47 protein-coding genes, 2 pseudogenes and 1 riboswitch are annotated in these 48,127 nt (G+C 72.9%); of the genes and pseudogenes, 17 read left to right on the top strand and 32 right to left on the bottom strand.

From position 1 onward, the window contains the following. Nucleotides 1-89: 89 nt before the first annotated feature. The 7 genes from AB0C84_RS38145 to AB0C84_RS38175 form a co-directional block, all read right to left on the bottom strand. Entirely contained in the window at nt 90-896 is an 807-nt protein-coding gene (locus AB0C84_RS38145; protein ID WP_361075714.1) for a methyltransferase domain-containing protein, read from the bottom strand. 15 nt (nt 897-911) lie between these two features. Next, complete coding sequence (locus AB0C84_RS38150; protein ID WP_361075717.1) at nt 912-1,979, bottom strand: hypothetical protein; 1,068 nt, start codon at nt 1,977-1,979, stop codon at nt 912-914. A gap of 108 nt (nt 1,980-2,087) precedes the next feature. Continuing rightward, entirely contained in the window at nt 2,088-3,191 is a 1,104-nt protein-coding gene (locus AB0C84_RS38155) for a hypothetical protein (protein ID WP_361075719.1), read from the bottom strand. A 119-nt stretch (nt 3,192-3,310) separates the two neighbouring features. Further along, complete coding sequence (locus AB0C84_RS38160; RefSeq protein WP_361075722.1) at nt 3,311-3,952, bottom strand: DsbA family oxidoreductase; 642 nt, start codon at nt 3,950-3,952, stop codon at nt 3,311-3,313. A 63-nt stretch (nt 3,953-4,015) separates the two neighbouring features. Then, entirely contained in the window at nt 4,016-4,954 is a 939-nt protein-coding gene (gene pheA / locus AB0C84_RS38165) for a prephenate dehydratase (RefSeq protein ID WP_361075725.1), read from the bottom strand. Nucleotides 4,955-5,080: 126 nt separating this feature from the next. Beyond that, nucleotides 5,081-5,539 carry a DUF4446 family protein gene (locus AB0C84_RS38170; protein ID WP_179849513.1) on the bottom strand — a complete coding sequence of 153 codons (459 nt, stop codon included), beginning with the start codon at nt 5,537-5,539 and terminating at the stop codon, nt 5,081-5,083. Continuing rightward, nucleotides 5,539-6,870 carry a glycosyltransferase 87 family protein gene (locus AB0C84_RS38175; protein ID WP_361075728.1) on the bottom strand — a complete coding sequence of 444 codons (1,332 nt, stop codon included), beginning with the start codon at nt 6,868-6,870 and terminating at the stop codon, nt 5,539-5,541. Before AB0C84_RS38175 ends, AB0C84_RS38170 begins: the two co-directional genes overlap by 1 nt. 53 nt (nt 6,871-6,923) lie before the next feature. On the opposite strand from AB0C84_RS38175, the gene AB0C84_RS38180 reads away from it, so the two are divergent. Further along, the gene (locus AB0C84_RS38180; protein WP_361075731.1) at nt 6,924-9,164 is read left to right on the top strand and encodes a hypothetical protein; all 2,241 of its coding nucleotides are present in this window, start codon (nt 6,924-6,926) and stop codon (nt 9,162-9,164) included. A gap of 550 nt (nt 9,165-9,714) precedes the next feature. Here AB0C84_RS38180 and mptB read toward each other — a convergent pair. The 3 genes and pseudogenes from mptB to AB0C84_RS38195 all read right to left on the bottom strand — a co-directional run. Beyond that, a pseudogene (gene mptB / locus AB0C84_RS38185) lies at nt 9,715-10,236 on the bottom strand (polyprenol phosphomannose-dependent alpha 1,6 mannosyltransferase MptB); the annotation flags it as partial. Nucleotides 10,237-10,526: 290 nt separating this feature from the next. Beyond that, entirely contained in the window at nt 10,527-11,258 is a 732-nt protein-coding gene (locus tag AB0C84_RS38190) for a glycosyltransferase family 2 protein (protein ID WP_179845094.1), read from the bottom strand. A gap of 138 nt (nt 11,259-11,396) precedes the next feature. Beyond that, nucleotides 11,397-11,732, bottom strand: a complete 336-nt coding sequence (locus AB0C84_RS38195) for an STAS domain-containing protein (protein ID WP_179845095.1) — start codon at nt 11,730-11,732, stop codon at nt 11,397-11,399. A gap of 220 nt (nt 11,733-11,952) precedes the next feature. On the opposite strand from AB0C84_RS38195, the gene AB0C84_RS38200 reads away from it, so the two are divergent. Continuing rightward, nucleotides 11,953-12,306, top strand: a complete 354-nt coding sequence (locus tag AB0C84_RS38200; protein WP_361075735.1) for a hypothetical protein — start codon at nt 11,953-11,955, stop codon at nt 12,304-12,306. Nucleotides 12,307-12,697: 391 nt separating this feature from the next. Here the strand turns inward: AB0C84_RS38200 and AB0C84_RS38205 are convergent, their stop codons facing one another. Together AB0C84_RS38205 and AB0C84_RS38210 are read right to left on the bottom strand one after the other, a co-directional pair. Then, complete coding sequence (locus AB0C84_RS38205) at nt 12,698-13,807, bottom strand: HAMP domain-containing sensor histidine kinase (protein WP_361075738.1); 1,110 nt, start codon at nt 13,805-13,807, stop codon at nt 12,698-12,700. Continuing rightward, a complete protein-coding gene (locus AB0C84_RS38210; protein ID WP_179845098.1) occupies nt 13,804-14,514 on the bottom strand; it encodes a response regulator transcription factor in 711 nt (236 codons plus the stop codon). The genes AB0C84_RS38205 and AB0C84_RS38210 overlap by 4 nt, the downstream gene beginning before the upstream one ends. 119 nt (nt 14,515-14,633) lie before the next feature. Here AB0C84_RS38210 and AB0C84_RS38215 point away from each other — a divergent pair, with 119 nt between their 5' ends. The 3 genes from AB0C84_RS38215 (at nt 14,634) to AB0C84_RS38225 (ending at nt 17,102) form a co-directional block, all read left to right on the top strand. Further along, nucleotides 14,634-15,236 carry a hypothetical protein gene (locus AB0C84_RS38215; RefSeq protein WP_361075741.1) on the top strand — a complete coding sequence of 201 codons (603 nt, stop codon included), beginning with the start codon at nt 14,634-14,636 and terminating at the stop codon, nt 15,234-15,236. Nucleotides 15,237-15,287: 51 nt separating this feature from the next. Beyond that, nucleotides 15,288-15,458, top strand: a complete 171-nt coding sequence (locus AB0C84_RS38220) for a hypothetical protein (RefSeq protein WP_179845100.1) — start codon at nt 15,288-15,290, stop codon at nt 15,456-15,458. An 87-nt stretch (nt 15,459-15,545) separates the two neighbouring features. Then, nucleotides 15,546-17,102, top strand: coding sequence for a long-chain-fatty-acid--CoA ligase (locus tag AB0C84_RS38225; RefSeq protein ID WP_361075745.1), 1,557 nt, complete (start codon nt 15,546-15,548; stop codon nt 17,100-17,102). Between the two features lie 210 nt (nt 17,103-17,312). Here the strand turns inward: AB0C84_RS38225 and AB0C84_RS38230 are convergent, their stop codons facing one another. The 5 genes from AB0C84_RS38230 to AB0C84_RS38250 all read right to left on the bottom strand — a co-directional run bounded on the left by AB0C84_RS38230 (nt 17,313) and on the right by AB0C84_RS38250 (nt 22,759). Further along, nucleotides 17,313-18,188, bottom strand: coding sequence for an endonuclease/exonuclease/phosphatase family protein (locus AB0C84_RS38230; protein ID WP_258940196.1), 876 nt, complete (start codon nt 18,186-18,188; stop codon nt 17,313-17,315). A 157-nt stretch (nt 18,189-18,345) separates the two neighbouring features. Beyond that, entirely contained in the window at nt 18,346-19,527 is a 1,182-nt protein-coding gene (tuf, locus tag AB0C84_RS38235; RefSeq protein ID WP_361075748.1) for an elongation factor Tu, read from the bottom strand. Nucleotides 19,528-19,851: 324 nt separating this feature from the next. Continuing rightward, entirely contained in the window at nt 19,852-20,769 is a 918-nt protein-coding gene (locus tag AB0C84_RS38240; RefSeq protein WP_361075751.1) for a CU044_5270 family protein, read from the bottom strand. Next, on the bottom strand, nt 20,762-21,370 hold the full coding sequence (locus tag AB0C84_RS38245; RefSeq protein WP_361075754.1) for an RNA polymerase sigma factor: 609 nt from the start codon (nt 21,368-21,370) through the stop codon (nt 20,762-20,764). The genes AB0C84_RS38240 and AB0C84_RS38245 overlap by 8 nt, the downstream gene beginning before the upstream one ends. A 69-nt stretch (nt 21,371-21,439) precedes the next feature. Continuing rightward, complete coding sequence (locus tag AB0C84_RS38250; RefSeq protein WP_361075757.1) at nt 21,440-22,759, bottom strand: MFS transporter; 1,320 nt, start codon at nt 22,757-22,759, stop codon at nt 21,440-21,442. A gap of 42 nt (nt 22,760-22,801) precedes the next feature. Here AB0C84_RS38250 and AB0C84_RS38255 point away from each other — a divergent pair, with 42 nt between their 5' ends. Beyond that, complete coding sequence (locus AB0C84_RS38255) at nt 22,802-24,010, top strand: arginine deiminase (protein WP_361075760.1); 1,209 nt, start codon at nt 22,802-22,804, stop codon at nt 24,008-24,010. Between the two features lie 171 nt (nt 24,011-24,181). Here AB0C84_RS38255 and AB0C84_RS38260 read toward each other — a convergent pair whose 3' ends face one another. The 4 genes from AB0C84_RS38260 to AB0C84_RS38275 form a co-directional block, all read right to left on the bottom strand. Then, a complete protein-coding gene (locus AB0C84_RS38260; RefSeq protein ID WP_339155993.1) occupies nt 24,182-24,727 on the bottom strand; it encodes an ATP-binding protein in 546 nt (181 codons plus the stop codon). A gap of 371 nt (nt 24,728-25,098) precedes the next feature. Further along, a complete protein-coding gene (locus AB0C84_RS38265; RefSeq protein WP_361075763.1) occupies nt 25,099-27,111 on the bottom strand; it encodes a PAS domain-containing protein in 2,013 nt (670 codons plus the stop codon). 64 nt (nt 27,112-27,175) lie between these two features. Continuing rightward, nucleotides 27,176-28,522: a cytosine permease gene (locus AB0C84_RS38270; protein ID WP_179845107.1), complete on the bottom strand. Its 1,347-nt coding sequence runs from the start codon at nt 28,520-28,522 to the stop codon at nt 27,176-27,178. Then, a riboswitch (TPP riboswitch) is annotated at nt 28,516-28,633 on the bottom strand. (Overlaps the previous gene by 7 nt.) Nucleotides 28,634-28,707: 74 nt before the next feature. Beyond that, nucleotides 28,708-29,043: a rhodanese-like domain-containing protein gene (locus AB0C84_RS38275; RefSeq protein ID WP_179845108.1), complete on the bottom strand. Its 336-nt coding sequence runs from the start codon at nt 29,041-29,043 to the stop codon at nt 28,708-28,710. A gap of 203 nt (nt 29,044-29,246) precedes the next feature. Between AB0C84_RS38275 and AB0C84_RS38280 the strand changes: the two genes are divergently transcribed. Next, nucleotides 29,247-29,552, top strand: a complete 306-nt coding sequence (locus AB0C84_RS38280; protein ID WP_258940205.1) for a subtilase-type protease inhibitor — start codon at nt 29,247-29,249, stop codon at nt 29,550-29,552. Between the two features lie 111 nt (nt 29,553-29,663). On the opposite strand, the gene AB0C84_RS38285 is transcribed toward AB0C84_RS38280, so the two are convergent. After that, a complete protein-coding gene (locus tag AB0C84_RS38285; RefSeq protein ID WP_361075767.1) occupies nt 29,664-30,350 on the bottom strand; it encodes a hypothetical protein in 687 nt (228 codons plus the stop codon). A gap of 247 nt (nt 30,351-30,597) precedes the next feature. Then, nucleotides 30,598-31,461: a DNA-formamidopyrimidine glycosylase family protein gene (locus AB0C84_RS38290; protein ID WP_361075770.1), complete on the bottom strand. Its 864-nt coding sequence runs from the start codon at nt 31,459-31,461 to the stop codon at nt 30,598-30,600. 198 nt (nt 31,462-31,659) lie between these two features. Here AB0C84_RS38290 and AB0C84_RS38295 point away from each other — a divergent pair, with 198 nt between their 5' ends. The 3 genes from AB0C84_RS38295 to AB0C84_RS38305 all read left to right on the top strand — a co-directional run bounded on the left by AB0C84_RS38295 (nt 31,660) and on the right by AB0C84_RS38305 (nt 35,155). After that, complete coding sequence (locus AB0C84_RS38295) at nt 31,660-31,863, top strand: heavy-metal-associated domain-containing protein (protein ID WP_258940208.1); 204 nt, start codon at nt 31,660-31,662, stop codon at nt 31,861-31,863. Between the two features lie 63 nt (nt 31,864-31,926). Next, a complete protein-coding gene (locus AB0C84_RS38300) occupies nt 31,927-32,892 on the top strand; it encodes a hypothetical protein (RefSeq protein ID WP_361075773.1) in 966 nt (321 codons plus the stop codon). Nucleotides 32,893-32,920: 28 nt separating this feature from the next. Continuing rightward, nucleotides 32,921-35,155 (top strand): heavy metal translocating P-type ATPase, encoded by a 2,235-nt coding sequence (locus AB0C84_RS38305; RefSeq protein WP_361075776.1) that lies wholly within the window; start codon nt 32,921-32,923, stop codon nt 35,153-35,155. A gap of 87 nt (nt 35,156-35,242) precedes the next feature. Here the strand turns inward: AB0C84_RS38305 and AB0C84_RS38310 are convergent, their stop codons facing one another. Then, nucleotides 35,243-35,674 carry a MarR family transcriptional regulator gene (locus AB0C84_RS38310; RefSeq protein WP_361075779.1) on the bottom strand — a complete coding sequence of 144 codons (432 nt, stop codon included), beginning with the start codon at nt 35,672-35,674 and terminating at the stop codon, nt 35,243-35,245. Nucleotides 35,675-35,785: 111 nt separating this feature from the next. On the opposite strand from AB0C84_RS38310, the gene AB0C84_RS38315 reads away from it, so the two are divergent. Further along, nucleotides 35,786-36,865 (top strand): alkene reductase, encoded by a 1,080-nt coding sequence (locus AB0C84_RS38315; RefSeq protein ID WP_361075781.1) that lies wholly within the window; start codon nt 35,786-35,788, stop codon nt 36,863-36,865. A 4-nt stretch (nt 36,866-36,869) separates the two neighbouring features. Here AB0C84_RS38315 and AB0C84_RS38320 read toward each other — a convergent pair whose 3' ends face one another. The 3 genes from AB0C84_RS38320 to AB0C84_RS38330 all read right to left on the bottom strand — a co-directional run bounded on the left by AB0C84_RS38320 (nt 36,870) and on the right by AB0C84_RS38330 (nt 40,376). Next, nucleotides 36,870-37,478 carry a transcriptional regulator gene (locus AB0C84_RS38320; protein ID WP_179845117.1) on the bottom strand — a complete coding sequence of 203 codons (609 nt, stop codon included), beginning with the start codon at nt 37,476-37,478 and terminating at the stop codon, nt 36,870-36,872. 181 nt (nt 37,479-37,659) lie between these two features. Beyond that, nucleotides 37,660-39,831, bottom strand: a complete 2,172-nt coding sequence (locus tag AB0C84_RS38325) for a bifunctional polysaccharide deacetylase/glycosyltransferase family 2 protein (RefSeq protein ID WP_361075784.1) — start codon at nt 39,829-39,831, stop codon at nt 37,660-37,662. A gap of 2 nt (nt 39,832-39,833) precedes the next feature. Further along, nucleotides 39,834-40,376, bottom strand: coding sequence for a hypothetical protein (locus AB0C84_RS38330; RefSeq protein WP_361075787.1), 543 nt, complete (start codon nt 40,374-40,376; stop codon nt 39,834-39,836). 112 nt (nt 40,377-40,488) lie between these two features. Between AB0C84_RS38330 and AB0C84_RS38335 the strand changes: the two genes are divergently transcribed. Together AB0C84_RS38335 and AB0C84_RS38340 are read left to right on the top strand one after the other, a co-directional pair. Then, on the top strand, nt 40,489-41,118 hold the full coding sequence (locus AB0C84_RS38335) for an RNA polymerase sigma factor (protein ID WP_312879328.1): 630 nt from the start codon (nt 40,489-40,491) through the stop codon (nt 41,116-41,118). After that, complete coding sequence (locus AB0C84_RS38340; RefSeq protein WP_361075791.1) at nt 41,115-41,816, top strand: hypothetical protein; 702 nt, start codon at nt 41,115-41,117, stop codon at nt 41,814-41,816. Before AB0C84_RS38335 ends, AB0C84_RS38340 begins: the two co-directional genes overlap by 4 nt. A gap of 6 nt (nt 41,817-41,822) precedes the next feature. Here AB0C84_RS38340 and AB0C84_RS38345 read toward each other — a convergent pair whose 3' ends face one another. After that, nucleotides 41,823-42,626, bottom strand: a complete 804-nt coding sequence (locus AB0C84_RS38345) for a transporter substrate-binding domain-containing protein (RefSeq protein ID WP_361075794.1) — start codon at nt 42,624-42,626, stop codon at nt 41,823-41,825. Between the two features lie 223 nt (nt 42,627-42,849). Here AB0C84_RS38345 and AB0C84_RS38350 point away from each other — a divergent pair, with 223 nt between their 5' ends. Then, entirely contained in the window at nt 42,850-43,410 is a 561-nt protein-coding gene (locus AB0C84_RS38350; RefSeq protein WP_339155985.1) for a dihydrofolate reductase family protein, read from the top strand. Between the two features lie 63 nt (nt 43,411-43,473). Here AB0C84_RS38350 and AB0C84_RS38355 read toward each other — a convergent pair whose 3' ends face one another. Both AB0C84_RS38355 and AB0C84_RS38360 read right to left on the bottom strand, forming a co-directional pair. Next, nucleotides 43,474-43,884 (bottom strand): phosphoribosyl-AMP cyclohydrolase, encoded by a 411-nt coding sequence (locus AB0C84_RS38355; protein WP_179845123.1) that lies wholly within the window; start codon nt 43,882-43,884, stop codon nt 43,474-43,476. Nucleotides 43,885-43,929: 45 nt separating this feature from the next. Beyond that, nucleotides 43,930-44,712 (bottom strand): helix-turn-helix transcriptional regulator, encoded by a 783-nt coding sequence (locus tag AB0C84_RS38360; RefSeq protein ID WP_361075798.1) that lies wholly within the window; start codon nt 44,710-44,712, stop codon nt 43,930-43,932. Nucleotides 44,713-44,799: 87 nt separating this feature from the next. Here AB0C84_RS38360 and AB0C84_RS38365 point away from each other — a divergent pair, with 87 nt between their 5' ends. Continuing rightward, complete coding sequence (locus AB0C84_RS38365) at nt 44,800-45,222, top strand: hypothetical protein (protein WP_361075801.1); 423 nt, start codon at nt 44,800-44,802, stop codon at nt 45,220-45,222. Between the two features lie 19 nt (nt 45,223-45,241). Here the strand turns inward: AB0C84_RS38365 and AB0C84_RS38370 are convergent, their stop codons facing one another. Continuing rightward, the gene (locus tag AB0C84_RS38370) at nt 45,242-45,613 is read right to left on the bottom strand and encodes a hypothetical protein (RefSeq protein WP_258940221.1); all 372 of its coding nucleotides are present in this window, start codon (nt 45,611-45,613) and stop codon (nt 45,242-45,244) included. A gap of 63 nt (nt 45,614-45,676) precedes the next feature. Beyond that, a complete protein-coding gene (locus AB0C84_RS38375) occupies nt 45,677-46,273 on the bottom strand; it encodes a TetR/AcrR family transcriptional regulator (RefSeq protein WP_361075804.1) in 597 nt (198 codons plus the stop codon). A gap of 79 nt (nt 46,274-46,352) precedes the next feature. Between AB0C84_RS38375 and AB0C84_RS38380 the strand changes: the two genes are divergently transcribed. Next, nucleotides 46,353-47,762: an MFS transporter gene (locus AB0C84_RS38380; RefSeq protein WP_361075807.1), complete on the top strand. Its 1,410-nt coding sequence runs from the start codon at nt 46,353-46,355 to the stop codon at nt 47,760-47,762. Nucleotides 47,763-47,843: 81 nt separating this feature from the next. Next, a pseudogene (locus AB0C84_RS38385) lies at nt 47,844-48,127 on the top strand (NADP-dependent oxidoreductase); the annotation flags it as partial.

Here is a 48,127-nt window from a genome sequence, read left to right on the forward strand (position 1 = left end):
TGTGGTGACACACACCTCGCCAGGAGGTCCTCGTCTATATCAAGCTCATCGAGCCGTGTCGCCGTCACCAACGTCCATGGTCACTACAGCTAGCGGACGCCGCTCGCCAGCAGCGCGTGCGCCGGCAGCGCCACCTTCCCGTCGCCGGCCGCGTAGTCCGCGACGATCTCGTCGTAGGCGGCCTTGACGCGGGCGACGGTCGGCGCGTCCTGGCGTCCGACGATCACGCCGTTCGTGCCGACCCGGGACAGCGCGCCCGTCTCCCACCACTCCTCGGGGTCGACGACGTGCTCCCAGGTCACCTCCTCGACCGCGACCTCGGTGAACCCGGCCTCGACGACCAGCCGCCGGAACGCCGCCGGCTCCCCGTACTCCAGGAACGGCGGCTCGGGGATGTCGTCCGGCCACGGCACGCCCGCCGCCACGATCGCCTCCCGGACGATCGCGAGGGCCCCGCTGCCCGGCATCACCCAGCAGGTCACCGCCAGCCGCCCGCCCTCGCGCAGGACGCCCCGCAGCCGGGCCAGCGCAACGTCGGGGGCGCCCACGTGGTTGATGACGAAGTTGCCGGCGACCGCGTCGAACGTCCCGTCCTCGAACGGGACGTCCGGCAGGACGGCGACCTTCACGTCCAGCCCGGGAACGTTGCGGAGCGCCGTCTCCGCCATGCCCGGCTCGGCGTCCATGGCCGACACGAGCGCGCCGCGCCGCGCCGCCTCCCGCGAGACGAACCCGGGCCCGGTGCCGACGTCGAGCAGCCGCGTCCCGTCCGCCACCCCGGCCGCGTCCAGCAGCGGCTCGATCATGTACCGCGTGACGTGGGCGAACCCCCGCTCGTACGCGAGGGCCCGCCCGGCCCACAGCTCCCGCTCGTAAAGATCGAAGTCCTTCGCCACGCCCCGCAGCCTACGTCAGCGCACGTCCACGGCGTCGGCCGGCGAGGTCGAGCCGATGTATCCGGAGGACTCCTTGTAGACCGCCTTCCAGGTGCCGTCCGCGGACGCCTTGAACTTCTTGGAGAACCAGCCGTAGACGTTGGTCTTCGTCGCCGCCATCTGGACCCACTTCGAGGTGCCGGCACGCCGGAAGTAGACGTACACGGGCGCGTTCGGGGCCGGGCTCGCCAAGTCCCGGAACCGGAAGAGCTGCCCCTTGACCGTGATGGTCCCGCCCTTCTTCACGGGCTCGGGCGAGGCGTTGAAGACGTACCACTCCGTCCGGTACTTGACGTCGACGAAGTCGACGGTGCTCACGGACGGCATGGTCAGGAGGCTGCCCGGGTAGCGGACGCGCCAGTACGCGTCCTTCGTCACCAGCTTGGCGTCGTTGAACGTGAAGTACATGGGCCGCGTCAGGGTCTGGGTGGCCCAGACCTTCCACGTCTTGCCGTCCAGGGAGTACTCCAGGTACAGCGGCAGGTCCGTGGCGCCGGTGTCGCCGGGCCGGACGTACATTCGCCCGTCCGCGACGATCGGGTCGCGGTAGGCGTGCGGCTCGGGGATGGCGTTGAAGTCGGTGATCTCGGCGTAGTTCCGGACGTTCAGCGTCCCCAGGCCGACCTGGCTGCCGGTGAGCACCTCGTTTCCCTCGAAGCGCACCGTCACCGCGCCCGACTTCCCGACCTGCCGCCCAACGGTGAAGGCGGCACGGAAGCTGCCGTCCGCGAAGGTCCGGGTCGTCTTGATGCTTCCGGCCTCAAGGAGGTCGGGCGGCACATCGAGCTGGATCTCCAGCCCCTCCACGGGCTCGGGACCCGTGGAGGCCTGCCGGAGGACGCTGCCGTACACGGTCATCACCGTGCCCGGAGACACGGTCGAATTCGGCCCCATCCGGGCGGTGATGACCGTGGCCTGCTTGTCGGCGGTGACGGAAGCGGCCCGGGCCGTGACATCGGTCGCGTCGGCGTGGGCGGCGCCCGGAGCGAGGAAGGCGGACGAGGTGAGGGCGGCGGTGGCGAGCAGAGCGGATGAGCGGCGCAAGGCAGGACCTCTCCACTGAATACTGGTATGGAGTTGACGCCCGGCGCTGACCGGCGGTTGACCGCCGGTGATCACGCTTGGATCACGACGCCGGCACCGCCGCCCGCGTCAGCGCACGTCCACGTAGTCGGCGGGCTGGTTGGAGCGCAGGTAGCCGGAGCCGCCCTTGTAGACCGCGGTCCAGTAGCCGTCCTTGGACGCCTTGAACTTCTTGCTGAACCAGCCGTTGCTCGCCGTCCTCACCACCGCGACGCCGGTCCAGGTCGAGGAGCCCTTGGCCTTGAAGTAGAGGGAGACCGGCGCTCCCGGACCCGGCCGTCCAGCGGGCATGTAGCGGTAGAGCAGGCCCTTGACGGTGATCGCCGCGCCCTTCCGCACCGGCTCCGGGGAGGCGTTGAACTGGTGGATGTACGTCCGGTACCTCACGTCGACGTGGTCGGCGTTGCTGACGGAGGGCACCACGAGGTAGCCGTCGTCGTCAGGGACCCTCGCCCGCCAGTAGCCGTCGCGCTCGGCCTTCACGTCGATGGCGAACTTGCCGTTCATGGGCGACTGCGCGGCCTTGTCCTTCCAGCTCTTCCCGTCGGTCGAGAACTGGAGCCGCACGGTGGCGCCGCCCGCGGGCACCTTCGTCCCGTCGGCCCTCGTGAACATCACGGTGCCGGACGCCCGCAGGGTGCCGCCCAGGCCGACCGGCTCGGGGGCCGCGTTGAAGCCGCTGATGGAGGTCCGGTGCGTGACCTGGCGGACGTTGGTGTTGGCGTAGGACATCTCGTAGGTGCGGTAGTCGTCCGGGAAGTTGACCGGATCGTCCGCGAAATCGATCGTCCAGGCGCCGTTCTCGACCACCAGGACCTGGACGCTGTAGTAACCGTTGGCGTCGGTGACCGGAGCGGCGATCGTATTCCAGTCCGGGCTCGACGGCCGGTTGAACTGGAGATCGAGATGCTTGCCCGCGAGCGGGCCCCAGGTGCCGTCGAGGTCCTGGCGTTCGAGCCGGCCCGTCACGGGGACCCGCTCGCCGACGAGCAGCCGGTCCGGGACGTTCATCGTCAGCCGGGTCTTGAGCCGCTGCTCGGCGAAGTCCAGAGGCGAACCCGCCGGCGACAGGACGCGGGCACTCGGGCCCCGCAGGGGTGCCGCGTGCGCGGGGGCTGCGGTGAGGGGGGAAGCCACGGCTAGTGCCGCGGCGACGGCGAGCGTTCGGCGCACGGGACGACCTCTCCACTGTTCACTGGTGTGAAGAGGACGTCCAAGATCCACAACCGGTTGTCGCCGGGGTGCGCCCCGAGGGTCTCGGTTGCGTCACGCCGGGGAGGCGGCGCCGGCGGCTACTGGTGGGCGTCCGCCCAGGCCTGGTCGAGGACCTGTGCGAACGTCTCGGTGGGCTGGGCGCCCGAGACGCCGTAGCGGCGGTCGATGACGAAGAAGGGAACGCCGGTGGCGCCGATGTCGCGCGCGGCGCTCTGCTCGGTCTCCACCTCTGAGGCGAACTTCCCGGACGCGAGCACGTCGCGTGCCTCCGCGGCGTCCAGGCCCGCCTCGGCGACGACGTCCACGAGGGTGTCCCGGTCGAACACCGGGCGCTCGTCGGTGAAGTAGGCCTTGAACAGGGCTTCGACGACCGCGCCCTGCACGCCGCGCTGGCCCGCGAGGTAGACGAGCCGGTGCGCGTCGGCGGTGTTGCCCGCCTGGCGGCCTTCGAGGTGGTACTCCAGGCCGGCCGCGGCGGCGCGCTCCTCCATCTCCCGGTTCTTCTCGACGGCCTCTTCGCGAGTCATGCCGTACTTCTCGGCCAGCATCTCGGCGACGTCGATCGTCACGCCCTGCGGGAATGAGGGGTCGAGCTGGAACGCGCGGTAGACCACCTCGACCTGGTCCCGGTGGGCGAACCCTTCGAGAGCGCGCTCGAAATGCCGCTTGCCCAGGTAGCACCAGGGGCACACGACGTCGGCCCAGATCTCAACACGCACGGGGTACCCCTCTCAGAACGGTCTACCGTGCCAACACGCCCCCGGCCGTTTTGATTTCCGGGCTCAGGCGTAGCCGGTGCGGATGCCGCTGATCCAGGCGGCGGCCTCGGTGAAGTCGGCGTCGTGGGTGCCGCGCCGGATCTCGGGGCGGACCTGGTCGGCCCGGGGGTACGACCCGACGAAGCGGACGTCGGCGCAGACGCGGCGCAGCCCCATCATGGCCTCGCCGACGCGGGCGTCGATGACGTGGCCCTCGAAGTCCATCCAGAACAGGTAGGAGCCGAGGCCGGCGCCGGTCGGGCGCGACTGGATCAGCGTGAGGTTGATGCCGCGGACCGAGAACTCGGTGAGGATCTCCAGCAGGGCGCCCGGGTGGTCCTCGCCGATGAACGCGACGACGGTCGTCTTGTCCATGCCGGTGGGCGGCGGCGGTGGGCAGGGGCGGCTCAGGACGACGAAGCGGGTGACGGCGTCGGCGACGTCGTGGATGTCCTCCGCGAGGACCGACAGGCCGTAGCGGGCGGCCGCGAACGAGCCGGCGAGGGCGGCGTCGTAGTGGCCGTCGGCGACGTGCTGGGCGGCCTCGGCGTTGGACGTCGCGGCGCGCCACTCGGCGTCCGGGACGTTCTCCATGAGCCAGCGGCGGCACTGCGGCTGCGCGATCGGGTGGGACGCGACGGTCTTGATGTCGTCCAGCGCCGTGCCGGGACGGACGAGGAGGGCGAACGAGACCGGCAGGTGGATCTCGCCGACGATCTGGAGGGGCTCGCCGGTCGCCAGCTCGTCCAGCGTGGTGGGGACCGAGCCCTCGACGGAGTTCTCCAGGGCGACGACGGCGGTGTCGGCCTCTCCGCGGCGCAGGGCGTCGAGGACGGCCGGGACGGTCGCGTACGGGACGTGCTCGGCCCCGTCGGCGCCGGGGAGGGTGAGCAGCGCGGCCTCGGTGAACGTGCCCTGCGGACCCAGGTAGGCGTAGCGCGCTGGCCTGTCGTCTGCGGTCACTTGGGGTCCCCCGGGTGCGTGTTTCGGCTGTGCGGAAGCCGTCTTGCGGCAAGGCGAGAAAGCCGAGTCTACCGTCCGGCCCGCCGCTTCCTCAGGCGCCGGCCGGGCGCCCGTTCGGGCATCGCCTCAGGCGCGGGCCGTGGGGGTGCGGGCGCCGTTGCCGAAGTCGGGCAGCGGGTCGTCCATCGAGACGACGGGGCCCTTGCCGAGCCGGGCGGCCCGCAGGACCTGGTTCTCCTCCGGGGAGAGCGTCTCGACGGCGTGCCCGCTCTGGACGGCCTTGGCGTAGGTCCGCGTCTCGGTCCGCCCGTTGATGGAGCTGACCACCACCCCGTCCCCGACCGCGTTGATCAGGGCGAGGGAGAAGGACCGGTGCCCGGACATCTCCTTGAGCGCGTCATAGTGCACGATGGCGAGGTCGCGCAGGGCGCGCTCGTCGACCTCTCCGCTGGCGACCTGGAGCTGGCGCCTCAGCATTTCCCCGCACTCGTCGACGACCTGGTTGACCCGGTTGTGCGCGACCACCGCGATGGAGAGCCCCGCAACCCCGGCGACCAGGCCTGCGACGGCCACAGCGACGAGCATCACGCGCCGAGCGTACCCATGCCGACCTGCCGTTGCGAAGGATCTCGGGGGTGGTTGTCCGGATCGAGCCGTTTCACCAGCCATGTTCCGAGGACCACGATCGATGCCAGCGCGGCGATGCCGAACGAATCGCGCAGGACCTGCCCCGCGAAAACCGTTACGGGGGAATGATCCGAGCCGATCAGACCGCGTGCCCACCACGGGACCGGGAACAGGAAGAGCAGCCACAGGCCCAGCGCGACAAGACATCTTCGCGTGTCTCGCCCATCACCCACCAAAGCCCCTATTACCGCGATCATCCACACAAGGTGATGGATCCATCCCACAGGGGACAGGACGACGGACAGCAGCCCGACGATCGCGACCCCGGCGAGCAGGAGGCTGGAGGCGTCGGCGCCGGACGCCGCGCCGGCGGCGAGCGTCGCGCGGCGCGCCCACCCGAAGCCGAACCAGGCGACGACCAGCGCCAGGGCCAGCCACACCAGCGTCCGGGCCGGTCCCTCGTCCAGGACGCGGGCCACGATCCCCTGGATCGCCTGGTTGGTGGTGCCGTCGACCGCGCCCGTCCGGTCGCCGCCCTCCAGCAGCGCGCCGAACCAGTAGGCGGACGAGTCGGACGGCAGCAGCACGAACCCGCCGAGCGTGGCGACGACGGCGGTGAGCACGGCGTTGCCCAGTGCGTCCCGCCGCCCGGTGACCAGGAAGTAGATCAGGAAGACGCCCGGAACCAGCTTGATCGCCAGGGCGAGGCCGACGAGCATGCCGCGCGGCCAGCGGGCGGTGCGGGCGCAGCAGTCGGCCAGGCACATGGCCAGCAGGAACAGTCCGACCTGCCCGAACCTGACCTGGTCGCGGACCGGGTCCAGCCACGCCGTCGCCGCGACCAGGACGCCCACGGTGAGCGGGGCCCAGCGTCCCGTCCGGCGGATGAGGTCGCGGAAGGCGTAGCAGACGACGACCACGAGCGACACGTAGATCAGCCCCGTCCAGGCCCACTGGGCAGCGCGCCAGGGCAGGAGGGTGAACGGGACGGCCAGGGCGGCGGCGATCGGCGGGTAGGTGAAGGGGAGCAGCTGCGGCGGCTGCGTGAGGAAGTCGTAGAGGGGCGCGCCGCGCAGGACCGCCAGCCCACCCTCCCGGTAGACCTCCAGGTCGACGAGCCGCTGGTCGGGCTGGTTGCCGAGCCACTTATGGACGATCGGCGCGGCGGCGGCCACGGCGACGGCGATCCCGGCGAGCAGGATCAGCAGGTCGCGGGCGCCGCGCCGGGCGGGGGCGCCGGCCGACCCGCCGGGGGAGTCGCGGGCATCCCGCGCCATCAGACCGTCCACAGCCGCAGGATATGGCCCCTGCCCATCGGTAGGGCTCTTGTAACCTGAACGCCATGACGTCCCGGGGAACGAAGATCGCCATGTTCCTCGCGACCCTCGTAGCGGCGCTCGCGGCCGTGCTCGGGCCGGCGGCGGCGCACGCCTCCCCCGCGACACCCGCCGAGCGGGCCGTCACCGGCCGCGTGGTGGTCATCGGCGTGCCGGCGCTGATGTGGAGCGACGTCACCCGCGAGAACACGCCGGCGCTGTGGGGGCTGACCTCGCAGGGCTCCGCCGCGGGCCTCAGCGTCCGCACCACCCGCGTCATCACCTGCCCGACCGACGGCTGGCTGACGCTGTCGGCGGGCCAGCGGTCGCGGCTGGCGCACGGCGACTGCGCGCTGCCGTCCACGCCGGTCCTGCCCGGCCAGACCTCCCCCACCGGCCCGCCGCCCGAGGGGGGCGCCGTCGCCGCCGGCTGGCCCGCGATCAAGAGCGACAACGCGGGCACCAACTACCACGCGCGGATCGGGCTGCTCGGCGACGAGGTCCGCCGGGCGGGCGGCTGCACGACGGCCGTCGGGCCCGGCGCGGTGTTCGGCGTCGCCGACGGCGCCGGCCGGGTCGACCGGTACGTCGAGTCGCCCGACAAGGCCACCGCCGCCGACTGGGCGCGCTGCCCGCTCGCCGCCGTCGACGTGGACGACCTCTTCCGCGCCTACATCAACGCGGGCGTCGACCCGCACGGCGACCAGGTCCCGCTGTCGGACGAGGGCCGCGCCGCCGCCGCGAAGGCCGCCGACCGCCGGGTCGCGCAGGTCGTGGCCGGGCTCCCCGAGGGGACGACCGTGCTGGTCGCGGGCCTGTCCGACACCGGCGTCAACCCGCACCTGCGCGTCGCCGTCGCCAAGGGCGCCGCCTACGGGCCCGGCTACATGACCTCCAGCGCCACCCGCCAGGACGGGCTGGTCACGCTGACCGACCTCACCGCGACGACGCTGAAGCTCCTCGGGGTGAAGCAGCCCAAGCAGGCCGTCGGGTCGGCGTGGCGGTCGCAGCCGTCCACGTCGTCCGCGCACGACCGGGTCGACGCGCTGATGGACGAGGACGTCGCGGCGCAGGCGATCCGGGCCGTCCAGACGTCGTTCTACTGGGTGCTGTTCGCGGTGCAGCTCGTCCTGTACGGGATCGCCGTGGTCGCGCTGCGGCGCCTCGGCGGCGACCGGCGCTCGCGGGCGCGGATCCTCGGCGGAACCCGGGTGATAGCGCTGCTCGGCGGCGCGGCGCCCGGCGCGTCCTTCCTCGCCGGGCTGCTGCCGTGGTGGCGGGCCGAGCATCCGACGCCCGTCCTGATCTGCACCGTGCTGGGCTTCGCCGGGCTGCTGACGGGCGTGGCGCTGGCCGGGCCGTGGCGCCGCTCCACCGTCGTCCCCGGCCTGGTGATCACCGGGGTGACGGCGCTCGTCCTCGCGCTGGACGTGATGACGGGCTCCTCCCTCCAGCTCAACACGCTGATGGGCTACACCGCCCTCGTCGCCGGACGGTTCTACGGCTTCGGCAACCAGGCGTTCTCGCTGTTCGCCGTGGCCGCGATCCTGACGGCGGCGTGGCTGACGGAGTACCCGCTGCGCCGGGGCAACAAGGCCCTCGCCGTCGCGATCGTGGTGGTGATCGGCGCGTTCACGGTCGCGGTGGACGGCCTGCCCGCGTTCGGCAGCGACTTCGGCGGCGTGCTGGCGATCGTCCCGGCGTTCGCGATGCTCGGCCTGATGGTCGCGGGCAAGCGCATGTCGCCGCTCAAGCTCGGCCTGTTCTTCCTGGCCGGCCTGGTGCTCGTGCTGTTCATCTCGTACCTGAACGCCCGGTCGGCCAACCCCACGCACCTCGGCCGGTTCTGGCAGGACCTCGTGGCCGGGGACGCGTGGGACGTCGTCACCCGCAAGTTCAACGCGATGCTGAACAGCCTCGGCTACTGGCCCTACACGCTCGCGCTCGCCGCCGCCGTCGTGTTCCTGTTCTTCGTCCTGGCGCGGCCCACGCGGTGGCGGGTGTCGCTGCTGCAGGGCGCCTACGAGAAGAGCCTGACGATGCGCCCGGCGGTGATCTGCGCGCTGGCGGTCGGCGTCATCGGCACGCTGGTGAACGACTCGGGCGTGGTGATCCTGTCGGTGGCGTTCAGCCTGGCGACCCCGCTGATGCTCGCCGCGGGGCTCCGGTCGCTGGAGCTCGACCTGAGGAACGCAGACACGCCGCAACCAGAGCCGTCAGGATCGCCAGAAGCGTCCACGGGACCACGGTCGGCCGAACGACGGTGAACAGCCACTCCAGGTCGTCGGGCAGCCGGATCCGGGCGGGCGCGCGGGCCGGCAGGTAGGCGAGGCTGAGCGCGGTGGTGTGGGCGAGCAGGATCCAGTCGATCCGCGTCCAGGGCAGCAGCGCCAGCAGGGCCCACCCGAACCCGTCGTACCAGGGCAGCGCGTAGGGCGCGGCGAGGAGCCACGCGAGGGCGATCGCGGCGGCGACGCGGCGTTCCTCCGCGCCGGGCACGAGGTCGTCCTCCTTCGGCAGGGCCCGGACGAGCAGCAGGAGCAGCACCAGGCCGAGCAGCATCGCCCCGAGCTTGATGACGTCGCGCTGGGAGCCGCGGCCGAGCGACTCGTCCAGCAGATGCCAGGGGGTGGCGAAGGAGACCATGTTGCTGGCCTCGCGGACCTGGTCGAGCGCGTGCGGCCCGGCGAGCACGTAGGACAGCGCCGTCACGGCCGCGCCCCCGGCGATCAGGGCGGCCAGCTGGCCGATCGGCCGGCTCCGGCGTTCCGTCCAGGTCCTGCGCGCCAGCCCCCACGCGGGGCCCCCGGCGACGAGGGCGGCGGGCAGCTTGATCGCCGTGCCGATCCCGGCCAGCGCACCGGCCGCGAGGGAGCGCGCCCAGCCCGCCCGGCCCGCGGCCCCGCCGCCGAAGACGGCGAGCGCGGCCACCATCGGCGCGATCGCGAGGACGTCGTTGTGCGCCCCCGCCACCAGGTGGAACAGCACGAGCGGGTTGCACGTCCACAGCAGCGCCGTGCGGAGCCGCCGCTCCTCCGTGGCGGACATCCGGTAGAGGATCAGGGCCGTCACCGCGAACGCCAGCACGTTCAGCACCGACAGGACGAAGACGGTCAGCCGCACCGAGCCGCTGCCGATCCACGCGGCGAACGCCTGCCCGCCCGTGGCGACGGGCCCGTACACCGACGGCGTCGTCCGCCACTCCTCGGGCGCCCCGGCCACCGGGTCCTTCGGCAGGTCGACGGCGCTCGTGCGGTAGGGGTCGTGGCCGGTCGCCGCCATCCGCCCGTAGGAGGCGTAGTTCAGGTGGTCGGTGGACCCGACCGGCGGCATGAACATGAACGCGGCCGCCGCCAGCAGGCCCGCGGCCACCAGCGGCAGGGCCCGCACGCGCCAGCCCCTCCGGACGGCGGCGAAGCACAGGCCGAGCCCCAGCGCGCTCGCGGCGATCCCCGCGACGACGAGGCCGATCACCAGGTACGGCGACGGGTGGACGTCCAGCGCGTACGGCGGCTCGGCGCGCGGGCCCTCCAGTTCCGGCTCGAACACCGACGGCCCGAGGAGCGCGGTGGCGACGAAGCAGGCGACGCCGGCCCCGATCCCCCACAGCCCGCCCGTGCCGAGACGGGTCACTGGCGGCTGCCGCGCAGGCGGTCCAGCCCTCTGGCCACCGCCGGTTCGCGCACGGCGAGCGCTCTGGCCACGTCCCGGAACTGCCGGGCGCGGTGCAGCTGGGAGCGCCAGTCCGTGCCGGTGGCGCGGTGCGCGAGGGGCACCTCCACCTCCGTCACCCGGAATCCGGCGCGCAGCAGGTCGATGGTGAGCGCCGTCTCCACCCCGAACCCGGCGGCGAGCGGCAGCGCGGCGTCGAACGCGGCCCGGGTGAGGCAGCGCTGCCCGTTCAGCGGGGCGGTGGCCTCCCAGCCGGTGGCGCGGCGGATCCCGTCGCGCGACAGCCCGACGACGAACCCGTGCCCGCCGAGCTTCACGGTCGTGCTGAACACGGCGATCGTCATGTCGGCCTCACCGGCCCTGACCGGCTCGACCAGCGGCGCGGCATCGCGGGCGGTCTCGGCGAGGTCGGCGTCCAGGAACAGCAGGTGGCGGGGCCGGTCGCGGCCCTCGTCCAGCAGCCGGACCGCCTCGGCGCCGCTCTCCATCGCGGCGCCCTTGCCCCGGTTGCGGCTGTGCCGCACGACCCGCGCCCCGGCCTCGCGGGCCACCCGCGCGGTGCCGTCGGACGAGCCGTCGTCGATGACCACGACCAGGTCGGCGCCGGGAAGCTCCTGGGCGGCCTTGACCGTGGCCGCGATGCGGTCGGCTTCGTCTTTGGCCGGGATGCACACCGCTACGTCCTGCATATTTGCGATCGTAGTCGGGGACGGGCGCGCGATGCCGCAGGGCACGAGGGAACGGGCCAAGCCGTTACCCGCGCGACGAGATGACGACCCGCGGGGTTCACCCGCGGGTCCGACGATCGGGACGAGTGGTCGGTAGGGTCAGCCGGCGTCCAGGACCGGCGCCGCCTCCGTCACGGTGAAGACGGTGTCGAGCCCGGTCACCTGCAGGATCCGCTTCACCGCCGGGCGCGGCGCGGCCAGTTCCAGCGCGCCGCCCTGCTCCTTCAGCCGCTTCATGGCCGAGAGCAGCACGTTCATGCCCGTCGAGTCGCAGAAATCGATGCCGCTCATGTCGACCACGATGTGGTCGGCCCGGTCGCGCAGCAGGCCCGCGAGGGCCGCCTGCAACCTGGGCGCGGTGTACAGGTCGAGCTCACCGGTCGCCGTGACAACGGCGTGACCTCCCTGAGACGCGGTCGAGACGTTTAGCTCCACGTCCGGCACACTATCTCGCGAACGGCCCGGGAGCCAGGCGGTTCGCCAAGTCCCCTGCGCCGTGGGCGTTTCCGGGGCGTGTCGCCGCCTTGCCAGCCCCGCACGCTTTGAGAACTACGCACCGTAATGTACTGATTCCATCGATCGGAGGGGCCGATCCGGTCCGCCGATATCGCGGGTTCGCCCCGCACGGGCGCCGGGATTAGGGGAACCTGAACGGGTGCAACAGCGGCATGGTCGACTGCGCGAGCGCCTGGAGACGATCCGGGCGCGGGCGGCGAAGTCCAGCACGTGGCGGGCGTCCACCCAGGTCCTGTTCCGCCTGGTGAACAAGGACGGATTCGTCCCCGTACGTACGCGCCTGTCCCGCGAGGACCTCGCCTTCCTCGCCGGCGCCCGCGAAGAGGTCATCGCCTTCGCCGACCTCACCCTGCGCCTGGTCGACCTGCACCGCCCGCAGGAGTCCGGCGGCATCACCAGCGACCCCGACCGCCCCATCCGCCGCTGCCGCGCCTGCATGTCCCGCTGGCCCTGCCCCACCTACCGCACCATCACCGAGACCCTGGACCCCTAACCCGCCCAGACGCGCCGACCCCAACCACCCCAGCCCCCAAGCAACACCCCCAACCCTTGCGCTGGCACTGGACCCCTGATTAATCCCGCGCCCGAAAACGCAGACCCCAGCCCCACAGCAACCAACCAACAACCCCAACAGTGGCGATCGCGTCCGAAGGCAGATTCGAGCGAAGCAAGAATCTGATCGCGAAGCGAGCCGCAAGGCGAGCCGGAGCGATGCCAGCGATCGCCGCGGTGCTCGACGATGGAGGGCCCCCAGGCCCGAAGGAGGAGAGCACTGCAATAAACACAGCAGCGAGCCGCAAGGCGAGTCGAAGCGATGCCAGCGATCGCCCGCTTTTATCGACGATGGAGGGCCCTCAAGGCCCGAAGGAGGAGATAAAAGCAATTCAACACGGAAGCCGCACTTCGAAGCGGCAGCCGGGGCCGGTGTTGGCGACGCCGATCTTGCCGGCGTGGGCTTCGACGATGCCGCGGGCGATGGCGAGGCCGAGGCCGGCGCCGCCGCCTGGGGTGCGGGCGGCCTCGCCGCGGAACGCGACGTCGAACACGCGCGGCAGGTCTCCTTCGGGGATGCCGCCGCAGGCGTCGGCCACGGTCACCCGGGCCTCGCCTCCGCGGACCTCGCCGGTGATCTCGACTGCGCCGTCGCTGGGCGTGTGCCGGATCGCGTTCACGACGAGGTTGCGGAGCGCGCGGCCCAGCTCGCCGGCGTCCACCTGGACGGGCAGGCCCTCCCGGACGTCTCCGCGGAGCCGGACGCCCTTGGCGCGGGCGAGGGCTTCGGCGCCGGCGACCGCCTCGGCGACCAGGTCCGCGAGCCCGACGCGTTCGCGGGACAGGCGGAGGGCGCCCGCGTGGATGCGGGACAGCTCGAACAGGTCGTCCACCATCTCGGTCAGCCGTTCCACCTCGACGCGGATGCGGCCGTGGTAGCGGCGGGTCGTCTCCTCGTCGGCGACGACCTCGTCTTCCAGGGCCTCGGCCATCGCGCGGAGCCCGGCCAGGGGGGTGCGCAGGTCGTGGCTCACCCACGCGACCAGTTCGCGGCGGCTCGCTTCCAGGGCCTGTTCGCGCTCGTGCGCGGCGGCCAGCCGGTCGTAGGCGGCCTCCAGCTCGCGCGACAGCTCCGCCAGTTCGGCGGGCAGGTGCGCCGCGGGGGGACGGAACCGGTCGGCGCGGACGGCCTCGACCAGGGTCCGGTTCGCGGCCACCAGGCGGCGGCCGAGCAGGACCGACACCGCCATCGCGACCAGCCCGGCCGAGGTCACGACGGCGAGCACCACGGAGCGGTCGTGGTCGTTCAGCAGCATCATGAACGAGATCACGAGGATGCCGGAGATGGTCGCCAGGACCGTGGCGGCGCCGACGACGACCAGCTGCGTGGCGACCGAGCGGCCGCGCAGCGCGTGCAGGGCCGCGAGGGCGACGGCCGCGACGGCGAACGCGGCCAGCGCCGCGTAGAAGACCACCCAGAGCAGATCCTCGAACGGGATCATGAGCCGGCGCTCTCGTAGCGGTAGCCGACGCCCCACACGGTGACGATGCGGCGCGGGGCGGTCGGATCGTCCTCGATCTTCTCGCGCAGCCGCCGGACGTGGACGGTCACCGTGGAGGAGTCGCCGAACGTCCAGTCCCACACGCGTTCGAGCAGCTCGTCGCGGGTGAAGGCCTGCCGCGGGTGGCGCAGCAGGAACGCCAGGAGGTCGAACTCGCGGGAGGTGAGGGCGAGCCGCTCGCCGCGCAGTTCCGCCTCGTGCGCGCTGACGTCCACGACGAGGTCGCCGTCGCGCAGGGGGCCGGACGGGCCGGTCGGGACGAGCGCGCCCCGCGCCCGCCGCAGCACCGACCGGACGCGCAGCGCCAGCTCGCGCGGGCTGAACGGCTTCGTCACGTAGTCGTCGGCGCCGGTCTCCAGCCCGACGAGCCGGTCGGTCTCCGCGCCGAGCGCCGTCAGCATCACGATCGGGACGGTCGAGGTCTCGCGGAGCCGCCGGCACACCTCGAGTCCGTCCATCCCGGGCAGCATGAGGTCGAGGACGACGAGGTCGGGCGGCTGGTCGAGCGCGCTGCGCAGGGCGCTGCGCCCGTCGGCGACGCACACGACCTCGTGCCCGTCGCGGGCCAGGTAGCGGGTGACGACCTCGGCCACCGTCGGGTCGTCGTCGACCACCAGGACGCGGCCGGCGTGAGGGACGGTGTTCACCCCTTAAAGCTAGGCCCCGGCGGCGGGTCCCGCCCGGGACGTCACCACCCCGTAAGGAGTTGATCATGCTTTCACCTGGGCGACCTGCGGGACGGGACGAACGCCGCTTTAATGGCGCGATGCCGCAGAATCGCCCTGCGACCTCCAACGGCGGGGTCATCGCCCTGATCCTGGTCGGCGGCGCGTTCGCCACGGGGGTCGCCGCCCTGTTCATGACCGTGCGGTCGTACGCGTCCCCGGCGATGCTGGGCTTCCGCACGTCCCCGGCCTACTTCCTGATCGCCTGCCTGTTCGCCGGGCTCGTCGTCGGCACGGCCGTCCTGCCGACCCGGCCCCGCGGGCCGCTGGCGCCGATCCTGGCGGGGCTGTCGGCGTACGTGGCGATGGAGGTCGGCGGGCGGATCGGCGTGATCCTCGGCCTCATGCTGTCCGCGCAGGGGATGCCGAGCGGCGAGTTCCTCACGGCGGTCCTGAAGCCCGCTTTCGGGCGCTACCAGGCGTTCGAGCTCCTTGCGCTGGTGGCCGCGGCGGGGCTCGCGGGGCTGCGGGTCCTGACGGCCAAGACCGGCGGCGCGTCCCAGCCGTGGAACGCGGGCGCCCCTGGCGGGCCGTTCGGCGCCCCCGGCCAGCCGCCGTCCTACCAGCCGCCCTTCCCTGGTGGGGGTCAGGGTCCCGTCCCCGGGGGTCCTCAGGGTGCGCCTCCGCCGCACGGCGGTGCCTAGGTCGTTCCCCAGGCTGATGAACCCTGTGGGGCGAGCGCATACGGTGGAGTCATGGGTAAGACGATCCTGACCGTCCTCGGTGTGGTCCTCGCGGTGTGGCTGGTGATCACCGTCATCGGCGCGATCTTCTCGATGCTGAAGTTCTTCTTCTTCATCGGACTCGTCGCCGTCGTGGTGGTACTCGCCGTGACCGCGGTCTCAAAGATGTCGAAAAGCCGCTAGGCGAGCGGCCCGATCCCCTTGCCGCGATGTCGCCGGTGACCGCATGATGCCGGAACAACCAGGCGGTCATCGGCGAAGGGGCCCATCGTGCCAGGTCTTGACGGAGTGCTGCGCGAACGAGCGCTCGCCTATCCCGATCGTGTCGCGTACATCGCTGGCGACACCGAGATCTCCTACCGCGACTTCGACCGGCGCGTGGACCGGGTGGCCGCGGCCCTCGCCGCGGCCGGGCTCGGTCCCGGCGACCGCGTCGCGGTCCTCGACAAGAACTCCCTCGAATACGCCGAACTGCTCTTCGGCGCGGCCCGGATCGGCGCCGCGCAGGTCCCGGTGAACTACCGGCTGGCGCCCGACGAGGTCGCCTACATCGTCAACAACGCGCAGGCGAAGGTCTTCGTCGTCGGCCCCGAGTTCCTCCCGGTCCTCGACGCGATCGCCGGCAAGCTCGAACACACCGAGCTGACGGTCGTCGTCTCCGGTGCCGGTCACGCCCACCAGGACTACGCCGCCTGGATCGACGCCGCCCCCGCCGAACCCCCGGCGTACGAGCCCGACAACGGGGACGTGTTCGTCCAGCTGTACTCGTCCGGCACGACGGGCCTGCCCAAGGGCGTCATGCTGACGCACGACAACTTCCTCGCGGCGCTCGCGGTGACCAACGACGTGTGGAACATCGACGAGACGTCCGTGCTGATGATCGCGATGCCGATGTACCACGTGGCCGGCAACGTGCTCACCGTCTCCGCCGTCTACAACGGCCTCACCGGGGTCGTCACCCGCGAACCCGACCCGACCGCGATCGCGCGGGGGATCGAGCGGCACCGCGTCACGCACATCTTCCTCGTCCCGGTGCTGCTGCAGTTCATGCCGCTGATCCCCGAGGTCACCGCCGCCGACATGTCCAGCCTGCGGCTCATGCTGTACGGCGCGTCCCCGATCAGCGAGGACGTCCTGCGCACCGCCATGGCGATGCTGCCGACGACCGAGTTCCGGCAGGTGTACGGCCTCACGGAGGTCACCGGCGCGATCACCTCGCTGCCCCCCGAGGACCACGACCCGGACGGCCCGAACGCCCACCGGCTGCGCAGCGCCGGCCTGCCGAACGACACCACCGAGCTCAGGATCGTGGACCCGGCCACCGGGGAGGAGCTGCCGACCGGCCGGGTGGGCGAGATCATCTGCCGGACGCCGCAGAACATGAAGGGCTACTGGGGCATGCCGGACGCGACCGCGAGCGCGCTGTCCGAGGACAACTGGTTCCGGACCGGCGACGCCGGCTACCTCGACGAGGACGGCTACCTCTACATCCACGACCGCGTCAAAGACATGATCATCTCAGGTGGGGAGAACATCTACCCCGCCGAGGTGGAGAACGTCCTCATGGGCCACCCGGCCGTCAGCGACTGCGCGGTCATCGGCGTCCCCGACGAGCGCTGGGGCGAGACCCCGAAGGCCATCGTCGTGGCGTCCGAGGACGCCTCCGACCGGGACATCATCGACTACTGCCGCGAGCGGCTCGCCCACTTCAAGTGCCCCACCTCGGTAGAGCGCCGCGACGCCATCCCCCGCAACCCCACCGGCAAGATCCTCAAGCGCGACCTCCGCGCCCCCTACTGGCAGGACACAGACCGAGGAGTGCACTGAACTTATTGCTCTTATCTCCTCCTTCGGGCCTGGCGGCCCTCCATCGTCGATAAAAGCGGGCGATCGCTGGCATCGCTTCGACTCGCCTTGCGGCTCGCTGCGCGATCAGGTTCTCGCTTCGCTCGAACCCGCCTTCGGACGCGATCGCGGCTCCTCAGCTTTTTGCGTGGTTGCCGCGCAAGCTGAGGTTGTCGCTGTGTTTGGGCAGAATTACTGGTATCGGACCACTGCTGAGAGGGGGCGGTGGTCGGAGGTCTTGGCCGGGGTCGCGGGGACGCTGCAGGAGACGGCGGCGGCCGACTTGCCGATGAACAGGTAGTCGGTCTTGTCGAGGGCGGTGCCCTGCCAGCTCTGCCGGGTGTTCGCGCCGGTCCGGGACGAGCCGGACTGGTCGCACTCGTCGTAGGCGGTGTAGAGGGGGTCGAGGGCCGGGCTCTCCGGGGCGTCGGCGAGGTCGCCGCCGACGAGGACGCGGTCCGTGCCCGCGAGGGTGGTGAGGGCCCCGGCCTCCTTGCGGCGCCACTGGGTGCTCTCGTTCTCGCTGAGCTGGGTGACGCAGACGCGGGTCGTCCAGGACGGGACCTCGCCGCACAGGGCGATCCGGGTGACGCCGGAGGGGGCGGGCAGCCTGGCCTGCCGGTGCGCGGTGAGCGGGGCGTCGGTGCCGATGGCGACGCCGGCGCGGCCCTGCCCGGCCGCGCAGGCCCCGTCGCCGGGCGCGAACGCCCAGCTCCACTTGGGCAGGGACGTCTTGAAGGAGCGGATCTGGCCCTCGCAGACCTCCTGGAGGAGGGCGGCGTTCGGGCGCACCGTGCGGCCGCCGACCTCGGTCGCGCGCATCCGCTGGACGATCTCCTTGGTGGTCTTGGCGGGCGCGGTGCCGGTGGGGCAGCCGGTGTCCCCGCAGACGTTCCAGCTCACCGCGTTGATCGTCACCGCGGCGGGGCGTGGCGCGGCCCCGTCGGCGTGGGCGGGGCCTCCGCCGCCCGGCAGGCCCTCGATGCTGGCACCGGTGGCGGCCGCGGTCACGACCGCGGCGGCCGCACAGACCGAGAGCAGGGGAATCAGGGCGCGGGGGGATCGCACACGTGCTCCAGACGGGGGAATCTGCGGGGGTGATGTCGGAATCTCACCACATCAAGATCGCATCCGCCAGCCGTTCGCGACCACTCGGTCACCGGAGGCCGGGGGATCTACCCGATCAAGGTTAGGGGCCCCGGCGAGTGCCGGGGCCCCTGTCCCGCTAGTCGAGCAGCGCGGTGACGGTGCCCGCGCCGACCGTCCGGCCGCCCTCGCGGACGGCGAAGCCGAGCCCCTCGGTCATCGCGACCGGCTTGCCCAGCTCGACGGCCATGTCGACCGAGTCGCCGGGCAGCGCCATGCCGCCCTCGCCGAGGTCGACGCCGCCGACCACGTCCGTGGTGCGGAAGTGGAACTGCGGCCGGTAGCCGTGGAGGAACGGCCTGCTCCGCCCGCCCTCGTCGGCGGTCAGCACCCGGACCCGGGCCCGGAACCGCAGGTGCGGCCGGATCGCGCCCGGCGCGCTGACCACCTGGCCGCGCCGCACCTGGTCCCGCTTGACGCCGCGCAGCAGCATGGCGGTGTTGTCGCCCGCCTCGGCGTGGTCCATCGTCTGCCCGAACGTCTCCAGCCCCGTCGCGACGGAGCCGAACGTCTCGCCGAGCCCGACGATCTCGACGGCGTCCCCGAGCCGTATCGCGCCCTGGGCCACGACCCCGGTCACGACGGTGCCGCGCCCGGTGATCGTGAGGACGCTCTCGACCGGCATCAGGAACGGGCTGTCGAGCACCCTGCGCGGCACGGGGACGTAGGCGTCGATCGCGTCGAGCAGGTCGACGATCCGGGCCGTCCAGTACGGGTCGCCCTCCAGCGCCCGCAGGCCGGACACGCGCACGATCGGGACCTCCTCGCCGGGGAACCCGTACTCGGTGAGCAGGTCCCTGACCTCCAGCTCGACGAGGTCGAGGAGCTCGGTGTCCTCGACCATGTCGGCCTTGTTCAGCGCCACCACGATGTGCCCGACGCCGACCTGCCGCGCCAGCACGACGTGCTCGCGCGTCTGCGGCATGGCGCCGTCCTGGGCGGACACGACCAGCACGGCCCCGTCCACCTGGGCGGCACCGGAGATCATGTTCTTCACGTAGTCGGCGTGGCCCGGCATGTCGACGTGGGCGTAGTGCCGTGTCGCGGTCGCGTACTCGACGTGCGCGACGTTGATCGTGATGCCTCGGTCGCGCTCCTCGGGCGCGCGGTCGATGCGCTCGAACGGCACCGGGGACGCCAGCCCGCGGTCGGCGAGCACCTTGGTGATCGCCGCGGTCAGCGTCGTCTTGCCGTGGTCGACGTGCCCCATCGTGCCGATGTTCAGATGCGGCTTGTCGCGCTCGTACAGCTGCTTGGCCATTGGTCCTCGTCCTCACTGGTGGATCCGGTGAGAACCGACTGCGCGCACGCAGGCGCCAGTCTTGTGACAACCCCCCTCCGCTGGTTCTCCGGAGGGGACGGAGAGGGGTCAGCTTCGCAGGCCGTCGAAGGCGTCCGCGGCTGCCGCCGAGAAGGCAGCCGGCACCGCGCTCAGCAGGGCGATGCCTGCGAGCGTCCGGGTGCCGGCTGCGAGGAACATGCCCCGGACATTACGTCCGCCCCCGGCGAAAGTCGACAGGTTTTCCCGCCGCTCGCGGTGACCGGCCCTGCCCTTGGGGCAAGGCCGGTCACCGTCCTTCCGGGATCAGCAGCTGGACGGGGTCGCGTCAGGGCCGTGGAGCGGGGCCCGGTCGACGATCGCGGTCTTCAGAAGGGCGCTGGACTGGGTCGTGGTGCCCGGCGGGCCGAACGGGTGGCCCTTGTCGGTGATGACGTTGCGGGTGCCCAGGAAGCGGTGGCCGGCGCGGTCGAAGACGAGCTCGTCGCGGACGCCGTCCTGGGTGCGGGTCACCGCGACCCCGTGCCTTCCCGCGGCGTCCAGGCCGTCGTCCCGCAGCCGGACTCCGGGGATCTCGGCGATCGCCCGGTACAGCGCCGCGCGCACCCGGGGCGGCGCGGGCCGGTCGACCAGGTCGGTCGCGGCCGCCCACTGCCGGTCGCCCCGGTCGCCCTCACCCCGGTCGGCCAGGAGGTCGAGCAGGTCGCCGGTGTCGGTGGGCAGGGCTCCGAGGTAGGGGCGCTCGATCGGCGGCGACGCCGGGCAGGGGCCGACCAGGGTCTCGCCGTCCGGCGGGAGCTCCTCTCCCGGACGCGGCCGGATCGAGTTCTTCTCGATGATGAGGCCGCTCCCCGCGCCCCCGGCGGGCAGCCAGGTCCGGGTGCGGACCTCGTACCAGCGGCCCAGGCCGCCGACCCGCCGCCGGGTCACGGTCTCCTGGTAGACGATCTGGCCGGCGCGCGGGGACGGGTCGCCCGCCGCCCGGTCGGCGGCCCGGTCGAGGACGGCGGCCACGTTGGCCGCCCGCCCGGGTTCCTGGTGAGCGACGAGGAACGTGGCCACCACGCCCGCGCAGGCCGCGGCGGCGACGGCGGACGGCAGCAGCGGGCGCCGCCGCCGGACGGGCCCGCCGCGCCCACGCCGCCAGCGGTTCTCGGCCCCGGTCACGTCGATGTCCAGGGGGACCTCGGAGCGCAGCCGCTCCACCAGCTTCAGCTCATCCATCGTGGTTCTCCTCGGCGAGGGCTTCGCGCAGCTTGCGGCGGATCCTGTTCATGCGGGACCGGACCGTCCCGGCGGGGACCGCGAGGGCTTCGGCGACCTCGTCGTAGGTCAGCCCCGCCCACGTCACCAGCAGCAGCACTTCGCGCTGCGCGGCGGGAAGCCCGGCGATGGCACCCGCGAGCGCCCGCGACCGGGCGCCTGCCTGGACGCGGTTCTCGACCGCGTCCGTGAACGGCTCGGTGACCGGGTCGAGTCCGCTGCGGGCGAGCGCGCGCAGCGCCCGCACCTCGGCACGGCGGTGGCGGCGGATCAGGTTGGTCGCGATTCCGTAGAGCCAGGGGCGCGCGTCGGGGCGCGCCGGGTCGTAGCGGTGGCGGCGGTCGAAGGCGACGAGGAAGGTCTCGGCGACGACGTCCTCGGCCGCGTCCCGGCCGAGGCGCCGCGTCACGTACCGCATGATCTCCGTGGCGTGCCGGTGGAACAGGCCCGCGAACCTCTCGGGCTCGGTCCGGGAAGCGGCGATCAGGGATGCGTCGGCGGGTTCGTCGTCGGCGGCGGGCTCGGGCCTCCGGGACGGCGAGGAGCGGCTCGTTGTCGGCATGCGCGGACCTCTCGGTCGTGGACGTTTCACCCCCTCTTGCCCGGACGGCCGTGCGCGGGTCCCTCCGGTTCAGGAACCGTCCTCGACGACGCCGGCGCGGCCCTCACGTGCCGGTGCGCGCAGGAGGAGGTAGCCGAACAGGGCGCCCGCGAACTGGAATCCGGCGATCGCGAGGACCAGGCCGACCGGGCCGATCGCGTCGGCGGACGCGGCGGTCAGCGCGGCGCCGACCGCGGACGCTCCGATCTTGAGGCTGCCGCCCGTGGTGTTGACCTGCCCGAGCCGGTCGGGGGGCGACTCGCGCTGGCGCAGCATGAGCGTGGCCGCGAACACGGGTCCCTCCGCGATCCCCGCGGCGACGAACGCCGCCATCGCCCACGGCATGGACGGCGCGGCGGCGAGGGCGGCGAGCGAGGCCCCGAACGCGACGAGTCCGGCGATCATGACGGGTTCGGCGTGCCTGGGCGTCAGCCACCGGCTGGACGCCAGGGAGCCGATCAGCGAGCCGACGGCCATGGCCACGAGGAGCCGTCCGCCCGCGCTGGGCGACGCGCCGATGTGCCCGGCGAGCAGCACCGCCGTGACGGCGACGCCGCCGAAGCCCGTCCACGCGAGCGTCGTCGCGACGGTCAGGGCCCGCAGCACCCGGCCCTGGGCCAGCACCACCAGCCCGCCCGTGATCACCGAGAGCGCCCCCGCCATGGGCGGGCGGGCCTCGGGGCCCGTGTCGGTCTCGATGGCCGCCGCCCGCCCGCCGACCGCGCCCGTGTCGGCCGCGGCCTCCACCGCCGCCGCACCCGGCGCGGCGGCGTCCGGGCTCGCGGACGGGCCTGGGAAGGGCAGGAACGGAAGGGTCAGGAGGCCGAGGACGCCGACCGCGACCACGGCGGTCCCGGCGTACTGGCCGCCGGCCACGGCGGCGATCCCGGCGGCGAGGCCGGGGCCGGCGATCCCGGCGAGGTTGTAGCTGGAGGCCTCCAGGCCGTAGGCGCGCGAGAGCCGGCCGGCCGGGACGAACCGGGGCAGCAGGCTGGTCAGCGCGACGACGATGGGCTCGGTGCAGCCGATCACGGCGGCGACGACGAGCGCCAGGGCGAGCGGCGAGCGTCCCGCGAGGACCAGCAGCAGCCCGGTCGAGGCGGCGTAGCAGGCGGCGAGGGCGACGGCGCCGCGGCGGGGGCGCGCCACCCGGTCCAGCGCGTTGCCGATCACGGGCCCGCTCAGCACGTACGGCAGCGTCATCGCGGTCTGCAGGTACCCGGCGGTGGCGGCGTGGCCCGTCCGCGCCTGGACGGTCAGGACCAGCGCGGTCGCGACGCCCTCGGCCGAAACGCGCAGCATCGTCGCCGACGTGAGATGGAGGGGCAGCCCCGCGTTCCTGCCGATCACCCTCGAATAGTGGCATATCGTCCGCCGCCTAGACTGCGGAGGGTGACGGCAGCGAAGACAGCGCACGAGCACCGGGTCACCAGCGAGGTCGGACGGCTGCGGACGGTGCTGCTGCACCGTCCCGGCGCGGAGCTCAAGCGGCTGACCCCGCGCAACAGCGACAAGCTCCTGTTCGACGCGATCCCGTGGGCGGGCCGGGCGCAGGAGGAGCACGACGCGTTCGCCGAGGCGCTGCGGTCGCGCGGCGTCGAGGTCCTGTACGTGACCGAGCTGCTGCAGGACGCCCTGGAGTACGAGGCCGCACGCGAGCAGGCGATCGCCGACGCCATCGTCGACCTGCGCCTCGGGGACCAGCTCCGCCGCGTGGTCGAGGACCACCTGCGCGGGCTCGACCCGGAGAACCTCGCGCACACGCTGATCGCCGGGCTCGCGCACGAGGAGCTGAAGGCCGGGCACGGCCTCGTCTACCGGCTGATGGACGAGCAGGACTTCATCGTGGATCCGCTGCCGGGCCTGCTGTTCACCCGCGACAACAGCACCTGGATCGGCGACCGCGTGGCGGTGACGAGCCTCGCGATGGAGGCGCGGCGGCGCGAGTCGGCCCTCACGGGGCTGGTCTACGCGCACCATCCGCGGTTCGCCGGGGTGGAGCCGGTCTACACCCCGTCCCTGGAGCATCTGGAGGGCGGCGACGTCCTGCTGCTGCGCCCGGGCGTGATCGCCGTGGGCACCGGCGAGCGGACGACGCCGGCGGGCGTCGAGCGCCTGGCACGCCAGGTGATCGGGGCCGGGCTGGCGCACACGGTGCTGGCCGTGCCGATCGCGCAGGAGCGCGCCACCATGCACCTCGACACCGTCTGCACGATGGTCGACGTCGACACCGTCGTGATGTACCCGCCGGTGGCGCACTCGCTGACCGCCTACACGGTGACGCTGGACGAGGGCCACCTGCGCGTCGCCGAACCGCGCCCGTTCCTCCAGGCCGCCGCCGACGCGATGGGCCTGGACCGCCTCAAGGTGATCGACACCGGGCTCGACCCGGTCACGGCCGAGCGCGAGCAGTGGGACGACGGGAACAACACCCTCGCCGTGGCCCCGCGCCTGTGCGTCGCCTACGAGCGCAACATCGAGACCAACGCGCAGCTGGAGGCGTCCGGGATCGAGGTCATCCGGATCAGCGGGAGCGAGCTCGGGACGGGGCGCGGCGGTCCGCGCTGCATGTCGTGCCCGATCCTCCGCGAGGAGATCTGAGCCCTCACCGGCGGAGTGCGGTTCTGCGTTCTTCCCGGCGCCGGGGGCTCAGAGGCGCGCGGCGCCGGGAAGAACATTCAACGCTCGCGATGTCGACGGGGGCACGACATCGCCCGAGCGTTGGAGAGGACCATACAAGGTCGGGCGGGGTTCCTTCCAGGCAGGGTCGCTCTATGCCGGATATGCCCGGCTTGGAGCCACTTCACTCCTGGTTCCGTTGCAGAGGTCTTCGTCCGGCTCGTCCAGCAGGTCGGGAAAGGCGGACAGATCCGGGACGACGGCGTGCGCACCCGCAGGGGCGGCCATCCGGTCGTCGCCGGACGACCTGGGCGTCCGCAGGATGGCCCAGACCGTCGTGGTGCCGTCCTCGTGGCGCACGCCCCAGCCCTCGGACAGGGCCTCGACGATGCCGAGCCCGCGCCCGCCGAGCGAGGACAGCGTGCCCGGGCCGCGGCGCGGCTCGGTCATGGCGCCGCCGTCGCTGACCTCCAGTTCGAGGAGGTCACCGCGGCACAGCCAGCAGACCTTCACCTGGCCGGACGGCAGCGGCCGCGCGTGCCGCAGGGCGTTGCTGAGCAACTCGCTCACGATGACGCTGGCGTCGTCGACGACCGAGTCGTAGACGCCCGAGTCGGCCAGCTCCGAACTGAGGCGCCTGCGGGCGACCGCGACGCTGGACGGTGCGTGTGGCAGCAGTACGACGCTCGACGCCCTCACCTCCCCGATGCTCCGCTCACTCGGACGTGTTCCGTCATCACCCTTCCGGTACGTCCGAAATGCCCTGATGGCCATGACGGGAAACCCGAACGGATCAGTTCACCACCTGCACAACGAGTCATCAGCCGTCCGGTCACGGTGATCACCCCCGGGATCGGAATCTCGTCACCAACGGCGACCAACCAAGGATCTATCCAGCCAACGGCGGATTTACTCCTCACGCACGCGTTTCGTCCGTCACACGCCGCCGACACCGCACTTCTCCGCACCGTTCCCAGCCTGCCACCCCGCGAGACCACCGAAAGCGCTGGTCACGCCCGTCTCACCGGACCGCCCGGGGCGGACTGTCCGCACGGTAAGTAACCGTCCGCTCATCCCGCGGAACGCAACACCAGGCGCATGCACGTCCCCTCGCCCGCCCGGGCGCCACCTGCGGGACCGCGCCTCTCGGTGACGGAGAGTAGCCGAGTACTCCGTTCCTCTTCGGGGTTTTCGGGGTCTACAGACCTATTGTTAGCCGTTTGGGGGGTTTCGGTGTGAGATGTCTCACGCCCTGCCGGGTGCGCGGAGATCGTGCCGCCCTGCGCCTCCGTCAGCCGTTTGACGATGTAGAGGCCGAGCCCGATGCCGCCGAACCTGCGGCGGTCCCCCGCGTCCCCCTGGACGAACCGCTCGAAGATGCGCTCAAGGTCGCCGATCGGGATGCCGATGCCCTCGTCGGAGACCGTGACGACGATGCCAGCGCCCTCGCGGCGGGCCCGCACCCGCACGGTCCCGCCGTCCGGGGAGTACTTGAACGCGTTCTCCAGCAGCTGCCCGAGGACGATGTCGGTGGCCATCGCGTCCCCGTCGCACGGGGGCAGGTCCGGCTCGATCTCCAGCTCCACCCGGTGCAGCGGCGACAGCGAGCGGAACCCGCCGACCACGCCCTCCAGGACGCGGACGAGGTCGAACGGCTCGATCGTCACCGCCAGCTCGTCGGCTCCGGCGCGGGAACCGAGCAACAGGTGCTCGACGAGCCGCGCGAGCGACTGGGCGCGCTCGGCGATGGTCGCGACGGCGGCGCGGCGGTCGGCGTCGGTCAGCTCGTCCCACCGGTTGACCAGCGTGGACGCGAACCCCTGCACGACCGTGATCGGCGTCCGCAGCTCGTGGCTGGTCGTGGCGAGGAACAGGTCCTTGGCCTCCTCCAGCGCCTTGGCCTCCGAGACGTCGCGGAAGTCGACGACCAGCTCGCCGGTCTCCTCGATCTCGGCGGCCAGCACGTTCAGCCACGTCCCCGACTCCAGCCGGAACGTGAGCATCTCGCCGAGCGCGGGCATGTCGAACGGCAGCGGGCGCCCGATCGCGTCCTGCGGCGGGATGCCGGTGAGGGTCCGCGCGGCGTTGTTCCAGTGCCGGACGACCAGGTCGTGGTCCAGCACCGCGATGCCGTCGGCGCTGGAGTCGATGACGGCGCGCTCGTGCGCCCGCTGCCGGACGACCTCCGCGTAGGCGACGGCGTTGCCGACCGCGACCCCGGCGTGCCCGGCGAGCAGCTCCAGCAGTTCGAGCTCGGTGTGCCCGACCTTGCGTCCGGAGAACAGCGCGTACAGCGCGCCGTACGGCCGGTTCTGCAGGTACGACAGGCCGAGGGCGATCGTGTGCAGGCCGGGCAGCTCCGACCAGATCAGGTCGCCGAGGCGCCGCTCGCCCGTCGCGAGCTTCACGGTCTTGCCCGACCGCAGCAGCTCCCCGACCAGGCTCGGCCGCAGCTCGGCGCACCGGCCGCGCATCCGCTCCGGCAGCCCGGACATGCTGACCAGCCGCAGCCGCTCGCCCTCGATCTTGACGAAGCCGCCGGCGTCGGCGCCGGTCAGCTCGATGAGCGCGGCGGTGATCCGGTCGAGCACGACGGCGAGGTCGAGCTCGGCGCCGAGGTCGGCGACGATGTCGTTCAGTCGCCGGACCAGCCGCGCCCGCTCGGTCATGCGGTGCTGGAGGATCTCGTCGTCCTCGACCGGGTGGTACACCCCGACCCAGCCGAGCAGCGTGCCGTTCGGGTCCTTCAGCAGGCTGGTGTCGATGCGCACGTCGATGAGCCGGCCGCCGCGGTGGAAGCGGCGGGTGGCGATCGAGATCTGCCCGCCGTCGCTCTCGCCCTCGCCGCCCCGCCGGGTGAGCAGCCGCTCCTGGACGGCGTTGTGCTCGGCCTTCAGCTCGTCGGGGACGATCGGCGGGACCCGGCCGAGCATCTCCTCGGCGCTCCAGCCGAACATGCGCTCGGCCGCCGGATTCCAGACGGTGACACGGTGCCGCTGGTCCACGGCTACGATCGCGTCCGCGGCGCTCTCGATGACGGCCCGCGCGATCGGATCGTGCACGTGCTGATACACGTCTGTCATCGTGCCACCGGACTCCGGCATGCCGCCGGGCAACTTGCGCCGAAACTTGCCTTCGACCCAAACCTTACCGTCTGGTAAGCCTACCGATGAGCAGGGCCGCGACCCCTGCGACCAGGAACGACAGCAGCGAGGCGCTCATCCACGTCTGCGGCGTGAAGTGCAGCGCGTCCCGGACGTCCGACCAGAACCCGGCCCAGCGGGCGACCGTTCCCGGGTTGACGAGCTGGTAGACGACGAACCCCGCCGCCCATGCCGCGATCATGCCCCAGCGCGACGGCGCCGTCCGCGAGACGTCCCATCCGCCCGCCCGGCGGCGGCCAAGGAAGAAGTCGGCGGCGAGCACGCCGAGCATCGGCACGAACACCGACCCGATCAGCGACAGGAAGCCCGCGTAGTCGCCGATGTCCAGGACCAGCGCGAGCACGGTGATGCCGATGCCGAGCGCCACGCTCAGCACCCGGCGGTCGGCCCGGGGGAACAGGTTCTGGATCGACACCGCCGTGGAGTAGGTGTCGGCGAACGACTGGTCGGCCTCCCGCAGCACGAACACCGCGAAGAACACCACGCCCAGCGAGGCGCCGAGGAATGGGTCGAAGATCCTTTCCGAATCGCCCGCGACCAGCGCCAGCGCGAGCAGCCCGAGGACGTAGGCGACGATCTGCGTGACGGAGTAGCCGACGGCCGCGGCGCCGAACGCCCCGCGCTCGGTGCGCGCGTGCCGGGTGTAGTCGGCGGCGACCGGGACCCAGGAGATCGACACGGCCAGCGCGGCGTCGGCGCCGAGCCAGAACCCGCCCCACGAGCCCTGCGTCAGGTCGGGCAGCGGCTCCTGGACGAGCCGGACGTAGAAGTACACGAGCGCGATCGCCACCGCGACGGTCACGTAGCGGCGCAGCAGCCGCACCGAGCCGAGCGGCCAGACCGTCAGCACGGTCGTGATCGCGCCGGCGGCGACCACGTAGCCCCAGCGCGGGACGCCGTCCCACAGCTCGCGGGCGGCGTCGGCGATGACGATCAGCTCGAACGTCCCCCACCCGATCAGCTGGGCGATGTTGAGGACGGTCGGCGCGTACGACAGCCGCGCCCCGAACAGGCCGCGCAGCAGCACCATCGCGGGCTGCCCGGTGCGCGCCCCGGGCACGGCGGCGAGGCCGAGCATCAGCCCGCCGAGGGCCGTCCCGACGGCCATCGCGACGATGCCCGCCATGATCGAGATCGTCGGTCGGCCGTCGGCGTCCGGCGCGAGGACGGTGTAGGCGCCGGAGAAGGCCAGGAGGCTGACGCCGAGGTTCCCCCAGAAGGCGCTCTGGTCCCAGAATCCGAGGACCTTCGGGGCGGGCTCGTCGAGGGTGAACGGGACCTCGTCGCGGGCGCGCTCGCCCTCAGGGCGCTTTTCGACATCGGACGTCACGGGACGCACACTCCCTACGCCGGCATTACCCGGACAGGTTCATGCGGTCGGCGACGCCTCGGAGGCCGCCCTCTCAGCCCGGCTGTGGCCCGAGCTCCCGCGGTTATCGGTCAGGCCCGATCGTACAACCGCCCGTCCTCCCCCAAAAGAGGGCATCCGGGTCAGATCACTCGGCGTCCGCCCGATCAGGCGACATAGGGCGGGCCGTCCCCCGCGCCCTCCATCGGGCGCCCGGCGCCGGCCCACCCGTGCATGCCGTCGTCGACGTTCCTCGCCAGCCACCCCGCCTGGTTCAGCGCGGACGTGACCTGCGCGGACCGCGCCCCGGACCGGCAGATCACGTAGACCTCCCGGTCGCGCGGGACCTCCCCGGCGCGGTCGCCGAGCTGGCGCATGGGGATGTGGACCGCCGCGGGCGCGTGGCCCGCGTCCCACTCGTCCTGTTCCCGGACGTCCAGCAGGTAGCCGTCCTGCGGAACGTCCGCGGCGACAACGGCCGGTACGTCTTCCCCGAAATTCATCACACCCCCCATGGAACCGCGCGAAGCCCCCCTGCGTCGAATCACGCATGCGGTATCGGACGCTCCTTTTCGCAGCGCCCGGGCTGGCCATGCTCCTGTCCACGGCCGCCTGCGGCGACGAACAGGCAAACGGAAACTCCGCCGGAGGGCCTTCGGGCACGACGTCCGTGCAGCCGTCCGGCTCACCGGCGGACACACTCACCGTGCAGGTCAAGGCCTCCAAGGAGGCGCCCGCCAAGACCTGGCGGCTGACCTGCGAGCCGCCCGGCGGCGACCATCCCGAGGCGGCCGGCGCCTGCGCGGCGCTCACCAAGGTGAAGGAACCCTTCGCACCCGTCCCCAAGGACCAGATGTGCACCAAGATCTACGGCGGTCCGGAGATCGCCACGGTCAAGGGCACCTGGCGGGGCAAGCAGATCGACACCACGTTCACCCGCGACGACGGCTGCCAGCTGCACCGCTGGAGCCAGATCGGCCCGGTCTTCGGGAACGTCCCGAAGGTCCGCTGACCCTTCCGCCGGTCCGGACGAGCCATCCCCGTTCCGGCTCCGTCCACCGACCCGAGTGTCAGGCCCCGGCGCCCGCCGGGGCCTGACGCCTTTCGCGGCGCGGAACGCGGATCAGAACAGGCCGCCGAGGCTGCGGTTCTGGGAGACGGCGGTGTCGAACGCCAGCGGGCAGGCCAGCACGAGCGTGCGCATCGGCTCCTGCAACTGGACGTGCATCCGCAGGACGTAGCGGTCGGCCCCGGTGAACACCTGGGAGAAGAGATCGCCCATCCCGGCGAACCCGCGCTGCATCCGGGCGAGCTCCTGCTGCTGCCAGTCGGTGATCCGGCCGCTCAGCAGCTCGTAGTAGCCGATCTGCCGCTCGTGCGGGTCGAGGATCTCCCAGCCGCGCATCGCGCGCTTGCGCAGGTGCCCGATCAGCCCGCCGTGCGGGGTCAGGACCTGCATCACGGGCGTGCCCATGAACCCGTAGGGCTTGTAGAACAGGAAGTACGGCATGCCGTCCGGGCGGAGGATCGACAGCTTGCGCTCGGCCTTGGTCTGGCTGTTCTGGTTCATGACGCGCAGGGCCTTCTTCGCGCCGCTCACACCCTGTTCCCGGACGTACGCCGCGGGCTGCCCCTGCGGGCTCCAGATCGTGTAATTGGCCTCGGTCGAGAAGAACTGCGCCGGCTGGTCGTAGACGAGGATCGGCGATCCGTACAGGTCAGCGGGCTGCTGCGGCTGCTGCTGCTGGGGGTGCGGGTACTGCGGCGCGGGGTGGCCGCCTTGCTGAGGCGCTGGATAGCCGCCCTGCATCGGCGGCGGGTAACCGGGCGCCTGCGGCTGATGGCCGTAGCCCGGGGGCGCGTACCGCGGGGCGGGAGGCGGCGTGCCGTAGGGCGGCGGCGGAGCGCCGTAGCCGGGGCCGCCGGGCGGGGCGGGTGGGGGCGGGGGGATCCCATGGCGGCTCCTGACGCGATCCCGCGGACGCGATCACCGCGGACGCGCGCCACGATACGCCCGGGCCGCCCCGTCCACAGCCGGATCCGTCCGCCTTCCCGCGCTACTTGAGGAGGCGGGACATGCGGCGGTCGGCGAGCGGTTTGCCGCCCGTCTGGCAGGTGGGGCAGTACTGGAGCGCCGAGTCGGCGAACGACACCTCGCGGACCGTGTCGCCGCACACCGGGCACTTCTGGCCGGCGCGGCCGTGCACCCGCAGGCCGGTCTTCTTCTCTCCCTTGAGGTCCTGCGCCTCCAGGCCGCGCGAGCGCTCCACCGCGTCCCGCAGCGTGGTGACGATCGCCTCGTGCAGGACGGCGACGTCCTCCTCGGTCAGCGAGGAAGCGATCTTGAACGGGGACATCCTGGCGACGTGCAGCACCTCGTCGGAGTAGGCGTTGCCGATGCCGGCGATCACCTTCTGGTCGCGCAGCAGGCCCTTGATCTGGCTGCGCTTGCCATTGACGATCGCGGCCAGGGCCCCGGTGGTGAACGACTCGTCCAGCGGGTCGGGGCCGAGGGACGCCACGCCCGGCACGTCGTCCGGGTCGCGGACGACGTAGACGGCGAGCCCCTTCTTCGTGCCGGCCTCGGTGAGGTCGAAGCCCGACCCGTCGTCCAGGTGCACCCGCAGGGCCAGCGGGTTCTTCCCGCCGGGCCGGACGGGCTTGGCGGGGATCTCGTCGCGCCAGCGCAGCCAGCCGGCGCGGGCGAGATGGATGACGAGGTGCAGCCCGTCGACGTCCAGGTCGAGGAACTTGCCGTGCCGGGCCGCGCCGGTGACGGTCAGCCCGCCGAGCGCGGTCACCGGCGGGTCGTAGGTCTTCAGCGCGGAGATGGCGAGAACATCGACACGGGCGACGACATGGCCGACCACGCGCTCCCGCAGGAACCCCGCCAGCGCCTCCACCTCAGGTAGCTCAGGCATGGCTTCAGTATCCGCGACGTGCCGAGCTGCCGGAACGTTCGTCCACAGCCCTGTGGACGCCTGTGGAAAACCCTGGGGGCCGGTGTGACCCGGATCTCGGAATCAGACATACCCCCTAGGGGTTGTCACGGGTGTCCGGTTATGGCAGCATGAGGCGCACGAGATACCCCCCAGGGGTAAGAGACCGAGGGAGACGCGATGAGCACCGCCACCTACACCGTCAGCGGGATGACCTGCGGCCACTGCGTGAGCTCGGTGACCGAGGAGGTCGAGCAGATCGCCGGTGTGACCGGCGTGGACGTCGACCTCCAGACCGGCCAGGTCACCGTCACCAGCGAGACCCCCCTCGACGACGCCCGGGTCAAGGACGCCGTCGAGGAGGCCGGATACCAGCTGACCTGAGCGGACCGCGCCTCGCCCCCGGGCGGGGTGCGTCCCTCGGAACATCGAGCGGAGTGAAACGGCATGAACAGCGCGACCAGGCTGGGGGCCTACGCCGTGGGTCTGGCGGTCGTCTTCGGCGGCGCCGCGGGCGTCGGCAAGATCGTCGGCCCCGTCGGAGGAACGGCGACGATGGCGTCCCATGAGAACGGCGGCGGCGGGCACGGCGGCGGCCACGGGGGCGGAGGCCACGAGACCGCGGCGTCCCACGCCCCGGGCGGCCTCCAGGTGTCGGAGGACGGCTTCACGCTGGCCCCGCAGAAGACCGTCCTCACCGCCGGTGAGAAGACGGACTTCCGGTTCACGATCAACGGACCGGACGGCAGGCCCGTCACCGGGTTCAAGCCGCTGCACGGCAAGCGCCTGCACCTGATCGTGGCGCGGCGCGACCTGTCCGGCTTCCAGCACCTGCACCCGACCGAGACCGGGGGCGGCGTCTGGACCGTCCCGATCACGCTGGCCAAGCCCGGCGTGTACCGGTTCTTCACCGACATCCAGCCGGACGGCGCGAAGCGGCAGCTCACGCTCGGCACGGACGTGTTCGTCCCCGGCGACCTGAAGCACGCGCCCCTGCCCGAGCCCGAGCAGGTCGCGAAGGTGGACGGCTACGAGGTGCGCCTCACCGGGGGCCTCACCCCCGGCAAGTCCGCCGAACTGACCCTCACCGTGAGCAAGGACGGCAAGCCGGTCACCGACCTGGAGCCGTACCTGGAGGCCTACGGGCACCTCGTCGCGCTGAGGCAGGGCGACCTGGCCTACCTCCACGTCCACCCGGACGGGGAGCCCGGCGACGGCGAGACCGAGCCCGGACCCGGCATCACGTTCTTCGCCGAGGCGCCCAGCTCCGGCGCGTACCGCCTGTACCTGGACTTCAAGCACGACGGCAAGGTCCGCACCGCCGAGTTCACGGTGCACGCCGGGCAGGTCCCCGCCCAGGAGAAGGGCGAGGAGCCCGAGCCCGGGCACGACGACCGGCCCCACACCCACTGACGTTCCGATCGAAGCAGAGGAGGACGCGATGAGCACGGACGCTGTGTCCGGGCGTATCGAGCTGGCGATCGGCGGTATGACGTGCGCTTCGTGCGCCAACCGCATCGAGCGGAAGCTCAACAAGATGGACGGCGTGACCGCCACGGTCAACTACGCCACCGAGAAGGCCAGGGTCGAGTTCGCGGCGGACGTGTCGGCCGACGAGCTGATCGCCACGGTCGAGAAGGCGGGCTACTCCGCCGCCCTGCCCGCCCCGCCGCGGGCCGCCGAGGAGGCGGCCCCGGAGCCGGCCGACGAGCTGCGCCCGCTGCGGCAGCGGCTGGTCACCGCGGTGGTGCTGTCGATCCCGGTGATCGCGATGGCGATGGTCCCGGCGCTCCAGTTCGAGGGCTGGCAGTGGCTGTCGCTGACGCTCGCCGCACCCGTCGTCGTGTACGCGGGCTGGCCGTTCCACCGGGCCGCGGCGGTCAACCTGCGGCACGGCACGGCCACCATGGACACGCTGATCTCGCTCGGCACGCTGGCCGCCTTCGCGTGGTCGCTGTGGGCGCTGTTCTTCGGCACCGCGGGCGAGCTGGGCATCAAGCACGGGTTCGAGTTCTCCATGACCCGCTCGGACGGGTCGATGAACATCTACCTGGAGGCCGCCTCCGGTGTGATCATGTTCATCCTCGCCGGGCGGTACTTCGAGACGCGGTCCAAGCGCCGCGCCGGCGCCGCGCTGCGGGCCCTGCTGGAGCTCGGCGCCAAGGAGGTCTCGGTCGTGCGGGACGGGCGCGAGGAGCGCATCCCGGTCGACCGGCTCGCCGCGGGGGACCTGTTCGTCGTCCGCCCCGGCGAGAAGATCGCCACGGACGGGACGGTCGAGGAGGGCTCGTCCGCCGTGGACGCGTCCATGCTGACCGGCGAGTCGGTCCCGGTCGAGGTCGGGCCCGGCGACACCGTGACCGGCGCGACCGTGAACGCGGGCGGGCGGCTGCTGGTGCGCGCCACCCGGGTCGGCTCCGACACCCAGCTCGCGCAGATGGCGCGGCTGGTGGAGGACGCGCAGACCGGCAAGGCGCAGGTGCAGCGGCTCGCCGACCGGATCTCGGGCGTCTTCGTCCCGGTCGTGATCGCGCTGGCGCTCGGCACGCTCGGCTTCTGGATCGGCACCGGCGAGCCGCTCGCCGGCGCCTTCACCGCCGCGGTCGCCGTGCTGATCATCGCCTGCCCGTGCGCCCTCGGCCTCGCCACCCCGACCGCGCTGATGGTCGGGACGGGGCGCGGCGCGCAGCTCGGCATCCTGATCAAGGGCCCGGAGGTGCTGGAGTCCACCCGCGCGATCGACACCGTCGTGCTCGACAAGACCGGCACCGTCACCACCGGCAAGATGGCCCTGGTCGACGTCGTCACCGCCGAAGGCGTCGCCGAGGAGGACGTGCTGCGGCTGGCGGGCGCGCTGGAGAACGCGTCCGAGCACCCCATCGCCCAGGCCATCGCCAAGGGCGCCGTCGAGCGGGTCGGCGACCTCGGCACGGTCGAGGACTTCGCCAACGTCGAGGGCCTCGGCGTCCAGGGCATGGTGGACGGCCACGGCGTCCTCGCGGGCCGTCCGCGGCTGCTCGCCGAGTGGTCGCAGCACCTCACGCCCGACCTCGAACGCGCCATGGAGAAGGCGCAGGCGCTCGGCCACACCGCCGTCGCGGTCGGCTGGGACGGCGAGGCCCGCGCGGTGATCACCGTCGCGGACCAGGTCAAGCCCACCTCGCGGGAGGCGATCGAACGGCTGCGCGCGCTCGGCCTGCGCCCGGTCCTGCTGACCGGCGACAACGAGACGGTGGCCCGCACGGTCGCCGACGAGGTCGGGATCGAGGAGGTCATCGCCGACGTCCTGCCGCAGGACAAGGTGGACGTCGTCAAGCGCCTCCAGTCGGAAGGGCGGACGGTCGCCATGGTCGGCGACGGCGTCAACGACGCCGCCGCACTGGCCCAGGCCGACCTCGGCCTGGCGATGGGCACCGGCACGGACGTGGCGATCGAGGCGTCCGACCTGACCCTGGTGCGCGGCGACCTGCGCGCCGCGGCCGACGCCATCCGGCTGTCGCGCCGCACGCTCCGCACGATCAAGGGCAACCTGTTCTGGGCCTTCGCCTACAACGTGGCCGCCCTGCCGCTCGCGGCGTCGGGCCTGCTCACCCCGATGATCGCCGGAGGAGCCATGGCCTTCTCCTCGGTCTTCGTCGTGACCAACAGCCTGCGCCTGAAGAGGTTCAGCGCCTGATTGCGGTCGCTGCGTGGCTGGTGCACCGGCTGGCGTTAGTGCCCCGGCGCCGGGCCTTCGGGCCTGGCGCCGGGGCATCGCGCTTTGTCAGGAGCGGAAAGTAGTGAGGAGCGGGGCCAGGGCCGGGTCGGTGGCGGCCTCGTCCAGGGCCTGGGTGAGGGTCTCGGCGTAGGTGGGGGCGGCCTTGTCCTGGACGGCGCGGCCCTCGTCGGTGATGACGGTGTAGACGCCGCGGCGGTCCTTGGGGCACATGTCGCGGCGGGTGAGGCCGGCGGACTCCAGGCGCGCGACGAGGCGGCTGACCGAGCTCTGGTTCAGGCCGATCAGGTCGGCGAGCTCCTGCATGCGCAGCTCCCCGTCGCCGGCGCGGGCGAGGTGGCACAGCGCACGGTACTCCGACAGGCCGATCCCGTGGCGGCGCTGCAGGGCCTTGGCGAGCCGGTGCTCGACCCGCCCGTGCAGCACGACGATGCCGTCCCAGAGCGTCCCGTCCGCCGCGGCCTTCGTGTCCACGCCCATCGCGCACCCCGTTTCCTCTTGACGCCAGTTTACATGCGATGCCAATATCTGCATGTACATACAACACATGTACATGCATGCAAATGCCCGCGCCGACCGGAGGACAGGACGATGACCAGCCCCCTGCTCGCCCCGTACGAAGGCCCGCACCTCCGGCTGCGCAACCGGATCGCGATGGCCCCGATGACGCGGGGCCGGGCCGACGACGTGACCGGCGTCCCCCACCCGCTGACCGGGGAGTACTACGCGCAGCGCGCCGCGGCGGGCCTCATCGTCACCGAGGGGATCTGGCCGCACCCCCTCGGCAAGGGCGGTCCCGGCATCCCCGGCCTGGTGACGCGGGAGCAGGTCGCCGGGTGGCGCGCGGTGACGGACGCCGTGCACGAGGCGGGCGGGACGATCTTCGCCCAGCTCTGGCACGTGGGCCGGATGTCGCACCCGCTCACCCTGCCGGGCGGCGCCGCGCCCGTCGCCCCGTCGGCGGTGCGCATCCGGTCGGAGGGCATCCACACCCGTGAGGGGAACGTCCCCCACGTCACGCCGCGCGCCATGACGACCGCCGAGGTCGAGGAGACGATCGCCGCGTTCGCGGCCGAAGCCCGCAACGCCGTCCGGGCCGGGTTCGACGGCGTGGAGGTGCACGGCGCGAACGGCTACCTCGTCCAGCAGTTCCTGGCCGAGAACACCAACCGGCGCACCGACCGGTTCGGCGGCTCCCGGGAGGGCCGGCTGCGCTTCGCCCTCGACGTCGTGCGGGCCGTGGCGGACGCGGTCGGGCCGGAGCGCGTCGGGCTGCGCGTCTCCCCCGACAATCCGGAGAACGAGATCGCCGAGGAGGACCCCCGGGGCACCTACCGGGCCCTCGTGGACGCCCTCGACCCGCTGGGCCTGGCCTACCTGCACGTCATCGAGCGCGGCGCGTACGGGGCGCTGGCCGACCTGCGCCCCCGCTGGTCGGGCACGCTGATCGGGAACTTCAACGGCCCCGAGCCGACGTCGCAGCGCGCCGGTGAACAGGTCGTCGCGGCGGGCCTGGCCGACGTCTTCTCCTTCGGCCGCCTGTTCATCTCCAACCCCGACCTTCCCGCGCGGTTCGCCGAGTCGGCGCCGCTGGCCAGGCCTGTGGAGGAGCTCGTCTACGGCGGCCACGCCGAGGGCTACGTCGACTATCCCCCGCTCGCCCGCGTGTGACCGCTCAGGACTCCACGGACCAGAAGGCCACCTCGTGCCGCATGCCCTCCATGAAGAGGCGCTCCGCGGTGGCGGGGTCGGGGTCCGCCTCGTCGATCATCTGGGCGATGCGGGCGGCGAGGTCAGCGAAGCCGGGGTCGGCGTAGGTGTCGACCCAGCGGCGGTAGCGGGGCTCGGACGGCGGGTTCTCTGCGAGGATCCGCCCGAGCGTCGAATAGCCCCACATGCAGGGGTACAGGGCCGCGAGGCCGTCGCCGTAGCTGGCGGCACTGTCCAGCAGGAAGGACGTGTAGGCGGCGCACGCGGGCCCCTTCCGGGCGCCGTCGAGGTCGGCGGAGAAGCTCGCGGAGAGGGAGCGGTGCAGGTCGAGCTCATCGTGGAAGGTGGCGTGGGCCAGATCCACCAGGTCGCCCAGGTGAGCGTCGGGAGCCTGCCATGCGAGGCGGGAGAAGACCCGCACGTAGTCGTGCAGGAAGAGGTAGTCCTGTTCCAGCCAAGAGCGGAACACGGCCTCGTCGAGGTTGCCCTGGGCGATGCCCTTGACGGTGGGGTGCTGGAGTTGTTCGTCCACCAGCGGGCGGCCGAGTTCCTCCAGGTGCGCGGCGAGACTCATGGCGCCAGTCTGCCGTAGAGACGACGAGGGCCCCGCCGAGTCGTCGACCCGGCGGGGCCCTCGTCCAGCGCCGGTGTGTGGGTCGCCTCTCGGCGAAAGGCACAACACGGCTCCAGCCGAACGGTATTCCGTGAAGGCGAAAGGTGAGGCCCGGGGACACCAGGCACACCGGCTGTCATCTCTAACCGACGGGCCCCGGTGATTGTTCCCGGGTCCCGAAATCCGCGAAGGTCCCCGTCCGCCGGATGGTGTGCCAGCCCAGGCGGGCCCCCAGCAGCGCGGTCACCACGGACTGCACGACGACCAGGTACATGAGCTGCCGGTAGACGAACTGCTGCAGCGGCAGGGCCCACAGCGGGCGGACGGACTCGCCGTCCAGCCACAGGGCGTAGGCGCCGGCGGCGGCCTGGGCGGCGACGAAGAGCGTCCAGGAGACGACGGGCACCAGCGGATCCAGGAAGATCAGCCCGAACACCGCGAACAGGTCGATGGCCGGGGCGAACAGGGGGAGCAGCACCTGGAACACGGTCAGGTAGGGCAGGCAGCGGCGGCCGAACCGCCCCGACCCGCCGCGCTCCACGACGGACCTCCGGTGCTTCCACATCGCCTGCATCGTCCCGTAGCACCAGCGGTACCGCTGCCGCCACAGCTGCCGCAGCGACGCCGGCGCCTCCGTCCAGGCCAGGGCCTTCTCCTCGTAGACGACGCGCCGCCCCGTGCGGCAGATCGCCATGGTGAGGTCGGTGTCCTCGGCGAGGGTGTCGCCCGGCACGCCGCCCACCTCGGCGAGGACGGACCGCCTGAACGCCCCGATCGCGCCCGGCACGGTCGGCATGCATCGCAGGAGGTCGAACATCCGCCGGTCGAGGTTGAAGCCGATGACGTACTCGATGTGCTGCCAGCGGCCGAGGAGGCCGCCCCGGTTGGCGACCTTGGTGTTGCCGCTGACCGCGCCCACCTCCGGGTCGGCGAAGGGGGCGACCAGGTGCCGGAGGGTGTCGCGCTGGAAGACGGTGTCGCCGTCCACGAGCACGAGGATCTCCGACCGCGCCACGGCCATGCCCGCGTTGAGCGCGCTCGGCTTCCCGCCGTTCGGCTTGCGGAGGAGCTGGAGCCCGGGCAGGGCCATGGACTCGACGATCGCGGCCGTGCCGTCGCCGGACCCGTCGTCCACCACGATCACCTCGACGGTGCCCGGGTAGTCGGTGTCCAGCAGCGTGGTGACCGTCGCCGCGATCCCGGCCTCCTCGTTGTAGGCGGGGACGATCACGGAGACGGGCGGGAACGGGTCCGGCGGCAGCCCGCCGGGGGGCGGCGGGGGGCCGCCCGTGCGGTGCCCGCGGCCCGCGGGCCTTCGCACCCGGCGCACGTGGACGTGCGCGAACGCCAGCAGCGCCACGAGGCGGAGCACGCAGAGCAGGCCCGCCACCCCGAACACGGCGCTCATGGTGCCGGTGAGCCCGGACGCGGCGCGCTGGGCGGTCACCAGCGTCCAGCCGACGGCCCGCTCGCGGGCGGGCACCGCGACCTCGGCGCGCGGCATGCCCAGGGCCTGCGCGAGCGTGGTGAAGCGGTAGCCCTGCGGCTGGAGCCGGTCGAGGATCCGCCCGACCGCCGCGACCGTCTCGGACCGGTCGCCGCCCGAGTCGTGCAGCATCACGACGGCGCCCTCGCCGCGCCTTCCCGCCTCCAGCGCCCGCTGGACGATCGTCTCCGTGCCTGGACGCGTCCAGTCCTCGGTGTCGCGGTCGGTGAGGACGACGATGTAGCCGTCCCCTCCCGCCCTTTCGGCCGCGCGCCACTCCGGCGCGGTCAGGCCGTCCGGGCGGGAGGAGTACGGCATCCGCATCAGCCTGGTGTGGACGCCCGCCGCGCCCGCCAGCGCGCGTTGGGTGAGGTCCATCTCCAGGCGCGCCCGCCAGCGCGGCGCCGCGGCGAGGTCGGCGTGCGTGTAGGTGTGCGAGCCGATCTCGTGGCCCTCGCGGAGGATGCGGCGGGTCAGCGCCGGCTCGCGGGCCACGTGCGAGCCGACGGTGAAGAACGTGGCGCGCGCGTCGTGGCGGCGCAGGACGTCCAGGATCCGCGGCGTCCACTCGGGGTCGGGCCCGTCGTCGAACGTCAGCGCGATGGTCTTCGCGGGCATGCGGCGGCTCTCCGGGGCGCCGCCCGAGAGGTTGAGGACGGGACCGCCCGCGGTCACCCGGGTCGGCGCCGGCCCGGAATGGCCCGGATCGGCCCGCGGGGCCTCGCCGAGGCTGCCGCCCGCGAAGCCGTCCATGAGCAGGAGCACGGCCACCACGAGGCCGCCGAGCGACAGCAGGATCCAGTGGCCCCGCGGCTCACCTCGCCGCATGCTCAGCCGCTCTTCTTCTTGCGTCCCCATGCGGGGGGTGTCGCCTGCGACTTGCCCGGGGCGCTCGTGGCGGTGCTCGTCGCCGCCGGGGCCGCCGACACGGCGGGCGCCGCCGGCGCGGGCGCCGCGGGTGCGGCCGGCGCCCCGGGGGCCGCCGGTGTGCGCGGTGACCGGGCACCCGGCCCGGTCGGCTGGGGACGCGCGGACGGGGCCCGCTCACCCGCCTTCTCCGCCGGGACGCTCGGACGGCTCACCTTCGCGCGCGGCTTGACGGGCGGCTCGCTCCACGGTGTCAGCGGGACGTCGGCGCCCGTGGTGATGCCGAGGGCGAGCGCGCCGAGGAACACCAGGAGCACCGCGCCCACGAGCAGGCCCAGCCGCCGTCCGATCCGGGCGCGCCACCCGGACGCGTCGACGAAGACGGGCGCCGCCTCCGTCTCCTCCTGCGGAACGGGCCGCGCCGAAGGCCGGGTCAGGGGAGGGGCGACCGGCGCGATGCCGGTGACAAGGAGCTTGTCCCGGTCGTGCGAGGTGTTGCCGATCATCTAGGTCCGTCATCTCATGCGAGGCGGCCGGGCGGCCGGGGGGGTTCACTCCGTCAGCGCGAACCCGCGCGTACGTGTCACACCACAACGGGAATGCCTGCACAATGGCGCGGTGGACGAGGACGAGCTCGGCCGGGCGCTGCGGGCGGCGCAGGACGGCGACGAGGAGTCCTTCCGCATGCTCTACCGCGATGTGCAGCCCCGCCTGATCCGTTTCGCCGGGGCCATCGTCGGCGCGGACGCGGAGGACGTGACGTCGGAGGCCTGGCTGCAGATCGCCCGGGACCTTCCGACGTTCCGCGGCGACCTCGACGGCTTCCGCGGCTGGACCGCGACGATCACCCGGCACCGGGCGCTGGACCACCTGCGCCGCAAGTCCCGCCGCCCCGGCTCCGACCTGCCGGTCGAGGAGCTGGTCGCGATGGCCGCCGACGCCGACACCGAGCTGGACGCCATCGACGGCATCGCCACCGAGCGGGCGCTCCGGCTGATCGCCGACCTGCCCCGGGACCAGGCCGAGGCGGTGCTGCTGCGCGTCGTCGTGGGCCTGGACGCCAAGACGGCGGGCACGGTGCTCGGCAAGCGCGCGGGCGCCGTGAGGACCGCGGCCTACCGGGGCCTGCGGCGGCTCTCCGAGCGGCTGGCGGCGTCCCGCGCGGACGCCGCCGACGGCGCGGCGGAGACCCGGCCCCTCGTGCAGGGTGACAGAAGCGGCGGCAGCGGCGCTGAAGGGGTGATATGAGCGACGACACCGAGCCCGGAAGGCTGGACCCGCGCGCCGCCGAGCGGCTGCTCGACGGCGGCGGCGGCGACGCCGAGCTGCGGGCGCTGCTCGCCGCGGCCTCCGCGCCGGGCCGCCCCCGCGAGCTCGCGGGGGAGGACGCCGCCGTCGCCGCCTTCCTGGCCGCGCCCCGGCCGGCCCGCACCTCCCGGGCCGCGGTCCTGCGCCGGTTCCTGACCGCCAAGGTCATCGCGGTGGTGGGCGGCTCGATCCTGCTGTCCGGCGGCGTGGCCTTCGCGACCGGGAACTTCCCCGGCCAGGACCCGGCGCCCGCTCCCTCGTCGACGCCCCACGACCGCAAGACCTCCAAGCGGGGCGGCGGCTCCGGGTCCCATCCCTTGCACGGGCCCAGCACCGGGCCCTCGCCCGAGCCGTCGTCCTCCGAGCCGGGCGGCCCGGCCGGTGAGCACGGCAAGACGTCCGCGCCGGGCCGGCAGAAGAAGACCGCGAGTCCGAAGGCGAAGGCGACGCCGCCGCGCGGCCCCGGGAACAACAACGGCACGACCCGGCCGACCACGCCGAGCAACTCGGGCAACCCGAACAAGAAGAACGGCTCCCAAGGCAACGGGACCACCGGCGGCACCCCGCAGAGCGGGACCGAGAACGGCGACTCCCGGGCCGGCGTCCCCCTCCCGAGCGGCGCCAAGAGCGGACGCTGACGGCGGTCAGAGACAGCCCTCGAACTGCGGCACCTCCACGTCCGACAGGTCCAGGCCGGATGAGCCGAACCACTTCCTCATGAACGCCGCCATCGTCCCGTCCTGGTACATCTGGGTGATCGCCGTGTTGAGCGCCTCGCAGCCGTCCGGATCGCCCGGCCGGATCGCGATCGCCGTCCGCCGCTCGCCGAACCGGGCGTTCAGGAGCCGGAAGCCGGCGCCCCGCCGCGTCTTCAGCCCGGCCAGGATGGTGTCGTTCGTGGTGATCGCGTCTATCCGGCCGTCCGCCAGCATGTCCATGCACTCGTCGTAGGACCGCGCCGTCACCGGCACCGCCGGCACCTGCCGCTCGACCGTCACCGCCTCGGCCGCGCCCGCCCCCGTGACGGCGCAGATCCTGCGCCCCTTCAGGTCGCGGACGCCGCGCACGCCGCGCTCGTCGTCCCGGACGAGGATGTCCTGGTACGACGTGAGGTACGGGCCCGCGAAGGCGAACCGCTCCTTCCACTTGGGTTCCAGCCAGAACGTCAGGACCATGTCGACGTCCCCGTCGTGGAGCAGGCGTTCCCGGTCGCGCGCGAGCGCCGGGACGAAGCGGATCTTCTTTCCCATCCGCCGGGCGAGAGAGCGGGACACGTCCGCGTCCAGGCCCTCGAAGGTGCCGTCCGGGCGCCGGAACCCGATGCCCGGAAGGTCCGGCCGCACGCCCGCCGTCAGCGTCTCCTCGCCGAGGATGGACGCCGTGTCGCGGCCGGTGCAGCCGCCGAGCAGGAGGGAGCCCGCCAGTGCCGCCGCGATCGGTCGCCGCATCCTTCGCCCCCCGCCCGCGGCCCGGGTCCGTCGTTCAGGGCACGCTCAAGATCAAGGTGGCAGGCGGCCGGGACGTCCCTCCACCCGCTGACCGCATCCGGCCCTCCGGCCTTCGCCCGCGGCCGCGGGCCCTTCCGAACCACCGTAAACATTCCGTAAGCGGTGTCCGCGAAGCTCTGAGGACAGGAAACGACCTAGGGACCGTGGGCCCGAGGGGGAGATCATGCGGAAGTTCAAGCTTCAGGTGCAGGTCAGCGCGGACGGCTTCATGGCCGGCCCGAACGGCGAGATGGACTGGATGACGTTCCCGTGGACCGACGACATCGGCCACTACATCGACGCGCTGATGCGGCCGGTCGACTGCATCGTGCTGGGCCGCAAGCTCGCCGAGGGGTTCATCCCGGCCTGGGAGTCGGGGCCGGAGGGTGAGACGCAGCAGGCCATCGACCAGATGAACGACACGCCCAAGGTCGTCGTCTCGAACGGCCTCACCGAGTCGCCCTGGAAGAACGCCGAGGTCGCGGGGGGCGACCTCACCGAGATCGTGAACGGGCTGAAGGCCCGCCCCGGCGGCGACCTGATCGCCTACGGGGGCGGAACGCTCGTCCGGGACCTGATCGCCCGGGGCCTGCTCGACGACCTCTACCTGTTCGTCAACCCGACCGCGATCGGCACGGGCATGCCGGTGTTCCCGGAGGGCGAATACCAGCGGCTCGACCTCGTGGAGACGCGCCTGTTCGACTGCGGCATCGCCGTCATGCACTACACGCCGAAGCGCGCCTGAGCGGCGGCGCGGGCCGTCCGGCCCCCGGCGGGCACGCCCGGGGCCGGTCGCCTCGCCGCCCGGTCACTGCAGGAGGTGGCGCAACGCTCCGCCGTCGGTGACGGAACGGTAGTAGCAGGTGGGACGGGGCTCCCCGGACGGGAGGTTCGTGTGGCAGGCGCCGCCCGTGGTGCGGTTGACGAGGTAGAGCAGGGAGTTCTGCTCGCAGTTGACGCGGACGTCGACCAGTTCGAGGACGTCCCCCGAGGTCGCGCCCTTGCGCCACAGCTCGTTGCGGGACGTCGACCACAGGACGGCGATCCGCTCCTCCAGCGTGGCCTTGAGGGCCAGGTCGTTCGCGTATCCGATGAACAGGACCTCCCCGCTGCCCGCGTCCTGCAGGACCACCGGGACGACCCGCGCCCCGGTCGCCGCGACGCCCGCCAGCTTGTCGAAGTCCAGGGTGAGCCGGGTGCCTTCTTCGAGTTCGTTCACCCCGCCATCCTGCCCGCCCGCGGCACCGGCCGTCCCCCTGACACGTCACCCCCGCCGCCGCAGGAGGTCCGCCGTGGTCGCGTCGGCCGGCAGGAACGCTTCGAGACGCAGCTCGGAGAGCGTGACGTCCACGGCGGTCGCGAACGAGGTCAGCGTGGTGATCAGCCGCAGCTCGCCCTCCGGGGCCCGCAGCCGGAGCGGGACGGCGAAGCCGAGGTGCTCACCGGGCGACTCCACCGGGGGCAGGTAGCCGTCCAGCTCCTCGACGAACTCGGTCAGGGCCGGGTCGGGAACCCTTCGCGCCTCGTCGCGGAGGCGGCCGGTGATGTGCCGCCCCCACTCGGCGAGGTTCTCCACGCGGCGGGCCATCCCGTCCGGGTGCAGGGCGAGGCGGAGCACGTTGACCGGCGGTTCCAGCAGGGCGGGCGCGGCGCCCTCGGTGAGGACGCCGAGCGCCGAGTTGGCGGCGACGAGTTCGCCGTACGGCCGGACGACGACCGCCGGGTACGGCATGTGCCCGTCGAGAATGCGGTCGAGGGCCTCGCGCACCGGGCCGAGTTCGGGTGCGTCCAGCCCCGACTCGGCGTAGACCGGGGCGTACCCGGCGGCGAGCAGGAGCCCGTTGCGCTCCCGCAGCGGCAGCTCCAGGGACTCGGCGAGCCGCACCACCATGGCGCGGCCCGGCCGGGAACGTCCCTGTTCGAGAAAGCTCAGATGGCGCTGGGTCGTGTCGGCCCTGATGGCCAGTTCGAGCTGGCTGACGCGGCGGCGCGTCCGCCAGTTCCGCAGGTCGCGGGCGAACTGCCCGGGTTCCGCCACCAATGCCATGCCCCCATTCCACACCGGACGCCCGCACCGTCTCCATTCCCTGGAGGGAATCGCGGAAGGACCCTCGCCGATCCCAGACTGCCGAGCATGAGCATCGATGTGAAGCAGTTGGCCGACCGTTACCTCGCGCAGTGGAACGAGCCCGACCCCGCGGCGCGGAGCGCGCTGATCCGCGAAGTGTGGGCGCCCGACGCGGTCCACGTGCTGGTGGACCCGCCGCAGGAGATCAGGGACGCCGCCGCGGCGCTCGCCGTCCCCGCGCCGCCGCTGGAGGTCCACGGCCACGCCGCGCTGGAAGCCCGGGTGGGCCGCGCCTACGAGATGTTCGTCGCGTCCGGCGAGCACGTCTTCACGGCCGGGGAGCCGACCGTGCTGCTCCCCAACGTGATCGCCATCCCCTGGTCGATGGTGACGACCGGCGGCGGCGAGGCCGTCGGCGGCGGCGTGGACGTCGTTTCCCTGGACCCGTCGGGCCGCGTCCTGACCGACCGCCAGTTCATCGCCCCATGACGCTTCACGAGGGCGGCCGTCAGGACGGCCGCCCTTCCGCGCGCAGGGCGAGGACGCCGACGGCCGCGTAGCCGCCGGTGATCGCCGCCAGGGCGGCCGCCGAGCGGCGCGGCACGTCGCCGCGGACCACGTGGGCGATCCCGGCCGCGGTGTCGCAGGCGTCCACCATCAGGCACAGCCTGCGCCACCGCCGCCGCGCCCGCGGATCGCTCAGCAGGTAGCCGAGGCCGAGGGCGACCGCCCTGCTGCCGAAGATCCGGACCATGTACCGGAGCTCGGGGCCGTCGCGGTCGCCGATGCCCGCCAGCCTCACGTTGAGGCCGGGCGCGGCCAGCGCCAGCGCGCCCCACGCCACGCGGCCGCCCGCCAGCATCTCCAGTGCTCGTTCCATGACGCGACCCTCCCATCACGCCCCGCCACGGACCGATTACCTCGGAGGTAAAGCCGCGCTCGGCTATCCGGCCGCGCTCGGCCATCCGGCCAGGATCGAGCGCACCGTCGCGCTCACGACGCGGCCGGTCTCCTCCGCGTCCAGGCGCCCGGCCCGGGTCTCCTCGGCGGCGCCGTGCAGGACGTACTGCACGACGTTGACCAGCCAGGCGATCGGCAGGTCGGTGCGGAAAGCGCCCTCCTCCTGGCCCCGGCGGATGATCGCTTCGACACGGTCGGCCGGATCGGCGTGCAGCTCCAGCACGCGTCCCGCCGGAAGGGCCTCCTGCGCCGCCGCCAGCAGCGCCCGCGACTCGGCCACGAGGGACCAGCTGGACTCCACCAGCCTCGCGAGCGCCTCCCGGGGGTCCCCCGACAGGTCGACGCCTGACAGCACCGCGTCCCCGGCGCGCAGCGCGTCGGCCATCGCGGCCTCGACCAGTTCGGCCCGGTTGCGGAAGTGGCCGTAGACCGTCATCCGCCCGACGCCGGCCGCCTTGGCGATGTCGTCGGTGCTCGCGCTCGGGTCCCGGCCCAGGCACTCGCGTGCCGCGGACACGATGCGGGCGATGTTGCGCTCGGCGTCGGCGCGCCGGCGCCGCCCGGTGCTGGCGGAGGGCATGCCGCATCTTAACTCGTATGTCGCTGTACGGGTTAATCTGCTATATCTCGTATGTTGCTGTACGAGTTAAGGAGTGGTCATGGCAGAAGACGTGCACGCCCCGTCCGCGCGGGCCCACCCGCTGCGCTGGCGCATCCTGGGGTTCCTCGGCGTGGCCCAGCTCATGCTGATCCTCGACGTCACCGTCGTCGCGATCGCGCTGCCGCACATGGAGGCCGACCTGGAGCTGAGCCGCCAGGCCGTGACCTGGACCGTCAGCGCCTACACCCTCACGTTCGGCGGGCTCATGCTGCTCGGCGGGCGGATCGCCGACCTCGTCGGGGCCAGGCGCGTCGTCCTGGCCGGCCTGCTGGTCTTCACCGCCGCGTCGCTGGTGACCGGCCTGGCCGGGTCGGCCGCCCTGCTGCTCGCCGGGCGCGTCGCCCAGGGGGCCGGAGCGGCGATGCTGTCCCCGTCGGCGCTGTCCCTCGTCGTCACCCTGTTCCAGGACGACGAGCGCAACAAGGCGCTCGGCGTCTGGTCCGCGCTGGGCGGGGGCGGCGCCGCCCTCGGCGTCCTGCTCGGAGGTGCGCTGACCGCCGGGCCCGGCTGGCCGTGGGTGTTCTTCGTCAACGTCCCCATCGGACTGGTGATCTTCGCCGCGCTCGCCCGGATGCTGCCGCGCCACCGGCCGACCGCGCCGCGCCCCCGGCTCGACGTCCCCGGCGCGCTGCTGGTCACCGCCTCGTCCGGCGCTCTGATCTACGCGTTCATCCGCGCCGGGGACGACGGCTGGATCAGCCTGCGCACCGCCGTGCCGGTGCTGCTCGCCGTGCTCGGCTACCTGGCGTTCACCGCCCGGCAGAAGACCGCCGCCTCGCCCCTGATGGACGTCTCGCTGCTGGTCGGCCGCCCGGTCGCCACCGGCACGTTCCTGATCGTGGTCGCGACGGCCCTGATGATCGCGATGTTCTTCCTCGGCACGTTCTACTTCCAGCACGCCCGCGGCTACGGCGCGCTGCGCACCGGCCTGCTGTTCCTCCCCATCGCGGTCGCGACGATGGCCGGCGCCAACCTCACCGGCCGGATGATCGCCGCGATGGGACCGCGCAGGCTCGCCGTGGCCGGGCTCGTCACCACCGCGGCCGGCCTGACCCTGCCCGCCGTCTCCCTCGGCCCCGTGACCGTCGTGATCGGCGCGGCGGTCGCGGGCGCCGGGACCGGCGCGATGTTCGTCGTCGCCTCCGCGACTGCCCTCGGCCAGGTGGCGCCGCACGAATCGGGCATCGCGTCCGGCATCGTCAGCACGTTCCACGAGTTCGGCGCCTCGATCGGCGCCGCCGTCATCTCCAGCGTCGCGGCCGCCAGCCTCACCGGCGGCACGCTCGACGGCTTCACGCACGGCTTCGTCCTCGCCGCCGTCACCGCCGCCGTCGCGACGCTCGCCGCCGCCGTCCTGACGCCGCCCCGCCCGCGCGCCGTCACCGAGCCGGGGCCGGTGGACGCTTGACCCTGACGCGCGGGTCAGCGGTTAGCTTCGTGGCCCGCGTCCGGGTCCCGCGCCCGGAGTCCCTGCCCTGAGGAGCGTCCGATGCCGTCACTGCCCCGAACCTCGCGCGCGGTCAAGCTCGCCGCCCTCCCCGACGGGCTGCCCGGGCCGGAGCATTTCAGCATCGTGGACGTGCCGGTGCCGGTGCCGGCGGACGGGGAGGTGCTGGTCCGCAACCGCTACTTCCAGGTCTTCCCCTCGCTGCGCACCCTGATCGGCGGTGGCGTGAAAGGCACGCCCTTCCCGCCGCTCCGTCCGGGCGACACCCTGTTCGGAGCGGCGGTCGGCGAGGTCGTCGCGGCGCCCGGGGTCGCCGGGCTCCGTCC

The sequence above is a fragment of the Actinomadura sp. NPDC048955 genome (genome assembly GCF_040649435.1).
In the GTDB taxonomy this organism is placed as follows: Bacteria; Actinomycetota; Actinomycetes; order Streptosporangiales; family Streptosporangiaceae; genus Spirillospora; species Spirillospora luteofluorescens.

Bases quoted from the DNA above. Each gene is read 5' to 3' on its own strand.
- AB0C84_RS38170 (WP_179849513.1), bottom strand. From the start codon at position 5,539: ATGCTCGTCGCTGTGGCCGTCGCAGGCCTGGTCGCCGGGGTTGCGGGG.
- AB0C84_RS38180 (WP_361075731.1), top strand. From the start codon at position 6,924: ATGACGTCCCGGGGAACGAAGATCGCCATGTTCCTCGCGACCCTCGTA.
- AB0C84_RS38190 (WP_179845094.1), bottom strand. From the start codon at position 11,258: ATGCAGGACGTAGCGGTGTGCATCCCGGCCAAAGACGAAGCCGACCGC.
- AB0C84_RS38205 (WP_361075738.1), bottom strand. From the start codon at position 13,807: ATGATCCCGTTCGAGGATCTGCTCTGGGTGGTCTTCTACGCGGCGCTG.
- AB0C84_RS38215 (WP_361075741.1), top strand. From the start codon at position 14,634: ATGCCGCAGAATCGCCCTGCGACCTCCAACGGCGGGGTCATCGCCCTG.
- AB0C84_RS38220 (WP_179845100.1), top strand. From the start codon at position 15,288: ATGGGTAAGACGATCCTGACCGTCCTCGGTGTGGTCCTCGCGGTGTGG.
- tuf (WP_361075748.1), bottom strand. From the start codon at position 19,527: ATGGCCAAGCAGCTGTACGAGCGCGACAAGCCGCATCTGAACATCGGC.
- AB0C84_RS38240 (WP_361075751.1), bottom strand. From the start codon at position 20,769: ATGGATGAGCTGAAGCTGGTGGAGCGGCTGCGCTCCGAGGTCCCCCTG.
- AB0C84_RS38245 (WP_361075754.1), bottom strand. From the start codon at position 21,370: ATGCCGACAACGAGCCGCTCCTCGCCGTCCCGGAGGCCCGAGCCCGCC.
- AB0C84_RS38265 (WP_361075763.1), bottom strand. From the start codon at position 27,111: ATGACAGACGTGTATCAGCACGTGCACGATCCGATCGCGCGGGCCGTC.
- AB0C84_RS38275 (WP_179845108.1), bottom strand. From the start codon at position 29,043: ATGAATTTCGGGGAAGACGTACCGGCCGTTGTCGCCGCGGACGTTCCG.
- AB0C84_RS38285 (WP_361075767.1), bottom strand. From the start codon at position 30,350: ATGCAGGGCGGCTATCCAGCGCCTCAGCAAGGCGGCCACCCCGCGCCG.
- AB0C84_RS38290 (WP_361075770.1), bottom strand. From the start codon at position 31,461: ATGCCTGAGCTACCTGAGGTGGAGGCGCTGGCGGGGTTCCTGCGGGAG.
- AB0C84_RS38295 (WP_258940208.1), top strand. From the start codon at position 31,660: ATGAGCACCGCCACCTACACCGTCAGCGGGATGACCTGCGGCCACTGC.
- AB0C84_RS38300 (WP_361075773.1), top strand. From the start codon at position 31,927: ATGAACAGCGCGACCAGGCTGGGGGCCTACGCCGTGGGTCTGGCGGTC.
- AB0C84_RS38305 (WP_361075776.1), top strand. From the start codon at position 32,921: ATGAGCACGGACGCTGTGTCCGGGCGTATCGAGCTGGCGATCGGCGGT.
- AB0C84_RS38310 (WP_361075779.1), bottom strand. From the start codon at position 35,674: ATGGGCGTGGACACGAAGGCCGCGGCGGACGGGACGCTCTGGGACGGC.
- AB0C84_RS38315 (WP_361075781.1), top strand. From the start codon at position 35,786: ATGACCAGCCCCCTGCTCGCCCCGTACGAAGGCCCGCACCTCCGGCTG.
- AB0C84_RS38320 (WP_179845117.1), bottom strand. From the start codon at position 37,478: ATGAGTCTCGCCGCGCACCTGGAGGAACTCGGCCGCCCGCTGGTGGAC.
- AB0C84_RS38325 (WP_361075784.1), bottom strand. From the start codon at position 39,831: ATGCGGCGAGGTGAGCCGCGGGGCCACTGGATCCTGCTGTCGCTCGGC.
- AB0C84_RS38330 (WP_361075787.1), bottom strand. From the start codon at position 40,376: ATGATCGGCAACACCTCGCACGACCGGGACAAGCTCCTTGTCACCGGC.
- AB0C84_RS38340 (WP_361075791.1), top strand. From the start codon at position 41,115: ATGAGCGACGACACCGAGCCCGGAAGGCTGGACCCGCGCGCCGCCGAG.
- AB0C84_RS38345 (WP_361075794.1), bottom strand. From the start codon at position 42,626: ATGCGGCGACCGATCGCGGCGGCACTGGCGGGCTCCCTCCTGCTCGGC.
- AB0C84_RS38350 (WP_339155985.1), top strand. From the start codon at position 42,850: ATGCGGAAGTTCAAGCTTCAGGTGCAGGTCAGCGCGGACGGCTTCATG.
- AB0C84_RS38360 (WP_361075798.1), bottom strand. From the start codon at position 44,712: ATGGCATTGGTGGCGGAACCCGGGCAGTTCGCCCGCGACCTGCGGAAC.
- AB0C84_RS38365 (WP_361075801.1), top strand. From the start codon at position 44,800: ATGAGCATCGATGTGAAGCAGTTGGCCGACCGTTACCTCGCGCAGTGG.
- AB0C84_RS38370 (WP_258940221.1), bottom strand. From the start codon at position 45,613: ATGGAACGAGCACTGGAGATGCTGGCGGGCGGCCGCGTGGCGTGGGGC.
- AB0C84_RS38375 (WP_361075804.1), bottom strand. From the start codon at position 46,273: ATGCCCTCCGCCAGCACCGGGCGGCGCCGGCGCGCCGACGCCGAGCGC.
- AB0C84_RS38380 (WP_361075807.1), top strand. From the start codon at position 46,353: ATGGCAGAAGACGTGCACGCCCCGTCCGCGCGGGCCCACCCGCTGCGC.